This is a genomic window from Sinorhizobium sp., from assembly GCF_059070375.1.
Genome location: NZ_JCACWC010000003.1, coordinates 2,053,395 through 2,110,807, shown reverse-complemented (window position 1 = coordinate 2,110,807; position 57,413 = coordinate 2,053,395). Strand labels below are relative to the sequence as shown.

50 protein-coding genes and 1 pseudogene (2 of these 51 cut by a window edge) are annotated in these 57,413 nt (G+C 62.9%); 39 read left to right on the top strand and 12 right to left on the bottom strand.

Going from position 1 to position 57,413, the window contains the following annotated elements; all coding sequences use genetic code 11:
* Positions 1-790, top strand: the final stretch of a protein-coding gene (locus AC5J09_RS22225) for an acyltransferase family protein (RefSeq protein ID WP_494298497.1). The gene continues 1,262 nt to the left of window position 1, outside the view; the window shows 790 of its 2,052 coding nt (coding positions 1,263-2,052); its start codon lies off the left edge, out of view; the stop codon is at positions 788-790.
* 42 nt (positions 791-832) lie between these two features.
* On the opposite strand, the gene bmt is transcribed toward AC5J09_RS22225, so the two are convergent.
* Both bmt and AC5J09_RS22215 read right to left on the bottom strand, forming a co-directional pair.
* On the bottom strand, positions 833-1,846 hold the full coding sequence (gene bmt, locus AC5J09_RS22220) for a betaine--homocysteine S-methyltransferase (protein WP_275597762.1): 1,014 nt from the start codon (positions 1,844-1,846) through the stop codon (positions 833-835).
* A 75-nt stretch (positions 1,847-1,921) separates the two neighbouring features.
* Positions 1,922-2,770, bottom strand: coding sequence for a LysR substrate-binding domain-containing protein (locus tag AC5J09_RS22215; RefSeq protein WP_275599855.1), 849 nt, complete (start codon positions 2,768-2,770; stop codon positions 1,922-1,924).
* Positions 2,771-2,868: 98 nt separating this feature from the next.
* On the opposite strand from AC5J09_RS22215, the gene AC5J09_RS22210 reads away from it, so the two are divergent.
* On the top strand, positions 2,869-3,276 hold the full coding sequence (locus AC5J09_RS22210; protein WP_275597763.1) for a tautomerase family protein: 408 nt from the start codon (positions 2,869-2,871) through the stop codon (positions 3,274-3,276).
* Between the two features lie 42 nt (positions 3,277-3,318).
* On the opposite strand, the gene AC5J09_RS22205 is transcribed toward AC5J09_RS22210, so the two are convergent.
* The 3 genes from AC5J09_RS22205 to AC5J09_RS22195 form a co-directional block, all read right to left on the bottom strand.
* Positions 3,319-4,365 carry a quaternary amine ABC transporter ATP-binding protein gene (locus AC5J09_RS22205; protein WP_100673754.1) on the bottom strand — a complete coding sequence of 349 codons (1,047 nt, stop codon included), beginning with the start codon at positions 4,363-4,365 and terminating at the stop codon, positions 3,319-3,321.
* Between the two features lie 229 nt (positions 4,366-4,594).
* Complete coding sequence (locus AC5J09_RS22200; protein WP_338283521.1) at positions 4,595-5,593, bottom strand: ABC transporter substrate-binding protein; 999 nt, start codon at positions 5,591-5,593, stop codon at positions 4,595-4,597.
* 461 nt (positions 5,594-6,054) lie between these two features.
* A complete protein-coding gene (locus AC5J09_RS22195) occupies positions 6,055-6,198 on the bottom strand; it encodes a hypothetical protein (RefSeq protein ID WP_010969600.1) in 144 nt (47 codons plus the stop codon).
* Between the two features lie 291 nt (positions 6,199-6,489).
* Between AC5J09_RS22195 and AC5J09_RS22190 the strand changes: the two genes are divergently transcribed.
* The 3 genes from AC5J09_RS22190 (at position 6,490) to cyaD2 (ending at position 11,153) form a co-directional block, all read left to right on the top strand.
* Positions 6,490-7,944 (top strand): cobyric acid synthase, encoded by a 1,455-nt coding sequence (locus AC5J09_RS22190; protein ID WP_324761926.1) that lies wholly within the window; start codon positions 6,490-6,492, stop codon positions 7,942-7,944.
* Positions 7,945-8,035: 91 nt separating this feature from the next.
* Positions 8,036-8,851, top strand: a complete 816-nt coding sequence (locus tag AC5J09_RS22185; protein WP_324761925.1) for an alpha/beta fold hydrolase — start codon at positions 8,036-8,038, stop codon at positions 8,849-8,851.
* Between the two features lie 124 nt (positions 8,852-8,975).
* Positions 8,976-11,153, top strand: a complete 2,178-nt coding sequence (cyaD2, locus tag AC5J09_RS22180) for an adenylate cyclase CyaD2 (protein ID WP_275597768.1) — start codon at positions 8,976-8,978, stop codon at positions 11,151-11,153.
* 61 nt (positions 11,154-11,214) lie between these two features.
* Here cyaD2 and AC5J09_RS22175 read toward each other — a convergent pair whose 3' ends face one another.
* Positions 11,215-12,123, bottom strand: a complete 909-nt coding sequence (locus AC5J09_RS22175) for a FecR family protein (RefSeq protein ID WP_324761923.1) — start codon at positions 12,121-12,123, stop codon at positions 11,215-11,217.
* 763 nt (positions 12,124-12,886) lie between these two features.
* Here AC5J09_RS22175 and cobU point away from each other — a divergent pair.
* The 12 genes and pseudogenes from cobU (at position 12,887) to AC5J09_RS22115 (ending at position 27,595) form a co-directional block, all read left to right on the top strand.
* Positions 12,887-13,414, top strand: coding sequence for a bifunctional adenosylcobinamide kinase/adenosylcobinamide-phosphate guanylyltransferase (gene cobU / locus AC5J09_RS22170; protein WP_100673749.1), 528 nt, complete (start codon positions 12,887-12,889; stop codon positions 13,412-13,414).
* A gap of 3 nt (positions 13,415-13,417) precedes the next feature.
* Positions 13,418-14,482 (top strand): cobalamin biosynthesis protein CobW, encoded by a 1,065-nt coding sequence (gene cobW / locus AC5J09_RS22165; protein ID WP_494298496.1) that lies wholly within the window; start codon positions 13,418-13,420, stop codon positions 14,480-14,482.
* Positions 14,483-14,521: 39 nt separating this feature from the next.
* On the top strand, positions 14,522-18,337 hold the full coding sequence (cobN, locus tag AC5J09_RS22160) for a cobaltochelatase subunit CobN (protein WP_494298495.1): 3,816 nt from the start codon (positions 14,522-14,524) through the stop codon (positions 18,335-18,337).
* A gap of 10 nt (positions 18,338-18,347) precedes the next feature.
* Positions 18,348-18,992, top strand: coding sequence for a cob(I)yrinic acid a,c-diamide adenosyltransferase (gene cobO, locus AC5J09_RS22155; protein WP_324761919.1), 645 nt, complete (start codon positions 18,348-18,350; stop codon positions 18,990-18,992).
* Entirely contained in the window at positions 18,992-19,417 is a 426-nt protein-coding gene (locus AC5J09_RS22150) for an EamA family transporter (RefSeq protein ID WP_411923339.1), read from the top strand. The genes cobO and AC5J09_RS22150 overlap by 1 nt, the downstream gene beginning before the upstream one ends.
* A gap of 160 nt (positions 19,418-19,577) precedes the next feature.
* Entirely contained in the window at positions 19,578-20,744 is a 1,167-nt protein-coding gene (locus tag AC5J09_RS22145; RefSeq protein WP_494298494.1) for a transporter substrate-binding domain-containing protein, read from the top strand.
* Positions 20,741-21,355 carry an ANTAR domain-containing response regulator gene (locus AC5J09_RS22140; protein WP_494298493.1) on the top strand — a complete coding sequence of 205 codons (615 nt, stop codon included), beginning with the start codon at positions 20,741-20,743 and terminating at the stop codon, positions 21,353-21,355. Before AC5J09_RS22145 ends, AC5J09_RS22140 begins: the two co-directional genes overlap by 4 nt.
* Positions 21,336-22,232 (top strand): ABC transporter permease, encoded by an 897-nt coding sequence (locus AC5J09_RS22135; protein ID WP_102761297.1) that lies wholly within the window; start codon positions 21,336-21,338, stop codon positions 22,230-22,232. The genes AC5J09_RS22140 and AC5J09_RS22135 overlap by 20 nt, the downstream gene beginning before the upstream one ends.
* Positions 22,232-23,152, top strand: coding sequence for an ABC transporter permease (locus AC5J09_RS22130; RefSeq protein ID WP_494298492.1), 921 nt, complete (start codon positions 22,232-22,234; stop codon positions 23,150-23,152). The genes AC5J09_RS22135 and AC5J09_RS22130 overlap by 1 nt, the downstream gene beginning before the upstream one ends.
* A gap of 41 nt (positions 23,153-23,193) precedes the next feature.
* Positions 23,194-24,810, top strand: a complete 1,617-nt coding sequence (locus AC5J09_RS22125; protein ID WP_494298491.1) for an ABC transporter substrate-binding protein — start codon at positions 23,194-23,196, stop codon at positions 24,808-24,810.
* Positions 24,800-25,744, top strand: a complete 945-nt coding sequence (locus AC5J09_RS22120) for an acetamidase/formamidase family protein (RefSeq protein WP_494298490.1) — start codon at positions 24,800-24,802, stop codon at positions 25,742-25,744. Before AC5J09_RS22125 ends, AC5J09_RS22120 begins: the two co-directional genes overlap by 11 nt.
* A gap of 68 nt (positions 25,745-25,812) precedes the next feature.
* Positions 25,813-27,595 (top strand): annotated as a pseudogene (locus AC5J09_RS22115) (ABC transporter ATP-binding protein).
* Positions 27,596-27,618: 23 nt separating this feature from the next.
* Here the strand turns inward: AC5J09_RS22115 and AC5J09_RS22110 are convergent.
* Positions 27,619-28,404 carry a TSUP family transporter gene (locus AC5J09_RS22110; RefSeq protein WP_379943136.1) on the bottom strand — a complete coding sequence of 262 codons (786 nt, stop codon included), beginning with the start codon at positions 28,402-28,404 and terminating at the stop codon, positions 27,619-27,621.
* A gap of 325 nt (positions 28,405-28,729) precedes the next feature.
* Here AC5J09_RS22110 and AC5J09_RS22105 point away from each other — a divergent pair, with 325 nt between their 5' ends.
* From AC5J09_RS22105 to AC5J09_RS22055, 11 genes are all read left to right on the top strand, one after another.
* A complete protein-coding gene (locus tag AC5J09_RS22105) occupies positions 28,730-29,158 on the top strand; it encodes a cobalamin biosynthesis protein (RefSeq protein ID WP_379943169.1) in 429 nt (142 codons plus the stop codon).
* Between the two features lie 133 nt (positions 29,159-29,291).
* Entirely contained in the window at positions 29,292-30,131 is an 840-nt protein-coding gene (gene cobA, locus AC5J09_RS22100) for a uroporphyrinogen-III C-methyltransferase (RefSeq protein ID WP_494298489.1), read from the top strand.
* Positions 30,128-31,417, top strand: coding sequence for a cobyrinic acid a,c-diamide synthase CobB (locus AC5J09_RS22095; protein ID WP_494298488.1), 1,290 nt, complete (start codon positions 30,128-30,130; stop codon positions 31,415-31,417). Before cobA ends, AC5J09_RS22095 begins: the two co-directional genes overlap by 4 nt.
* A gap of 2 nt (positions 31,418-31,419) precedes the next feature.
* Entirely contained in the window at positions 31,420-32,421 is a 1,002-nt protein-coding gene (gene cobD, locus AC5J09_RS22090; protein ID WP_100673736.1) for a threonine-phosphate decarboxylase CobD, read from the top strand.
* A complete protein-coding gene (cbiB, locus tag AC5J09_RS22085) occupies positions 32,421-33,407 on the top strand; it encodes an adenosylcobinamide-phosphate synthase CbiB (RefSeq protein WP_494298487.1) in 987 nt (328 codons plus the stop codon). Before cobD ends, cbiB begins: the two co-directional genes overlap by 1 nt.
* Positions 33,408-33,533: 126 nt before the next feature.
* Positions 33,534-33,821 carry an acyl carrier protein gene (locus tag AC5J09_RS22080; protein ID WP_010969581.1) on the top strand — a complete coding sequence of 96 codons (288 nt, stop codon included), beginning with the start codon at positions 33,534-33,536 and terminating at the stop codon, positions 33,819-33,821.
* Positions 33,822-33,991: 170 nt separating this feature from the next.
* A complete protein-coding gene (locus AC5J09_RS22075; RefSeq protein ID WP_494298486.1) occupies positions 33,992-34,468 on the top strand; it encodes a 3-hydroxyacyl-ACP dehydratase FabZ family protein in 477 nt (158 codons plus the stop codon).
* A gap of 2 nt (positions 34,469-34,470) precedes the next feature.
* Positions 34,471-35,673, top strand: coding sequence for a beta-ketoacyl-ACP synthase (locus tag AC5J09_RS22070; protein ID WP_018095237.1), 1,203 nt, complete (start codon positions 34,471-34,473; stop codon positions 35,671-35,673).
* Between the two features lie 12 nt (positions 35,674-35,685).
* Complete coding sequence (locus AC5J09_RS22065; RefSeq protein WP_494298485.1) at positions 35,686-36,969, top strand: beta-ketoacyl-ACP synthase; 1,284 nt, start codon at positions 35,686-35,688, stop codon at positions 36,967-36,969.
* 43 nt (positions 36,970-37,012) lie between these two features.
* Positions 37,013-38,041, top strand: coding sequence for a zinc-binding dehydrogenase (locus tag AC5J09_RS22060; RefSeq protein WP_018095235.1), 1,029 nt, complete (start codon positions 37,013-37,015; stop codon positions 38,039-38,041).
* A gap of 11 nt (positions 38,042-38,052) precedes the next feature.
* Entirely contained in the window at positions 38,053-38,976 is a 924-nt protein-coding gene (locus AC5J09_RS22055; protein ID WP_494298932.1) for a lipid A biosynthesis lauroyl acyltransferase, read from the top strand.
* Between the two features lie 233 nt (positions 38,977-39,209).
* Here the strand turns inward: AC5J09_RS22055 and AC5J09_RS22050 are convergent, their stop codons facing one another.
* The 4 genes from AC5J09_RS22050 to AC5J09_RS22035 all read right to left on the bottom strand — a co-directional run bounded on the left by AC5J09_RS22050 (position 39,210) and on the right by AC5J09_RS22035 (position 42,512).
* A complete protein-coding gene (locus AC5J09_RS22050) occupies positions 39,210-39,563 on the bottom strand; it encodes a VOC family protein (RefSeq protein WP_494298484.1) in 354 nt (117 codons plus the stop codon).
* Complete coding sequence (locus AC5J09_RS22045; RefSeq protein ID WP_494298483.1) at positions 39,547-39,990, bottom strand: SRPBCC family protein; 444 nt, start codon at positions 39,988-39,990, stop codon at positions 39,547-39,549. Before AC5J09_RS22045 ends, AC5J09_RS22050 begins: the two co-directional genes overlap by 17 nt.
* A gap of 103 nt (positions 39,991-40,093) precedes the next feature.
* Entirely contained in the window at positions 40,094-41,011 is a 918-nt protein-coding gene (locus AC5J09_RS22040; RefSeq protein WP_494298482.1) for a DUF6597 domain-containing transcriptional factor, read from the bottom strand.
* Between the two features lie 82 nt (positions 41,012-41,093).
* On the bottom strand, positions 41,094-42,512 hold the full coding sequence (locus tag AC5J09_RS22035; RefSeq protein WP_494298481.1) for an alanine/glycine:cation symporter family protein: 1,419 nt from the start codon (positions 42,510-42,512) through the stop codon (positions 41,094-41,096).
* A gap of 428 nt (positions 42,513-42,940) precedes the next feature.
* Between AC5J09_RS22035 and gnd the strand changes: the two genes are divergently transcribed.
* Together gnd and AC5J09_RS22025 are read left to right on the top strand one after the other, a co-directional pair.
* Entirely contained in the window at positions 42,941-44,371 is a 1,431-nt protein-coding gene (gene gnd / locus AC5J09_RS22030; RefSeq protein WP_275597779.1) for an NADP-dependent phosphogluconate dehydrogenase, read from the top strand.
* Positions 44,372-44,591: 220 nt separating this feature from the next.
* The gene (locus AC5J09_RS22025; RefSeq protein ID WP_275597780.1) at positions 44,592-44,858 is read left to right on the top strand and encodes a hypothetical protein; all 267 of its coding nucleotides are present in this window, start codon (positions 44,592-44,594) and stop codon (positions 44,856-44,858) included.
* Positions 44,859-44,967: 109 nt separating this feature from the next.
* Here the strand turns inward: AC5J09_RS22025 and AC5J09_RS22020 are convergent, their stop codons facing one another.
* The gene (locus AC5J09_RS22020; RefSeq protein ID WP_275598105.1) at positions 44,968-46,029 is read right to left on the bottom strand and encodes a LacI family transcriptional regulator; all 1,062 of its coding nucleotides are present in this window, start codon (positions 46,027-46,029) and stop codon (positions 44,968-44,970) included.
* 472 nt (positions 46,030-46,501) lie between these two features.
* Here AC5J09_RS22020 and AC5J09_RS22015 point away from each other — a divergent pair, with 472 nt between their 5' ends.
* The 9 genes from AC5J09_RS22015 to AC5J09_RS21975 form a co-directional block, all read left to right on the top strand.
* On the top strand, positions 46,502-47,737 hold the full coding sequence (locus tag AC5J09_RS22015) for an ABC transporter substrate-binding protein (RefSeq protein ID WP_018095225.1): 1,236 nt from the start codon (positions 46,502-46,504) through the stop codon (positions 47,735-47,737).
* A gap of 191 nt (positions 47,738-47,928) precedes the next feature.
* Positions 47,929-48,837 (top strand): carbohydrate ABC transporter permease, encoded by a 909-nt coding sequence (locus AC5J09_RS22010; protein WP_100673725.1) that lies wholly within the window; start codon positions 47,929-47,931, stop codon positions 48,835-48,837.
* A complete protein-coding gene (locus AC5J09_RS22005; RefSeq protein WP_100673724.1) occupies positions 48,830-49,768 on the top strand; it encodes a carbohydrate ABC transporter permease in 939 nt (312 codons plus the stop codon). The genes AC5J09_RS22010 and AC5J09_RS22005 overlap by 8 nt, the downstream gene beginning before the upstream one ends.
* A 6-nt stretch (positions 49,769-49,774) precedes the next feature.
* The gene (locus AC5J09_RS22000) at positions 49,775-50,860 is read left to right on the top strand and encodes an ABC transporter ATP-binding protein (protein ID WP_018095222.1); all 1,086 of its coding nucleotides are present in this window, start codon (positions 49,775-49,777) and stop codon (positions 50,858-50,860) included.
* 92 nt (positions 50,861-50,952) lie between these two features.
* The gene (locus AC5J09_RS21995; protein WP_494298480.1) at positions 50,953-53,427 is read left to right on the top strand and encodes a beta-mannosidase; all 2,475 of its coding nucleotides are present in this window, start codon (positions 50,953-50,955) and stop codon (positions 53,425-53,427) included.
* 56 nt (positions 53,428-53,483) lie between these two features.
* Positions 53,484-54,245 (top strand): sugar phosphate isomerase/epimerase family protein, encoded by a 762-nt coding sequence (locus AC5J09_RS21990; protein WP_324761904.1) that lies wholly within the window; start codon positions 53,484-53,486, stop codon positions 54,243-54,245.
* A 16-nt stretch (positions 54,246-54,261) separates the two neighbouring features.
* On the top strand, positions 54,262-55,395 hold the full coding sequence (locus AC5J09_RS21985; protein WP_494298479.1) for a Gfo/Idh/MocA family protein: 1,134 nt from the start codon (positions 54,262-54,264) through the stop codon (positions 55,393-55,395).
* A gap of 179 nt (positions 55,396-55,574) precedes the next feature.
* Entirely contained in the window at positions 55,575-56,603 is a 1,029-nt protein-coding gene (gene mgrA, locus AC5J09_RS21980) for an L-glyceraldehyde 3-phosphate reductase (RefSeq protein ID WP_100673720.1), read from the top strand.
* Positions 56,604-56,893: 290 nt separating this feature from the next.
* Positions 56,894-57,413, top strand: partial view of a TRAP transporter substrate-binding protein gene (locus AC5J09_RS21975; RefSeq protein ID WP_100673719.1) — the beginning only. Its footprint extends 587 nt past the window's final position; 520 of the gene's 1,107 nt are visible here — the first part of the coding sequence; the start codon lies at positions 56,894-56,896; its stop codon lies off the right edge, out of view.

Sequence of the window (57,413 nt, the reverse complement as noted above, 5' to 3'; positions counted from 1 at the left end):
TCTGGCCTCCGAACCGGGCGCACGGCTTGTACAACTGACGAACAACAATTGCGGTCCGCTCGCCGGCCTCGCCCCGATCAAGGCCAAGTTCGAGCCCGCTTGGCCGCAGGAGTGCATCGAGCACAACAGGGAGGTGCAGCGCTTCCTTCTGGCGCACAAGTCGATCCGCTATGTCGTGTTGTCCTCGCCGCTGAATCAGTATTTGGAGGAAGAGACGATGCTTCTCGACGGTAAGGGAGTGGTGCCGTCGGACGCTCGGACCGTGACCGGCAGTTATCGGGCAAGCCTCGCATGGTTACGGCAGAATGGCTTTCGGCCGGTCGTCATCGCGCCGCCGCCGCAGGATGGTCGCGATACCGGCCTTTGCGTCGCGCGAGCCCGACTGCTTGGAACCTCCGCCGATGACTGCGGGGCGTCACTTGCGAATGTCCGGACCCACGACCGGGACGTACTCTCGATTCTGGCAGACATCGCCAGCGACTATCCGGTCGTGAGCTTCACCGATTATCTCTGCGGCGGGGGCCGCTGCAGAACCGAGGACAGGGGAGTGGCGCTTTTCGAAGACCATGGGCATTTTTCCGAAGAGGGATCCCGTCATCTCGGTGCCGCGCTTCAGTTCTACCCGGCATTTGCCAGTGCTGCGGAATATGGCTGCTCCACGGAGCGCGGTCGGTTCGGGGCACCTTTGCGCGGGATTTGCGATCTCGGCGAAAATGTCGCTTTGGTGAGCGCCAGCGCGAGCGACGCCCCGCCGGCGCAAATGCGCACTCACCCTGGTCCCGTCGAATAGGATAGCTCCGGCTTTGCCGCCGAAGCTTCCGCAGGCATGACCTTAGGCGCGCCGACGGCGCTCTCGGGCCGGGGCGGCGGGACCTTCATTTGCCGATTTGTTCCGCAACGGACCGATTTTCTCGACGATCGTATCGAGCGTGGGGCGTTCACCCCTGGTGTGATTGTCGATCGCGAGCCGCATCGCGGCCAGATGGTTGCAGGAGGTGCCGCAACAGCCGCCGATGATCCTGGCGCCGGCGTCGACGGCCAACCGGGCATATTCGGCCATCAGCGGCGGAGTGCCGGAATAGTGGATCTCCGAGCCGCGGAATTCGGGAATACCGCAATTGCCCTTGACGACGATTGTCGCCTCCGGGCTGGCAGCCGTCATGTCGAGCAGCGAGGAAAGAATGTCGGACGCCCCGACGCCGCAGTTCGCGCCGACGGCAACCGGACCGTCGCCGATATCGGCGGCGACGCCGTGAATGTCTTTCGGGTGCAGGCCCATCATCGTCTTGCCGGCGGTGTCGAAGGAACCGGTGTAGACATAGGGAAGGCCGACCTTCGCCGCGGCTTCGGCGGCCGCACGAATTTCGTCCGGAGAGGACATGGTCTCGATCCAGGCGACCTCCGCGCCGCCGGCTTTCAGGCCCTCGATCTGTTCGACGAAGGCCGCGACCGCGTCTTCATAGGAGAGGGCGCCGAGCGGGATCAGCAGCTCGCCCGTTGGGCCGACGGATCCGGCCGTAATGACCTTTCGCGGCGCCTGGTCGGCCACCGCGCGCGCGATCTCTGCGGCCCGCTTGTTGAGCTGGTAGACCCGGTCTTCGGCCTGATGAAGCTTCAGTCGGTGGCGTGTGCCGCCAAAGGAATTGGTGAGAATGATGTCGGCGCCGGCATCCACGAAGTCCTGATGCAGCTTGGTGATGTTTTCCGGTTTCGTCTCGTTCCACATCTCCGGTGCCTCGCCCGCTTCGAGCCCCATGGCGAAGAGCGACGTGCCTGTGGCGCCATCGGCAAGCAGGACGCCCTTCTGGGCGAGGAGATCGGAAAGGGCATGGACTGCAACGGACATCGGATTTTCCCGGCTGAATGGAACTGCAATAAGATATAAAGATATCTTTATGTGTTGGCAACAGAATTGCGCCGATCAGCGCGGCAATTCGTTCGCAAGCAGCGCAGCTAGATCGGTTGCGGGCTTCTCTGCCCGGGCGCGCAGACGCAGGCTGAATTCCGCCGGAGGCAGGGATGGCAAGCCGAGATGGGCAGGAGCGCGCTCGATGCCGGTGCCGAGAAATCTTTCCGTCCGGGTCGTAACGGCGATGCCGCTCAAGACGGCGGCGCGCAGGCCCGACAGGCTGGGGCTCGTTGCCGCGATCCGAAAGCGGCGGCCGGTTCTCTCGAGGGACGATATGGCGGCGGCGCGGAAGCCGCAAGGTGGGTCGAGCACGGCGAGGGGGAGCTCCTCTTCTTCCGTTGCCAAGCCTCTGTCGGAGCCGAGCCAAAGCATCTGTTCGCGGAGCACGAGCAATTCGTCATCTGCAGCCGCCTGTCGCATGGCAAGAAGAATGTCGATCTGGTTCTGATCGAAGGCGGCCGTCAATTCTTTCGACCGCCCGATCCTCAAATCCAGGCGAATGCGTGGATGGGAACGCGCGAAGCGGCGCAGCAGTCCGGGCAGCATCGTATCGGCAAAGTCCTGAGTGCTGCCGAGGGAGATCCGTCCATCGGCGCGCGCGCCCCTGAGGCTGAGCCAGGCGTCGCGGTGCGCATCCAAAATACGCCGGGCATGGGCGGCGAGCTCCTCTCCCACGGGCGTGAGCACGCGTCCGCGTCCGGCGGGCGCAAGAAGGCGCTCGCCGATCAGTGCTTCCAGCCGCTGCATTTGTGCCGTCACGGCGGAGGGCGAACGGTTGACGGCGGTTGCCGCTCTTGCAAGCGAGCCGCCCTCGGCGAAGGCGAGAAAAGTGCGCAGCAGCTCGGGATCGATCGGATTCATACTTCAATTTTACAGAAGTGTATCTGCGAAACAATTCGATTTTGTTGATGTGGCGACGATGGCAAATTGACGAGGTGTTTCGAAGAAAGGAACCTGTGATGCCCATCATCAACATCAGCGTTACCGGACAGCCGGAGCCGGAGCTTTCGGCGAAAATAGCAACAAAGGTAAGCGACCTCACACAGTCGCATCTTCGCAAGGACCCCTCGGTGACGGCGGTCGTCGTCAGCTATGTCGATCCGCGGCATTGGTTCGCGGGCGGAAAGTCGCTCGCCTCGCAGCAGAGCAGCAGTTTCTGGCTCGACATCAAGGTTGTCGACGGCACCAATACGAAGCAGGAACTTGGTGCCTATGTCGAAGCGATCTTTGCGGCCTTCGAGGATATTCTCGGGATGGTCCATCCCGAAAGCTACGTGCTCGTCCATGAGGTACCGGCGGCAGCCTATGGCTATGGAGGCAAGACGCAGGAGTTCCGGTACATCAGCGGAAGGCTGGGGGTCACTTGACTATCCGCTGTTGAGGGCGCCCACGGGCGCCCTCAAAGCCAGTCAAGCCGCCTGCCGGTCGGTATGCTGCACGGGCGTCACCATGGCGGAGATGATCATCTGCAGGTCGATCGCACCGATCGGGCGACCGTTGGCGTCGACGACATGGGCGTTGCTTATTTGCGCGCCGGTCATGGTGCGAGCGGCCGCTTCGAGCACGGTGCCTACGGCGAGCGGCAGGCCTTCCGGATTTCCGGAGAGCGGCCGCATGATCGTCTCCACGTTGACCACCCGCCCGCGGTTCACTTCCTTCACAAAGGCCGTGATGTAGTCGTCGGCTGGCGAGAGCACGATTTCCTGGCCGGTTCCCTGCTGCACGACGCGGCCGTCGCGCAGGATGGCGATCTTGTCGCCGAGCCTCAGGGCCTCGTCGAGATCGTGGGTAATGAAGACCACCGTCTTCTTCAATTCCTTCTGCAGTTCGAGCAGGACCGACTGCATGTCGACGCGTATCAGCGGATCGAGTGCCGAATAGGCCTCGTCCATCAGCAGGATGTCGGCGTCGTTCGTAAGCGCGCGGGCAAGGCCGACGCGCTGCTGCATGCCGCCGGAAAGCTGGTTCGGATAGTGCTGCTCGAAGCCTTGAAGGCCGACGCGCTCGATCCAGCCAAGCGCACGCTTTTCGCTCTCGCGCCGATCGATACCCTGTATCTCAAGACCGTAGATGGTGTTTTCGAGAACCGTGCGATGCGGCAACAGTGCGAACTTCTGGAAGACCATCGCCGTCTTGTGACGGCGGAACGCGCGAAGGTCGTTCTCGTTCATCTTGCAGACATCGACGCCGTCGTAGAGGACTTCGCCCGAGGTCGGATCGATCAGCCGGTTGATGTGCCGGATCAGCGTCGATTTGCCGGACCCCGAGAGCCCCATCACGACCGTTATGCAGCCGCCCGGCATGGAAATGTTGATGTCCTGCAGTCCGAGCACGTGGCCGTGCTTTTCGTTGAGTTCGGCCTTACCCATCCCGTTCTCGACGAGTTTGACGTAATCCTCTCCGCGCGGGCCGAAAATCTTGTAGAGGTTTTTCACCTCGATTGCGTGACTAGCCATGGACAACCTTTCCCCTTCTCTTGGCTTGGAGCTTTTACGCCGACTGCGTTTTCGCGGCGCTTCCCGCTCCTTGCATCAGAACTGTGACAGCGGAACACGCCGACCGCTTTACTGTTTGCGACGCAGGCGCGGCTCGTGCGTCGCGCATCAGGCAGCCGCATCCTCGAAGGGGCGCTGGAATCGATCACCTTCACGATTTCGCGCCGATCCGACCGAAGATCACAGTGATCTAGAGCGCGGCCTTCACCTTTTCGGCGACCTCCGGGCCTACCCACTGCGTCCATATCTCCTGGAAGTTTTCGAGGAAGTAGCGCGCGGCGCTTTCGTTCGTCCCCTGGTTCTGATCCATCCAAGCCAGAATTTTGTTTACCGTCGCGTTTTCCCATTGCCGCGCCTGGACGTAGTCCATGGCGCTGCCTGCTCGATCGGCAAAGGACTTGGTCACCACGGTATAGACGTCCGAGACCGGATAGGAGTTTACCTTTGGGGTCGGGCAATTCGGGGCGGCAGTGCAGGAGTCCCATTCCGCCTTGTCGTGATCCACGCCGAAAGACAGCAAGGTCATCTCGTACTTGCCGAGCAAGGCGGTCGGAGCCCAATAATAGCCGAGCCAGCCGGTCTTCTTCTCGAATGCATCGGCGATCGACGCGTCAAGCCCGGCAGCGGAACCGGGATCGATCAGCTGGAAGCCGGCCTTGTCCGCTTCGAGAGCCTTGTAGAGGTTGGCGGTGGAGAACCGGCAATTCCATGTTGAAGGACAATTGTGGACCGCTCCCTTTGCGGGGTTCTCGTGAGAAGGGAAGAGTTCCGGGTGCTTCAACGCGTCCTGCACCGTTCGAATGTCCGGGTGCGCGTCGGCGATGAACTTCGGAATCCACCAGCCCTCGACCCCACCTTCGCTCAAGATCCTGGCGCCTTCGACGAGGCGGCCTTCCTTGATTGCGGCATCGAAAGGCGTGCGTACGGAGTTGATCCACAGCTCCGGCACCAGGTCGGGCTCTGCCTTCTCGTTCATCGAGGTGAAGGTCAGCATCGTGTCGCCAGCGACGAGCTTCACACTGCATCCATAGCCGTTTTCCAGAATGAACTTGTCCACGTGAGCCGCGACGCCCGCCGAGGCCCAGTCCATCTCGGCGATGCTGACGCCGCCGCATTCGGCAGCCCCGGAAGGGCCTGCCAGAGACCATATGCCCGCCGTGAGGATGAGGGTAGCAAGGAGTTTTTTCATGTCCGTCGACACCTTCACGTCACTGCGGCCACGCATGGTGGATGGAGCGCCGCCTAACCGCTCCCGCGCTGAAGCTGCCGGCCCACTTCGTTGTCATTGCGGCAAGCCTAAGTGTTCGCGTCGAGAAATCAACCTTTTCGATCCGGCGCCGGTCGCCGGCGGCATATTGCGCCGCGACGAGCTCGCGGTACCGAGGACGCGAACGGCGAAATCGCCGAAATTCACCTTTGGTTAAGGCCTCAATAACGATCCGGTAAGGTTGTGGGGATAATTGTCTGCCTGCGGCGGGCGACTGCCGCAGGTCCGGATCAGGTAGTGCGTACCGGACCCGATATTCAGCGGAACGATCTGATCGCCGCACCCTTCCGTTCCAACGGTTGGGTGCGGCTTTTGCATGTCAGGGCAGGAATCGTGAAGAAACCGCCCCGAAAAGGGGGCGGTTTCGAACGCGACGTGGCGCTTTATCCGACGTTGGACGTGCGGATGAGGCCGAGTGGGCCGACCGGCGCTTCCGCGACCACATTACGGACGCGGGACTGGCCGTTCGGCGCCTTGGAGTTCCAGGCGATCTGAACGAAGTTGGGTTTGCCGAAAACGAACAGCATGACTTTCTACCTTGGGAGACCGGGCAATTTTCCGGCGGGGTTTCGATGGCGCGGATATAGGCTCTTGCCGCGACGGCTTGAATGCCAGGCTCGGCACCGCATGTCGCAATTGAGCTAGCTCGCGAGAATCTTCAGATCCTAAAAATTAAAACCGCACACAGGTTTCATCCTCCCGCTCCAGAACGCTTGAAGAAGGCCGGAAACGCACCGCGAACGCCGGTGACGCAATCATGGCGGAATCGCGTCGGGACGGAGCTTTGCGGCAGGCGGTTTCGATGCTACGGGAAAGGCATGACACGCAAGATCATGCTGCAGGGAACCGGCTCGGATGTCGGAAAATCGGTACTGGTGGCGGGCCTCTGCCGGCTCGCATCCAATCATGGCCTCAGCGTAAAACCGTTCAAGCCCCAGAACATGTCGAACAATGCCGCCGTTGCCGACGACGGCGGCGAGATCGGCCGTGCGCAATGGCTCCAGGCGCTTGCCGCACGCGTGCCGTCCTCCGTGCATATGAACCCGGTGCTCCTGAAGCCGCAATCGGACGTGGGCAGCCAGATCGTCATCCAGGGCAAGGTGGCCGGCCAGGCCAAGGGGAGGGAATACCAGGCTCTCAAGCCAAGGCTCCTCGGCTCTGTCATGGAGAGTTTCGAGCAGGTGTCAGGCGGCGCCGATCTCGTGATCGTCGAAGGCGCCGGTTCGCCGGCCGAGATCAATCTGCGCGCCGGCGACATCGCCAATATGGGCTTTGCCACCCGCGCTGACGTACCCGTCGTTCTCGTCGGCGATATCGACCGCGGTGGTGTCATTGCGTCCCTGGTCGGCACGCATGCGATCCTGCCGGAGAACGACCGGCGCATGGTCACCGGCTACCTCATCAACAAATTCCGCGGCGATGTTACGCTCTTCGACGACGGCATCGCATCGGTCCGCCAGTTTACCGGCTGGCCTTGCTTCGGCGTCGTGCCCTGGCTGAAAAGTGCCGGGCGGCTGCCTGCCGAAGACTCCGTCGTCCTCGAGAGGCTGACTCGGGGCGGCGGCAAGGCGCTGAAGGTCGCGGTCCCCGTCCTGTCGCGGATCGCCAATTTCGACGATCTCGATCCCCTGGCCGTGGAGCCGGACGTCGACATCGTCTTCGTTCGGCCGGGGGCGCCGCTTCCAGACGATGCGGGCCTCGTCGTCATACCCGGCTCGAAGTCCACCATTGCCGATCTGGAGGATTTCCGCAGGCAGGGCTGGGACCGGGACCTCGACCGGCATATGCGCCGCGGTGGGCGGGTCGTCGGTATCTGCGGCGGCTATCAGATGCTCGGAAGCCGGGTTACCGATCCGCTCGGTATCGAGGGCGGCAAGCGCGCGATTGAGGGGCTGGGGCTGCTTTCCGTCGAGACGGAGATGGCTCCGGAAAAGACGGTTCGCAACAGCCGCGCCTGGTCGCGAGAATACGACGTCGCGCTCGAAGGCTACGAAATCCATCTCGGCAAGACGACCGGCGCCGATTGCAGCCGCGCGCCGGTCGAGATCGACGGCCGCCCGGATGGAGCGATGTCGGCGGACGGCCGCGTGATGGGCACCTATCTGCACGGTCTTTTCGCAAGCGACGCCTACCGTTCCGCGTTGCTCAAGAGCTTCGGTATCGAAGGCGGGGGAGGCAATTACCGCCAGTCGGTGGATGCGGCTCTCGACGAGATTGCCGGGGAACTCGAAGCGGTACTCGATCGGACATGGCTCGGCACGCTTTTGGGGTAGGGCCGGCCGGACGAGGCGTGCCCTTTCGGCATTTCTCACCCGGACCGTATCGTGTCTGAAGCGCAGAAAACGGCTCGTTGAAAGGATCGAAATGCAGCAATACGACGACGATCTTCGGCAGTTCGAAGCCCAGGGCGCACCGGCTCTGCCTCCGGCCGCGGAGCAGGGCTATGTGGAGCGCGATGGCGCCCGGATATGGTATTCGACATATGGCGCGGGAGCACCGGTGGTCCTGTTGCACGGCGGCCTCGGCCACAGCGGCAATTGGGGCTATCAGCTTGCGCCGCTTCTTGAGGCCGGCCGTCGCGTCGTGCTCATCGACAGCCGCGGACATGGGCGCAGCACGCGCGATGAACGGCCCTACAGCTACGAAATGATGGCGTCCGACGTCCTTGCCGTCACCGACATGCTGGGGCTTCAGAAGTTCGCCGTGGTGGGATGGAGCGACGGAGCGTGCATCGGCCTCGTGCTTGCGAGCGAGGCTCCAACGCGCGTTGCCGGCGTCTTCTTCTTCGCCTGCAACATGGACCCGAGCGGCGCGACAGAATTCGAGGCCACTCCCGTTATCGACCGTTGCTTCGCCCGGCACCGGAAAGACTATGCCGAATTGTCGGCGACGCCTGATGAGTTCGATGACTTCGTCTCGGCCGTCAGCGAGATGATGAGTACGCAACCCAATTACTCGGCGGGCGACCTCGCCGGCATCCGAGTGCCGGTCGCGATCGTGCAGGCCGAGAACGACGAGTTCATAAAGAGAGAGCACGCCCAATATCTCGCCCGGAGCATTCCCGCAGCCGACTTGATCGCGCTTGAACACGTCAGCCACTTTGCGCCGCTGCAGAGGCCCGACGTGTTCAACGGCGCCATGCTTGCATTTCTCGACAAGGTGCTTCCAACCGGGACCTGAGGCTTTACACCCGTCGTCACGTTCTCCGTTGCATACGCCTTGCGAAAAATGCAGCATGGTTTTGGGGTAGGACGACCTCTTCGCTGCTGTGCATGGCGACGGCGTCCGGGCGAAGGGCGCTGCCATGGCACGCACGCAGCTAATAGGGGTCATTATCGGCCTGGTGATCGTCGCGGCGCTCACCGTGCTGCGCGCAAGCGATCCGCCACTTTTGCGTCTCGCCCGCGATCTCACTTTCGACGAGTATCAGCGCCTGGCGCCGCGCAGCTTCGAGGACGTTCCGGTTCGCGTCGTCGACATCGACGAGGCATCGCTGAAAGAGTTCGGCCAGTGGCCGTGGCCGCGCGACCGCGTTGCCGCACTGGTCGACCGGCTCTCGGAAATGGGGGCGGCGGTGATAGCCTTCGACATCCTGTTCTCCGAACCCGACCGTCTTTCGCCGCGCAGCGTCATGCGCGATGTCGCCGGGGTCGATCCGGCGCTCCTTGAGCGGCTGCCGGACAATGACGAGATACTCTCCCGATCGATCGCCGACCGGCCGGTCGTGCTCGGTTTCGGCCTTTCCAACGCAGGCAACTACCGGCCGCCGGTGAAAGCGGGTTTCGCCTTCACCGGCGAAAGCCCGCTCGATGCGCCGCCGCGGCTTACGGCTGCGACTCCTTTGAGGCCACAACTCGAAGCCAGTGCCGTGGGCCTGGGCCATATCAGCCTCAATCCCGGCAGGCCGTCGGCCGTTGTGCGCGCCGTCCCGCTGCTGTTGAGCGATGGCGAGCAACTCTATCCGAACCTGGCCCTCGAAGCGCTGCGCGTGGCTCAGGGCGCTTCCACCTACATCGTAGCGGGTGCTCCGGATGCGGCTGATACCATCACGCTGATAAAGGTCGGCGAATTCGTGGTGCCGGTGACCGCGGCGGGCGAACTCTGGCTCTATGTCAGTCCCGATCGCGGTGAAAGATATGTCTCTGCCGGCCGGGTGCTGGCGCCCGGCGGAGTTTCCGCCGAAACGAGGGCAGCGATCGAAGGCAGTATCGTATTCGTGGGCACGTCGGCAGCAGGCCTGCAGGACATCCGCACCACGGCTCTTGGACACGACGTGCCCGGCGTGTCGCTGCACGCGCAGACTGTCGAACAGGTTCTCTCGGGCCGTTTTCTCTCCCGTCCGGATTGGGCGGACGGGCTGGAAATCCTTGCGATCGCGGCTGCAGGCAGCCTGCTCGTCCTGCTGACCACCTTCGTCAGCCCGGCCGTCGCGCTTGCCTGCGGCCTTCTGATAACCGCGCTGGCCCTCGCGGCCTCCTGGTCAGCCTTCCTCTATGCAGGTCTGCTATTCGACCCTCTGGCTCCGATCCTTGCCGGATCGATCACCCATTTTGCGGCAACCGCGTATCGTTTCCTGGTCATAGACCGGGAGCGGCGCGTGGTTCGGCGCGCCTTTGGCCAGTACCTGTCGCCCTCGCTCCTCTATCGCATCGAGCATACGCATGACGCCCTGCGTCTCGGCGGCGACGATCGTGAGTTGACGATCATGTTCGTCGACGTGCGCAACTTCACGGAGATCAGCGAGCGCCTGACGCCGGGAGAGGTGGTCCGGTTTCTCAACACGCTTCTCGACGCGCTGAGCCGCCATGTCATCGCCAATGAGGGCACGCTCGACAAGTTCATCGGCGATTCGATCATGGCGTTCTGGAATGCGCCCGTCGACGTCGCCGATCACCCCGGCAAAGCCATCCGCGCCGCCTTGGCCATGCGCGAGACGCTCGCCCGCCTCAACGAGAGCGATGCCTTCGGCTTCGGGAGCGACCAAAAAGTGGCGATCGGTGTGGGGATCCATACCGGGCTTGCCTGCGTCGGCAATATGGGAGCGGAGATGCACTTCAACTATTCGGCCGTCGGCGACGCGGTCAACGTCGCCGCCCGGATCGAGGCCGCCTGCAAGGACGTCGGCTTCGATATTCTGATATCCGAGACGACGGCGGATTTGGGCGAACGGTGCGCCGTGCTGGAGGCGGGGGCGCTGGCGCTGAAGGGCAAGAGCACGCGAACGCGCGTATACGCCGTGATCGGTGACGAGCATATGGCCGCTTCGGCCGAGTTTTCCGAGCTGCAGCGCATTCATGAACAGTTGATCGGGGCGATGCGTTTAAGGTCACGGCCCCGCAGAGAACTCGTCAATGCCGCAAAGCTCAAGGCTCCGGCTCTGTGCGGGGGATTATCGGATTTCTACCGCCGCATCGGGCGCCGGACAGACCACTTTGCCGGTGAACCTTTGCCGTTCGCAGACGAAGTCAGATCCGCCGAATAGAGAGACCATTTGATCCAACGCACTTCCGGACGGAAAACCGTTACACACTTTTCCTGGTGCTCTAACCGCGGCCCTTCTTCGTGCCTGTATCCACTTGCCCGTTCTTGCCGGTATCCTGGCCCTTCTTGCCGGTGTCCTGCCCCTTCTTGCCCGTGTCCTGCCCCTTCTTCCCCTTGTCGAGGCCACGCTTGCCCGGCTCGTTGCTGGGCGTCTTGCCCGGGCGGGGCGCCTTTTGCGGGCTTGCTTTTTCGGGCGGCCGCGCCCGTTCCGGCGTGGTCGGTTTGATCTCGATCGCGGCTGAAATACCGCAACTGCCGCTCATGCTGCCGAAGGAGGCAGAAAGTCTTTGGTCGCCCGAAAGAAAGGGCAAGGCCTTCCGGTTTCCGAGTGTCGCCAGTGTGCGGCGACCGGCCTTGTGCGTGTCCGTCATGGTGCCGTCGCGCTTTGCGATCACGCAATCGCAGCGTCGGGTGAGCTGCTGGCATCCTGCCGGGCCGCAGAACCGGGCCGCGCCCTCCAGGAGAACGATCGCCGTCGTTCCGTCGTTGCCGATGTAGAAGTCGAACACGGTTCCGCGTACGCCGATCGTTCCGGCAGGCGTCAAGATCTGATAGGCCGAGTGCTTCGAATTTCCGCTGATCCAACGAAACGTGCCTTTGGCGGCGGCGACGGTGAGTTGCTGCACCGATTTCGAATCGTTGAAGACGAACTTGTCGATGACGACGGAAGAGCCTGCCCCCACCGCCAATTTACTGCCGTCGCGGAACACGAACTGGCCGAGCCCAGATCGGGACGTGCTTATTCGCTCGTCCCGGTGAACAGCGTCCCGCTCCACGAGCGGCCCGCCGCTGCCGGTGACGACCGTCCTGATCCGGACCGCTTCTCCAACCGGTTCGGCGGCAATCGTCGGCATGGAACCGTAAAACGCTGCGCCCAAAGCAGCGATTGCGGCACGACGCAAGTGAAACATCGCACCCTCCACGATGATCTCCTGCGGCCGACGTGGTCCGCGGATCATGAACGTGAATGATAACCGGATCGACACAATGTCGCCGGACCCCAAGCATTCATTCTTATCATGGCCGGGCCGGAAGTGTCTGCCTACCCGTTCGGGGTAGCCGGCGCGAAAGCGCATTTCTGCCGTAATCGGCGGTCCCGGTGTCGCAGGCCGTCGATTGACTTTGCCGCCGCCGCTTCATAATTAACGCAGTATGGATGGTTCCCTCGTGCCGAGGTGGGGCGAGGGAGTAAATGGGAATGCGACGGGGCGGACCCACGCCGGGCGCCTTTATCGCAGCCGACCCCGCGACTGTAGAACGGTCAGGGTTCGCCATCGGGCATTTCGCCGGATTTCCACGCGCTGCATGGGGCAGTCTCGTGAAGTTTGGTGGCATGTCGGAAAAGCCACTGGCGTGGCATTGCGATGAGCCAGGCAGGACGCCTCTTCTTCTACGAATCGTCCGCCTTTCGCGATGCCGCAAACGCCGGGAAGGCGAGGCGAGCCCGTTCGGTCTTTTGCCGCATCGTTTTTCGGGCCGAGCCGGTTCGTCGAACGTGCGGCCATGAGGATCGTGACGCCGTGAGCCAGGAGACCTGCCATCCGTCAGGGCATTCCGCCCGAGGGGAGATGCTCCCCGATGCCAGCACGGAGGTTGTCGTGGCTCACAGGTCTTCGATCGAACGCGTTCTCGGCGCGCGCCGTTGCCGCTATAGCCTTCTCTAGGGCAGGCGGTATGGACATTTCCAATCTCGGCCCGATCCTCGTGCTTGGCGGCGCGCGTTCGGGAAAATCCACCTTCGCGGAAAAACTCGTCGAGGCCACCGGGTCTCCGATGCACTATCTTGCGACCGGCCGGGCCTTCGACGAGGAGATGCGGGAACGCATCGCCCTTCACCAGGCTACTCGGCAGGGGAAGGGTTGGACCACCCACGAAGAACCGCTCGATCTCGTGGGGCTGCTTCGCCGCATCGATGAGCCCGGCCGGGCTGTCCTCATAGACTGCCTGACCCTGTGGGTGACCAATCTGATGATGGAGGAGCGCGACATGGCCGCCGAATTCGCCGCGCTCGCCGCCTTTCTGCCCGCGGCGCGCTCGCGACTCGTTTTCGTCTCTAATGAGGTCGGTCTCGGGATCGTCCCGGAAAACCGGATGGCGCGCGACTTTCGCGATCACGCCGGCCGGCTCCACCAGATCGTGGCGGAGAAATCCGCAGAAGTTTACTTTGTCGCGGCCGGACTGCCGCTGAAAATGAAGGGTTGATTCATGACACTCGCAAGGGCGCCGCAGGGCAAAATACCGGCTACCGTCATCACCGGCTTTCTCGGTGCCGGCAAGACGACGATGATCCGCAACCTGCTGCAGAATGCCGACGGCAAGCGCATCGCGCTGATCATCAACGAATTCGGTGATCTCGGGGTTGACGGCGATGTGCTGAAGGGCTGCGGAGCGGAAGCCTGCTCGGAAGAGGACATCATCGAACTGACCAATGGCTGCATCTGCTGCACCGTTGCCGACGACTTCATCCCGACCATGACGAAGCTGCTCGAGAGGGAGAACCGGCCGGATCATATCGTCATCGAAACCTCCGGACTGGCGCTGCCGCAGCCGCTCGTCGCCGCATTCAACTGGCCGGACATCCGCAGCGAGGTAACGGTCGACGGCGTCGTCACCGTCGTCGATAGTGCGGCGGTCGCCGCGGGCCGCTTTGCCGATGATCACGACAAGGTAGACGCGCTGCGCGTCGGCGACGATAATCTCGACCACGAGAGCCCGCTTGAAGAACTTTTCGAGGATCAGCTCACCGCCGCGGACCTCATCGTTCTCAACAAGACGGACCTTATTGACGCCGCGGGGCTGCAGTCCGTGCGCGAAGAGGTGGCCTCCCGCATCAGCCGCAAGCCGACGATGATCGAGGCGAGGAACGGCGAGGTAGCCGCCGCCATCCTGCTCGGGCTCGGAGTGGGTACGGAGGGCGATATCGTCAACCGCAAGTCTCACCACGAGATGGAGCATGAGGCAGGCGAGGAGCATGATCATGACGAGTTCGACAGCTTCGTCGTAGAGCTTGGCGCCGTAGCCGACCCTACTGCTTTCATCGAAAAGCTCAAAGGCGTCATCTCAGAGCACGACGTGCTGCGCCTCAAGGGCTTCGTCGACGTTCCGGGCAAGCCGATGCGCCTCTTGGTCCAGGCGGTCGGCAGCCGCATCGACCAGTATTTCGACCGCGCATGGGCTTCCGGCGAAACACGCGGCACGCGTCTCGTCGTCATCGGGCTGCATGACATGGACGAGCCCGCCGTGCGCGCAGCGATTTCGGCGCTCGCGTGAAATGGCTTCGACTTTGAATGAGGAGTCCAGGGAGCATCCATGCATCTCCTCCTAGCTCAGAAAGGAACGATCGCCGACGGTAATGAGGCGATCGACCTGGGACAGAGCCCGGGCGACATATTGTTCCTGTCGGCGGCCGATACGGAGCTTGCCTCGATCGCGGCTGCCCATCGTCAGCGCGCGGGCGCAAGAAGCCTGCGGATCGCCAGCCTCATGAATCTCATGCACCCCATGTCGGTCGACACTTACGTCGAACGCACGGCGAGGCATGCGAAACTGATCGTCGTACGGCCGCTCGGTGGTGCGAGCTACTTCCGTTACGTCCTCGAGGCGCTCTACGCCGCGGCGATTGCGAATAAGTTCCAGATCGCCGTGTTGCCGGGCGACGACAAGCCGGACCCGGGCCTCGACCCGTTTTCCACCGTATCGGTGGAAGATCGGCAGCGCCTTTGGGCGTATTGCACCGAAGGCGGCGCGGAGAATGCCGGCCTGTTCCTCGATTACGCGCAGGCATTGATCGATGGCGGCGACAAGCCGCAGCCGGCGCGGCCGTTGCTCAAGGCGGGGATATGGTGGCCTGGCAGGGGCGTGATCGGCGTCGAGGAATGGGTGCGCCTGTCCGAAACGCGTCCGGCTGTAACCCCCGGTCAGGCGGACAGAGCGGGACACGAACCCACCGTCGCCATCTGCTTCTACCGCGCGCTCGTCCAGAGCGGAGAGACGAAGCCGGTGGAGGCGCTGATCGAAGCTCTGGCGGCCGAGGCTGTGCGGGCGCTCCCCGTTTTCGTCTCCAGCCTCAAGGATCCGGTCTCGATCGGCACGGTCGAAGCGATCTTCGCCGAAGCAGTGCCGGATGTCGTGATGAACGCCACGGGCTTTGCCGTTTCCGCACCCGGCGCCGACCGCCAGCCGACCGTGCTCGAATCAGGCGGCGCGCCGGTGCTGCAGGTCATCTTTTCCGGCTCGTCGCGGGAGGCCTGGGAAGCTTCGGCTCAAGGGCTGATGGCCCGCGATCTCGGCATGAATGTCGCGTTGCCGGAGGTGGACGGGAGGGTTCTCTCCCGTGCCGTTTCCTTCAAGGCTGCCTCGGCTTACGACCCGCTGGTGGAGGCCAATATCGTCGGACACGAGCCGCTTGCCGATCGCGCGCGTTTCGCGGCGCGCCTCGCCGCCAATTGGACGAAGCTGCGCCGGACACCGCCCCGGGGCCGCCGGGTTGCCATCGTTATGGCCAACTATCCGAACCGCGACGGGCGCCTCGGAAACGGCGTGGGTCTCGATACGCCTGCCGGCACGATCGAAGTGCTGAAAGCGATGACGGCAGAAGGCTATGCTGTCGGCAATGTTCCTGATGACGGCGACGCGCTGATCCGCTTTCTGATGGCCGGGCCGACCAATGCGGCGAGCGGCGACCGTGAAATCCGCGAAACGATTTCCTTGAATCACTACAAGGGTTTCTTCGAAGCGCTTCCGAAAAAGATTCAGCAGGAAGTGACCGCGCGCTGGGGCGCGCCGCAGGCCGACCCCTTCTACATCGACGGCGTATTCGCTCTGCCGCTTGCGCGCTTCGGCGATGTGCTCGTGGGCATCCAGCCGGCGCGCGGCTACAATATCGATCCGAAGGAAACCTATCACGATCCGGACCTCGTGCCGCCGCACGGCTATCTCGCTTTCTATGCCTATCTGCGCGAGGTATTCGGCGCCCATGCGATCGTCCATATGGGCAAGCACGGCAACCTCGAATGGCTCCCCGGAAAGGCGCTGGCGCTTTCCGAAGAGTGCTACCCCGAGGCGATATTCGGCCCGATGCCGCATCTTTATCCCTTCATCGTCAACGATCCCGGCGAGGGCACGCAGGCCAAGCGGCGAACCAGCGCCGTCATCATCGACCATCTGACGCCACCTCTGACGCGGGCGGAGTCCTACGGACCGCTGAAGGACCTGGAGGCGCTGGTCGACGAGTACTACGAGGCTGCGGGCGGCGATCCCCGGCGGCTCAGGCTGCTCAGCCGGCAGATCCTCGATCTCGTCCGCGACATCGGCCTCGACCACGACGCCGGCATCGAGAAGGGCGACAGCGAGAACCAGGCGCTCGAAAAACTCGATGCCTATCTCTGTGACCTGAAGGAAATGCAGATCCGCGACGGGTTGCATATCTTCGGCCTGGCACCGAAGGGAAGGCTTTTGACCGATCTTACGGTCGCGCTCGCCCGTGTGCCGCGGGGTCTGGGTGAGGGCGGAGATCAGAGCCTGCAGCGGGCAATTGCGGCGGACTTGAGATTGCACGTGGCTTTACCGCAACCCTTCGACCCGCTCGATTGCGTCATGTCCGATCCTTGGGCCGGCCCGAAGCCCGATCTTCTCGCCGCCCTCTCGGATGCGCCATGGCGCACCGCCGGCGACACCGTCGAGCGCATCGAACTGCTTGCAGCGAAGCTCGTTTCAGGCGAAATCGTCTGCCCGGTGGGATGGACCAACAGCCGCGCCGTACTTGACGTGGTCGAGACGCGGCTGAAGCCTTCGATCAAGAGCTCCGGCGAGGCGGAAATCAAGGGTCTGCTGACCGGCCTCGACGGCCGGTTTGTCGCCCCCGGTCCCTCGGGTGCGCCGACGCGCGGCCGTCCGGACGTGCTGCCGACGGGGCGCAACTTCTATTCGGTGGACAGCCGCTCCGTGCCGACTCCGGCCGCCTATGAGCTCGGCAGGAAATCGGCGGAGCTGCTTATCCGCCGCTACCTGCAGGACCACGGCGAATGGCCGTCCTCTTTCGGATTGACGGCCTGGGGCACCTCCAACATGCGTACCGGCGGCGACGACATCGCCCAGGCATTGGCACTGATCGGCGCAAAGCCCGTCTGGGACATGGCCTCGCGCCGCGTGACCGGCTACGAAATCATTCCGCTTGCCGTTCTCGGCCGTCCCCGTGTCGACGTCACCCTGCGTATATCCGGCTTCTTCCGCGACGCCTTTCCCGAGCAGATAGCACTCTTCGACAAGGCGGTCCGCGCGGTCGGCGCGCTCGACGAGGACGATGCCGACAATATGATCGCCGCCCGCATGCGTGCCGAAACGCGGCGGTGGGAAGAGCGGGGCGCCGACGTGAACGAGGCTCGACGCCGTGCCTCCTATCGCGTCTTCGGTTCGAAACCCGGCGCTTACGGAGCGGGCCTGCAGGCGCTTGTCGACGAGAAGAACTGGGAAACGCGCGGCGATCTTGCCGAGGCTTACCTCATCTGGGGCGGTTACGCCTACGGTGCCGGCGAGGATGGAAAGGCGGAGCGGGGCCTTTTCGAGGAGCGCCTGCGCTCGATCGAAGCCGTGGTCCAGAACCAGGACAACCGCGAGCATGATCTGCTCGACAGCGACGACTACTACCAGTTCGAGGGCGGCATGAGCGCTGCGGCTGAGCATCTCGGCGGTCAGCGTCCGGCCATCTACCACAACGACCATTCGCGCCCCGAAAAGCCGGTCATCCGCTCGCTCGAGGAGGAGATCGGCCGCGTGGTGCGTGCCCGCGTCGTCAATCCGAAGTGGATCGACGGCGTGATGCGCCACGGCTACAAGGGAGCCTTCGAAATCGCCGCGACGATCGATTACATGTTCGCCTTCGCTGCGACCACCGGGGCGGTGCGCGATCATCATTTCGAGGCAGCCTATCAGGCCTATATTGCCGACGAAAAAGTCCTCCGGTTCCTGCGCGAAAAGAACCCGGCCGCGCTTTCGGAAATATCGGAGAGGCTGCTGGAGGCGATCGACCGCGGCCTATGGAACCCGCGCTCCAATTCGGCGCGATTCGAACTGAACAGCCTTTCCGGCCGCGCGGCTACCGACCGCCTGATGGCCGGAAACCAATAGGGAGGACATCATGAACGACGAGACCGCGAATACCGGCGAACCGCTCGCCGAGAAGGACGAAGCGCGCCACGCCATGAAGATGGCGAAGAAGAAGACCGCCCGCGACAAGATCATGGCCACCAAAACGGACGAAAAAGGCTTGATCATCGTCCACACCGGCAAGGGCAAGGGCAAATCGACGGCCGGCTTCGGTATGATCTTTCGCCACATCGCCCACGGAATGCCCTGCGCCGTCGTTCAGTTCATCAAGGGCGCCATGCACACGGGCGAGCGTGATCTGATCGAGAAACATTTCGGCGATATCTGCCAGTTCTACACGCTCGGTGAAGGCTTCACCTGGGAGACGCAGGATCGCGCGCGCGACGTCGCAATGGCGGCAAAGGCGTGGGAGAAGGCAAAGGAGCTCATCCGCGACGAACGCAACTCCATGGTGCTCCTCGACGAGATCAACATCGCGCTGCGCTACGACTACATCGACGTCGCCGAGGTCGTGCGCTTTCTCAAGGAGGAGAAGCCGCACATGACGCATGTGGTCCTGACCGGCCGCAACGCCAAGGAAGACCTGATCGAGATCGCCGATCTGGTAACGGAGATGGAACTGGTGAAACACCCCTTCCGCTCGGGCATCAAGGGTCAGAAGGGTGTGGAATTCTGATGACGCAGGCCTGGCAGTTCTGGGCGCTGCTCTCCGCGGTCTTCGCAGCGCTGACTGCCATTTTCGCCAAGATCGGCGTCGCAGACGTCACCTCGGACTTCGCGACGCTGATCCGAACAGCCGTCATTCTTGTCGTTGTCGTGAGCATCGTTGCCGTGACCGGACAATGGCAGCGCCCGACGGAGATTTCCGGCCGAACCTGGCTCTTCCTAGGTCTGTCCGGTCTTGCGACAGGGGCTTCGTGGCTCGCTTATTTCCGCGCGCTCAAGCTCGGCGATGCCGCTCGCGTGGCACCGGTCGACAAGCTGTCGATCATATTCGTCGCTGTGTTCGGCGTGCTCTTTCTCGGCGAGAAGCTCAATCTGATGAACTGGCTCGGCGTCTGCCTGATTGCGGCCGGTGCGCTTCTGCTGGCGGTATTCTAGCGGGCACGGCAAGATCCGGACAGGAAATCGTCGCCGCCATGTCCTTTCGTATTGACAAGTCGCATCCTAACGTTAGGCTTGGCTGAAATTATCTGTCGGCATCTGGGCCTCGAAGGGAAACTTTGTTTCTCTGCGGGGCCTTTTTGCATTTGAGGGGCGAATGACAGGCAACGTTACCTACCCGGTAGGAGTATTGTTCTCTCGGAGCGGGAGCTACGCGCAGCCGGCGGGCCAAGGCTTTGGCGGCGCAATGGCAGCGATCGAGCATGTCAATGCGTCCGGGCGTTTTCCGTTCAGGCTCGAGGCCCATCATCTCGATCCCGCAGGCGAGGCGGATCGCTATGCACCGCTTTGCAGGCAACTGATCCGCGAGCACGGCGTGCGCCATGTGGTGGGCTGCACCACCTCCTGGAGCCGCAAGGAAGTGATACCCGTGGTCGAGAAGCTCGACGCGCTGCTCTGGTATCCTTGCGTCTATGAAGGTTTCGAGGTTTCCGAAAACCTTATCTACGTCGCCGCCTGTGCCAACCAGCACCTGGTGCCGCTTCTCGACTATATCGCGCCGCGCTTCGGCAGCAGGGCGATGCTTGTCGGCTCCAACTATATCTGGGGCTGGGAGACCAACCGAATCGCACGCGACATTCTCCATCGCTCGGGCGGCGAGGTCATGGGCGAGCGTTTCGTGTCGATGGGCGACACGGATATCGTCCACCTGATCGACGAGGTACGCGACAAGAAACCGGATTTCATCCTGAACAACCTGATCGGCCCGTCGTCATACGCTTTCCTGCGCGCGCTTCACGCTCTCGCTGAAGCGGATGATCGCTTCCATCCGGATAAATGCCCGGTCATCAGCTGCAACCTTTACGAGGGCGAGATCGCCGGGCTCGGACACGCCGCGGCGGGGCATTTCACGGTCAGCTGCTATTTCCGCACGATCAAGTCGCCGGAAAACGACTCCTTCCTGAAGACACTTGCGGCGCTGGATCCGGGCGCCGTAGTCGATGCCTTCTATGTGCAGGCATTCAGTGCCGTGATGATGATCGCCGAGGCGATCGCGCGCAGCGGCAGCGACGATGCGGATGTTGTACGCGCCGCCCTGTGCGGGCAGGCGGTCGATACACCGCTCGGGGCCATCAGCGTCGATCGATGGACGAACCATGTGGAATTGCCGGCCCATATCGGCCGCGCGGGCGCAGATGGCAGTTTCGAGATCGTCAAGCTCTCGTATGAAGCCATCACGCCGGATCCGTTCCTGACATCCACGCCGCTTGTCCGCCCGATGGGAGGGAACGAGGCGCGGCCTGAGCTGAAGGTGGTGAAATGAGATCTGTTCATAACACCCCGAATTTCGATGGCTGGCGGGCGCTCATCCTGCACCGGCCGCATCAGAACGTCGACGCTCTCTTTGCCCAATGCGCCCGCATAGGCATTGCGGCGGAACAGGCCTGGCCGGATTTTCCCGGTGACCGATCTGCAGAGGAGTTCAACGTCCTCCTTATCGACGCAGATATGGGCCACGACGAGCAATTTCCCTGGCGTCAGGGGGAAGCCCCCATGCCGATGATCGCACTGATCGGCTCCGAGGCGCCCGGCCGCATCGCCTGGACTATCGCGCAAGGGGCCGACGCGCAGCTTCTGAAGCCCATCGGCAGCGCCGGGCTGTACAGTGCACTGATGGTCGCAAGCCACAGTTTTGTCCGCCGCCATGCGCTCGATCGTGACGTCGCCGCATTGAAGCATCGCCTCACGCGGCGCCAGGAACTTGCGGAGGCAACGGCGCTGCTGATGCTCCGGAAGAACTGCGGGGCCAGCGAAGCCTACCAGCACCTGCGCCTGACCGCGATGTCGAGCAGCTGCAGCATCGAGGACGTCGCCGCGGCGATCGTCCAGGAATTCGAGAACCACGGATTGAAGAATGCCGACCATGGTCGCTGAAACGGCGCGCAGCAAAGAGAATAGGACACCGGGCGTGTGGACGCGCCTCCTTCGCAGGCCGCTTGCGCTCATCGGTCTTGCGGTCATCATCGTGGTGGTGGGCGCAGCAGCGCTTGCGCCTTGGATCGTGCCCTATGACCCGCACGAGCAGTTCTTCGAGGGTCTGACCATTGAAGGCGCGCCGCTGCCGCCCAACAGTCAATTCTGGCTCGGTACCGACCTTGTCGGACGCGACCTCCTGAGCCGGCTGATCTATGGCGCGCGCACCTCGCTCGTCATCGGCGTGGTCGCCAATGGCATTGCCGTCGTCATCGGCTCGCTCGTCGGCATTGCAGCCGGCTATTTCCGCGGCTGGGTGGACACCGTGCTGATGCGCTTCACCGACCTGATGATGGCCTTTCCGGCGCTCCTCCTTGCCATCGTTCTGGCCGCGATCTTCACACCCAGCCTCTGGATCGTTGCGATGGTCATCGCCATGGTGAACTGGGTGCAGATCGCCCGCGTCGTCTATACCGAAACCCGCTCGATAGCCGAGCGCGATTTCGTGACTGCCGAGCGGGCCATGGGGGCCGGCGCCGGCCGCATTCTCTTCCGTCACATTCTTCCGCATCTCCTGTCCACGATCATCGTCTGGGCGACGCTCGGGATTGCGACGACGGTGCTTTTGGAGGCGACCCTTTCATTCCTCGGTATCGGCGTGCAGCCGCCCATCCCCTCCTGGGGCAATATCATCTTCGAAAACCAGACCTATTTCACTTCGGCACCGTGGCTGGTGTTCATACCGGGTGCGGCGATCCTGGCGCTCGCGCTCGCCTTCAACCTGGTCGGCGATGCGCTGCGGGATGTTCTCGATCCGACGCAGCAGGGGAGGCATTGATGGCAGCCTATATCGCGCGGCGACTGCTTCAGACGGTCGTCATCCTGCTTGGTATCAGCTTCGTCACCTTCGTTCTCCTCTATTTGATACCGGCCGATCCGGCCAGACAGATCGCCGGCCGCAGCGCAACGGCTCAGACCGTGGAGAACATCCGCGAACAGCTCGGGCTCAACCTGCCTTTCTACGAGCAGTATCTGCGCTATGTTTCCGGCCTCGTGCAGGGCGACTTCGGCCGCTCCTACCTGCAGAAGACCGAAGTCGCGACGCTGATCGCGTCGCGGCTTCCCGCAAGTCTCGTGCTGATGGCCGGAGCCATCACTTGTGAACTGATCTTCGGTCTCACGATGGGGATCGTCGCGGCGCTTCGGCGCGGCTCACGCACCGACGATACGCTGATGATCGCCTCTTTCGTCGGGGTGTCGGCGCCGCAATTCGTGATCGGCATCCTGCTGCTTTATGTCTTCGCCGTGAAGCTCGGCTGGTTCCCGATTGGCGGCTATGGCACTTTCGCCCATCTGGTCCTGCCCTCCGTTACGCTCGGCTTTCTGGGCGCCGGCTGGTATTCGCGCATGATGCGTTCCTCGCTGATCGAAGTGATGCGCCAGGATTTCATCCGCACGGCGCGCGCAACCGGTGCGGGCCGCGCCAAGGTCCTGTTCCGGCACGCAATGCCCAACGCGATACTGCCCGTTATCGCGATGATCGGCATCGACATCGGTCTGTTCATGTCCGGAATAGTCGTGGTGGAAAGCGTCTTTGGCTGGCCCGGCATCGGCCAGCTTGCCTGGCAGGCGATCCAGCGGGTGGATATCCCGATCATCATGGGCGTCACGCTCGTCTCTGCGTTTGCCATCGTGCTCGGCAACCTGGTCGCCGATCTCATCACACCGCTTATCGACCCGCGCATCAAGCTGCGCTGACGCGGGAAGAACCAACAGCAGCACGAAGAAAGGAACTTCAGATGAGGAACTTGCTACTGGCCGGCGTCTGCGCCGCTGCCCTCTTGGGAACTCCTGCGCTTGCCGACGACATCAAGCAGGGTGGCGAAATGACCGTCACCTACAAGGACGATGTTTCGACACTCGATCCGGCGATCGGCTACGACTGGCAGAACTGGTCGATGATCAAGTCGCTGTTCGACGGCCTGATGGATTATGTCCCGGGCACGACCGAGCTGCGTCCCGACCTTGCCGAATCCTACGAAATCTCTGAAGACGGCAAAGTCTTCACGTTCAAGCTGCGCCAGGGCGTCAAGTTTCACAATGGCCGCGAGCTGACGGCCGAAGACGTGAAATATTCGATCGAGCGCGTGGTGAACCCGACGACCCAGAGCCCGGGCGCCGGCTTCTTTTCGACGATCAAAGGCTTTGAAGATGCCTCTGCCGGCAAGGCGGAGGGGCTGTCCGGCATCACGGTGCAGGATCCGCACACGATCAGGTTCGAACTGACCCGTCCAGACGCCACATTCCTCCATGTCATGGCCCTCAACTTTGCCCATGTCGTGCCGAAGGAAGAGGTCGAGAAACACGGCGCCGACTTCGGCAAGAATCCCGTCGGCTCCGGCGCGTTCAAGCTTGCCGAGTGGACGCTTGGACAGCGCCTCGTTTTCGAGCGCTTCGCCGACTACTGGAACGAAGGGCTTCCGAAGCTGGACCGCATCACCTTCGAGGTTGGCCAGGAGCCGGTCGTCGCGCTGCTTCGGCTGCAGAATGGGGAAATCGACGTGCCCGGGGACGGCATTCCGCCGGCCAAGTTCGTCGAAGTGACGAATGATCCGAACTTCAAGGACCTGATCATCCAGGGTGGCCAGCTGCACACCGGCTATGTGACGATGAACGTCAAGATGCCTCCCTTCGACAAGGTCGAGGTGCGCAAGGCTGTGAACATGGCCATCAACAAGGATCGTATCCTGCGTATCATCAACGGTCGCGCGGTTGCCGCCAACCAGCCGCTGCCGCCCTCGATGCCCGGCTACGCAAAGGACTATGCAGGTTATGCCTACGATCCCGACGGTGCCAAGAAGCTGCTCGAGCAAGCTGGCCTCGCGGACGGGTTCTCGACCGAACTCTATGTCATGAATACCGACCCGCAGCCGCGCATCGCCCAGGCGATTCAGCAGGACCTGAAGGCGATCGGCATCACGGCATCCATCAAGTCGCTCGCACAGGCCAATGTCATTGCGGCCGGCGGCGAGGAAAACCAGGCGCCGATGATCTGGTCGGGCGGCATGGCGTGGATTGCCGATTTCCCCGATCCCTCGAACTTCTATGGTCCCATTCTGGGTTGCGGCGGTGCCGTGCCGGGAGGCTGGAACTGGTCCTGGTACTGCAACGAAGAGCTCGACAAGAAGGCAGCCGAAGCCGACGCCATCGTCGACCCGGCAAAGGCCGCGGAGCGCGAGGCCCTGTGGCGCGACATCTATCTGAAGATCATGGAGGACGCGCCCTGGGCGCCGATCTTCAACGAGGAGCGCTTCACCATCCGCTCCGAGCGTATCGGCGGCGACGACAAGCTGTTCGTCGATCCGGTCCACATCCCCGTCCATTACGATCAGGTATATGCAAAAGATGTGCAGTAACTGCGACTACACCATCCACGGACGCCATCACCATTACGGCTGGGATCATTCGATCCCGCCGGCGGAAACCGTGGCGCCCGGATCGCGGCTCGAGTTCAATTGCCTGGACTCCGGCTCCGGTCATTTCACCGCCGACAGCACGGTTGCCGATGTCTCGACGGTCGATTTTACGAAGGTCAATCCGGTCACCGGTCCCATCTATGTCGATGGGGCCAGGCCGGGGGACGCCCTGAAGGTGACCATCGAGCACTTCAAGCCGAGCGGCTTTGGCTGGACGGCCAATATTCCGGGCTTCGGGCTCCTCGCCGATCAGTTCGCCGAGCCGGCGCTGACACTCTGGAAATATGATCCGGCTACGCTCGCTCCCGCAGCCTTCGGCGAGCTCGGCCGCGTCCCCCTGAAGCCCTTCGCCGGCACGATCGGGCTCGCGCCGGCAGAGCCGGGGCTGCATTCCGTGGTTCCGCCGCGGCGGGTAGGAGGTAATCTCGACATTCGCGATCTGGCGGCGGGAACGACTTTTTATCTTCCCGTCGAGGTGGAGGGCGCCTTGTTCTCCATCGGCGACACGCATGCGGCGCAGGGGGATGGCGAAGTCTGCGGCACGGCCATCGAAAGCGCGATGGATGTGGTCGTGAAGCTGGAGCTGGTGAAGGACGCCAATCTCAAGATGCCGCGCTTTACCACGCCGGGCCCCGTCACACGGCATCTCGACGCCGAGGGTTATGAGGTCACGACCGGCATTGGAAGCGATCTGATGGGAGGTGCGCGTGCGGCCGTGTCCGGCATGATCGACCTTCTCTGTGCGACACGTGGCATGAAGCCGGAAGACGCCTACATGCTGTGCTCGGTCTGCGGCGACCTCCGCATCAGCGAGGTCGTCGACCAGCCGAACTGGGTCGTGTCCTTCTATTTCCCGCGCATCGTCTTTGCGTGACGAACGGCCCTGTTCCGCCTCGGCGGGGCAGGGCGTCCTTCTGATGACATTGCCGAGGCCTCTGCCCGATGACTTCCTCTCTGCTTTCCGTGAAGGAACTGACCGTCCAGGTGGCCACGCCGACCGGGCCGAAGGTCGTGGTGGAGCGTCTGTCCTTCGATCTTCTTCCCGGCAGGACGCTTTGTCTTGCAGGCGAGAGCGGATCAGGAAAGTCGATGACCGCGCTTTCGCTGATGCAGCTGCTGCCGAAGCCGATGGCACGTATTGCCGGCGGCTCGGCCACTCTCGATGGCGAGGACATATTGGCGCTTCCGGAAGCGCGCATGCGGCAGATTCTGCGGGCGCAAGATCGGGATGATCTTCCAGGAGCCGATGACCTCGCTCAACCCGGTGATGACGGTCGGCAATCAGCTGATCGGTGCGATCATCGCGCATGGAAACGCCAGTGGCCGGCGCGCCGCGCGGGTGCGGGCCGTAGAACTCCTGGACCAGGTTCAGATCCCGGAGCCGGAGCGGCGGCTCGGCCAATATCCGCACGAGCTTTCCGGCGGCTTGCGTCAGCGCATCGTCATCGCGATGGCACTCGCGCAGAACCCGCGAATTCTGATCGCCGACGAGCCCACGACGGCGCTCGACGTAACGGTTCAGGCGCAGATCCTCGCCCTTATTCGCAAGCTGCAGGCCGATCATGGGATTTCGGTGATCATGATCACCCATGACATGGGCGTGGTCGCGGAGATGGCCGACGAGGTGCTGGTGATGAAGCATGGCCGCACCGTCGAGCACGCAACCAGCAGGGATCTTTTCGCGCATCCGCAGGATGCGTACACGAAGGAACTCCTTTCCGCTGTGCCGCGCCTCGGCGAAATGGCGGGGACGGAGGCACCGAAACGCGCAGCGGGGAAGGCGGTCGCGGCAGGATCTAAGCCAGGCGACGAACAGCCGATGCTCGACGTCGAGAACCTGACGGTGCGTTTTGACATCAAGGGCGGCATCCTTCAGCGCCCGGTCAGGCGACTTCACGCGGTGGAAGGCATTTCTTTCTCCGTGCGCAGGGGTGAGACGCTGTCTCTCGTCGGAGAATCCGGTTGCGGCAAGTCGACGACCGGCAAGGCGCTCTTGAACCTTGTTCCGTGGACGGGAGACATCCGCGTCGACGGACGCTCCACGCATGGCTTGCGGGGGAGCACCATGCGGCCCATCCTGCGCGACGTCCAGATGATCTTCCAGGACCCTTACGCATCGCTGGATCCGCGAATGCGCGTCGGCGATCTGGTGGCCGAGCCACTGGTGATCCACGGACTTGCAAGCGGAACCGAGCTGCGTGACCGGGTGGAGTATCTTTTCAAGCGGGTCGGATTGTCGCCCGAGCAGATGAAGCGCTACCCGCATGAGTTTTCGGGCGGTCAGCGGCAGCGCATCTGCATAGCGCGCGCCCTGTCTCTCTCACCGAAGCTCATCGTCGCAGATGAGTCCGTCGCGGCACTCGACGTGTCGATCCAGGCTCAGGTGCTCGATCTCCTGCAGGACATCCAGGACGAGACCGGCGTCTCCTACCTGTTTATTTCTCACGACATGGCAGTCGTCGAGCAAATCAGCCATCGGGTAGCGGTCATGTATATGGGCCGTTTCGTCGAAACGGGCACGCGGCGGCAGATCTTCGAGAATCCGCAGCATCCCTATACAAAGAAACTGATGGCTGCCGTTCCCGTGGCAGATCCGAGTCGAGCGCGCCGGGACTTCGTGCCGAAAGCGGAAGACCTGCCCAGTCCCGTGCGCGCCCTGGACTATGTGCCGTCCTTCCCGCCGCCATCGGATCTGGGCGGCGGACATCTCGTCTGGAGCGGCTGAACGCTCGTCGGTTTTCGACTGGCCTAAAGCCCCAGCCAGATCCGCAGCGGATATCCCGGATCGGCGAGCAGCCGGATGGCGAGCGCGATCGAAACGACGACCAGCAAAGGCTTGATGATCTTCGCACCCTTTGCCATCGCATAGCGCGAGCCGACCTGCGCGCCGAGGAACTGGCCGACGCCCATCGTCAGGCCGATCTTCCACAGCACGACGCCGCTGAGTAGGAAGACGAAAAATGCGCCGATATTGGAGCCGAAGTTCAGGAATTTCGTGTGCGCCGTCGCCTTGAGGATGCCGTAGCCTGCGAGGGAGACGAAACCGAGCATGAAGAAGGAACCTGTACCCGGACCGAAAACGCCGTCATAGAGGCCGATTAGGGGCACGAAGGTGATGGTGAACAGGAACACCGACAGCCGCCGATGCTTGTCGATGTCGCCGATATTCGGCTTGAAGCCGAAGTAGAGCGCGATGCCGATCAACAGGAACGGCAGCACGGCCTCCAGGACGTCCGCGGGAACGACCGTCGCCAGCAAGGCGCCCAAAACTGCGCCCCCCGCCGACATCAGGGCCATCGGGAGCTGCTCCCTGAGGTTCACGTGACCGTGCCGGGCATAGGCGATGCTCGCCGACCCGGAGCCGAAAAGGGATTGCAGCTTGTTGGTGCCCAGCGTCTCGAGCGGTGGAATCCCCGCAATCAGCATGGCCGGGATGGTGATCATCCCGCCGCCGCCGGCGATCGAATCGATGAAGCCGGCAAGGAATGCGGCCGCAAAAAGAAAGAGCAGTATGTGGAGGGCTAGGTCGTGCACTGGAGTCTCGAGCGAATAGGGCGGCGGAACTGCTTCAGCCGCCTTGTGTCAGAGCTGACGCCGAAATGCAAAGCATTGTCTGACGCCGATTTCGTGGCCGCACGGTTTGCGACACGTGGATGGCGCAATCCGGTTTGACCGGCCTGAAACGCTCCGATAAAAATGACGATCATGCGACGGCGTCCGTTCAGGCGGACTGAAAGAGCGTCCGGTGCGGCCGACCCATGCAGGGGGCTTGATCCGGTGCTGTCCGGACCGGTACGTGGCATTTGCCAGGCCGGCGCTTCGTATGGAACGCCGACGCCGCATGGGAGCCGCACCGCATATGCCTTCCGCCGAAGGACACATCACCGCCGAACTCGTGCTCGGCCTTGGCTGCGAGCGCAACACTGCGCCCGAAGAGGTGATCGCGCTTGCCGAACAGGCGCTTGCGGATGCCGGCGCTTCCGGCAGGGATGTCGCACTCGTCGCCTCTCTGGATGCGCGGACCGATGAGCCCGCGATCCATGCGGTGGCGCGGCACTTTTCGGTGCCTACGCATTTCTTCGACGCTGCCACGCTGGAGGCGCAATCGTCGCGTCTAAAAAATCCATCGAAGGTCGTCTTTGCCCATACGGGTTGCCACGGCGTCGCTGAAGGCGCGGCTCTGGCGGCCGCCGGGTGCGACGCGGTTCTGCTTGTACCTAAGATCCGATCGGTGCGGGCGACGGCGGCAATCGCCGGACCGGCTGATTTTGCAAAGGGAGCCGTGTAATGGCCTCGGCCGAATTTTGCAGTTTCTTTGATGAGCGGATTCAATTATCTGCCATTGTTTCCTGCATAACGACTTCAAGTTTTTCCTTCGTCGGATCGGATAGAATGCCTTGCTTTGCCCGGAGTATCGACCGATGACCGACATGTTTGCCGGCCTGCCTGATCTCGAGCCGGGTTCAGTCTGGCTCGTCGGCGCGGGCCCGGGCGATCCCGGCCTTCTGACCCTGCACGCAGCCAACGCGCTTCGCCAGGCGGATGTGATCGTTCACGATGCGCTGGTCAACGGTGATTGCCTCAAGCTCGCCAAAGCGAGTGCCGCACTCGAATTTGCGGGCAAGCGCGGCGGCAAGCCTTCGCCGAAACAGCGCGATATCTCGCTGCGGCTGGTCGAACTGGCACGTGAAGGGAAGAGGGTCCTGCGCCTCAAGGGTGGCGATCCCTTTGTCTTCGGCCGCGGCGGAGAGGAGGCGCTGACCCTGGTCGAGCACCGCATCCCGTTTCGCATCGTTCCCGGGATCACCGCGGGCATAGGCGGGCTTGCCTATGCCGGTATTCCGGTCACGCATCGGGAGGTGAACCACGCGGTGACTTTCCTCACCGGCCATGATTCTTCCGGCGTCGTGCCGGACAGGATCAATTGGGAAGGCATTGCCAAGGGCTCTCCGGTGATCGTCATGTACATGGCGATGAAGCATATCGGCCAGATCTCGGCCAACCTGATCGCCGCCGGCCGCTCGCCGGACGAGCCTGTGGCTTTCGTCTGCAATGCCGCGACGCCGGAGCAGGTCGTGCTGGAAACCACGCTTGCGTCCGCTGAGACCGATGTAACCGCTTCGGGGCTCGAGCCGCCGGCAATCGTCGTCGTCGGCGAAGTCGTCCGACTGCGCGCCTCGCTCGACTGGCTTGGCGCTCTCGATGGCCGGGCGCTCGCTCCCGATCCGTTTTCGAGCCGCATTCTCCGGAATCCGGCATGAATGGAGTGATGATTGCAGCCCCGAGCTCCGGCTCGGGCAAGACCACGGTCACGCTCGGCCTGATGCGGGCATTGAAACGGCGCGGGCTCTCGATCGCGCCTGGAAAGGCGGGACCGGACTATATCGACCCGGCTTTTCACACGGCTGCCAGCGGCAAACCCTGCTTCAATTATGACCCTTGGGCAATGCGCCCCGAACTGCTCCTTGCCAATGCGGCGGCTGCGACGGAAGACGGGTCGGTGCTGATCATGGAGGCGATGATGGGCCTCTTTGACGGCGCGGCGGATGGCACGGGCGCGCCGGCGGATCTCGCCGCAGCACTCGGACTTGCAGTGATCCTGGTCGTCGATTGCGCGCGCCTCTCCCATTCCGTGGCCGCCCTGGTTGGCGGCTATGCCCGTCACCGCGACGATGTCCGTGTCGCGGGCGTCATTCTGAACAAGGTCGGCAGCGACCGGCATGAGGGAATGCTGCGCGATGCGCTTGCCGGCATTGCGATGCCGGTCTTCGGCGTGCTGCGGCAGGACGCAGCACTGAAGCTGCCCGAACGCCACCTGGGCCTCGTACAGGCAGGCGAGCATGGATCGCTGGAAGCCTTCATCGATCACGCGGCAATGCGGGTCGCATCGGGTTGCGATCTCGAGGCGGTGCTTGCTGCGGCGACGCCGCTGACGGTGGGAGAGACGGCCGGGACGCTAACGCCGCTCGGCCAGCGGACAGCCGTCGCACGCGACGTGGCCTTCGCCTTCTGCTACGAGCATCTTCTTTCCGGCTGGCGCGGGCAGGGGGCCGAAATCACGCTCTTCTCGCCTCTTGCGGACGAGGGGCCCGATCCGCTTGCCGATGCGGTCTATGTCCCCGGCGGTTATCCCGAGCTTCATGCGGAACAGCTCTCCAATGCTTCGAATTTCCGCGCTGCCATGCACAAGGCCGCTGGAGACGGGGCGCGCATCTTCGGGGAGTGCGGCGGCTACATGGTGCTGGGCGACGGGCTTGTCGCGGCGGATGGCGGGCGTTACGAGATGCTCGGGCTTTTGCCGCTCGTCACGAGCTTTGCCGAACGCAAGCGGCATCTCGGCTACCGGCGCGTGACACCGGTCGACGACGTGTTTTTCCGCGGACCGATGACCGCGCACGAATTTCACTATGCCACGATCGTTTCGGAGGGAGCGGCTGAGCCGCTCTTCACGGCACGGGACGCGGCAGGGCTCGATCTCGGCCGCGCCGGCCTCCGTCGCCGGAATGTTGCCGGCTCCTTCATGCATCTCATCGATTTCTCGGAATGATCATGGCTGCTCCCATCATTCATGGCGGCGGGATCACGGAAGCTGCAGCGCGCTTCGGCGGCACGCCCGACGACTGGCTTGATCTCTCGACGGGGATCAACCCGTGTCCCGTCGCCCTGCCGGAAATCGACGGGCGCGTCTGGCACCGATTGCCCGATCAGCATGTGGAAGAGGCGGCGCGTGCGGCGGCCAGGGGCTACTACCGAACCGGCGAACTCATGCCATTGCCGGTGCCCGGAACGCAGGCCGTCATTCAATTGCTCCCGCGGATCGCGGTTCAGGGAAAGCGCGTCGCCGTATTTGCGCCGACCTATGGCGAATATGCGCGCGTTCTGAAAGCCGCCGGCCTTTCCGTCGACTCCGTCACATGCGCCGGTGATCTCCAGACGGCGCACGGCCTGGCGGTCGTCGTCAATCCGAACAATCCGACGGGACGGCTCTTTCCGCCGGAGGAAATCCTTGCAATGGCGGAAGCGATGCGGGTGCATGACGGCCTGCTCGTGGTGGATGAGGCCTTCGGCGATCTGGAGCCGGACGCAAGCGTCGCCGGACACGTTGCCGCCAATGACAACCTCGTCGTTTTCCGTTCTTTCGGGAAATTCTTCGGTCTTGCGGGCCTTCGGCTCGGCTTTGTGGTCTCGAACCGGTCGATCGAGCAGTCGTTTCGTGACTGGCTCGGCCCCTGGTCGGTCTCGGGTCCGGCACTTGCCATTTCGGCGAAGCTGATGGAAAGCGACACGCCGGGGATCAAGGCCGGCATCGCGGAACGCAAGGCCGCGCTCGACGCGGTGCTTCTCGGCGCGGGGCTCGAGGTGGTCGGCGGCACCGGCCTGTTCACGCTCGTAGAACACGAACGGGCTTACGATCTTCACGCGGCGCTCTGCGAGGCGCATATCCTGACGCGAAAGTTCGACTACGATCCGCGCTGGCTGCGTATCGGATTGTCGCCGAACGCGCAGGGCGACCGTCGTCTCGCCGAGGCTTTGAACCGGATGGGTGTGTAGTGTCGGCTAAAATACTTCTGATCCTCGTGATGGCGCTGCTGCTGGACCGCATCCTCGGCGATCCGGACTGGCTCTGGTCGCGTCTGACCCATCCGGTGGTGTTCTTCGGCAAGGCGGTCGAATTCGTGGACGAGGCGCTTAACCGCGGCGAATTCACCAAGGCCTGGCTGAAATTCCGCGGTGTCGTCGGCATTCTGGTACTGCTCGCCGGAGCCACGGCCTTGGGTGTCGTGCTCGCTCGGCTTTTCGATGTGCTTGGCGCCCTCGGCTCTTTGCTCGAGGTTGTCACGGTGGCCGTCTTTCTCGCCCAAAAGAGCCTTGCCGATCACGTTTCCCGGGTTGCCGTCGGCCTGCGACGCGATGGGCTTGCGGGTGGCCGCAAGGCGGTATCGATGATCGTTGGACGCGATCCGAACACACTCGACGAGCCGGCCGTCTGCCGGGCGGCGATCGAAAGCCTTGCGGAAAACTTTTCAGACGGCGTCGTCGCTCCCGCTTTCTGGTATGCGGTTGCCGGACTTCCCGGACTTCTTGCCTACAAGATGCTGAACACGGCCGACTCGATGATCGGCCACAAGAGCCCGAAATATCTTCATTTCGGCTGGGCTTCGGCGCGGCTCGACGACCTGGCGAACCTGCCCGCGGCCCGGCTCTCGGCCCTCCTGATTGCGGCCGGCGCCTATTTCCGGCGCGGTGCGGAAGCGGCGAAAACCGCAATCGAGGTGGCGCGGCGCGATCACGGACTTCACCGCTCGCCCAATTCCGGCTGGCCCGAGGCTGCGATGGCAGGCGCCGTCGGCATTCAGCTTGCCGGCCCGAGAATCTATGGTGGCGTGAAGGTCGACGAGCCCATGATGAACGATGCCGGACGTGCGGTTGCTGCCATAGAGGATATCGAGGCTGCGGTCACCGTCTTCTATGCGGCCTGCTCCGTGATGGCGCTCGCCTTCGCGATCGTCGCCTTGCCGCTTCTGGTTTTCTTCTAGGTAAACGACCCTCTCCTGGCGGTTTAGCAACATCTGTTTCAAATCGCGGTGGCAAAAGCCTGTGGGGCATTGGCTTTTCCGGTGCATTTTTCTATAGGGTTCGCCAAGACTCGAATTTTAAGAGGTATGCGCGTGACAGCTACATTCGACAAGGTTGCCGATATTATCGCGGAAACGAGCGAGATCGATCGCGAGACGATCAAGCCGGAAAGCCACACGATCGATGATCTCGGCATCGACAGCCTCGACTTTCTCGACATCGTTTTTGCGATCGACAAGGAATTCGGCATCAAGATCCCGCTGGAGCAGTGGACTCAGGAAGTCAACGAAGGCAAGGTCTCGACCGAGGAATACTTCGTGCTGAAGAACCTCTGTGCCAAGATCGACGAGCTGCGGGCCGCCAAAGCGGGTTGAGGAAGCCTCAAGCGGCTTTCCGCGTGGATTACGCTTTCATCTGCGATCGGAGTTTTAGCGATCATCGCTGACACGGATCGGCCCTTTCCCGATGCCGCCTGTCGCGCCCCGCGCTTGACAGGCGGCATCGGCATTTTTACTTGAGCGCGAAACGAATGGGATGAGCCTGAATGCTCCTTGAATATTTCCAGATGATCGACCGGGTCGAAACCGTCGATCTGTCGGCAGGCCGTCTCGTGGCGCGCTCGGTCGTGCCGGAGAAGAGCCCGGTATTCGAGGGGCATTTCCCCGGCTATCCGCTGGTCCCGGGCGTGCTGCTTATCGAAACCATGGCGCAGGCTTCCGGTTTTCTCGTGCTGGCCGCCACGAAATTCGCCGCAATGCCGTTCCTGATGACGGTCGATGGTGCCAAGATGCGCAGCTTCGTCGAACCGAATGCCGAGCTTGAGATAGAGGCTCTGCTCGAGCACGAGGGATCCGGCTTTGCCGTGACGAAGGCCAGGATTGCGTCTGGCGGCAAGAAGATATGCGATGCCCAGCTGAAGCTGAGGACGATTCCGTTCGACCAGGTGCCGCTGAGCGACATCGTGCGCAAGCGTGCGGAAGAACTGGGGCTCATGGCCGCGATGGCCGGTTCGGAGAAGTGAAGATGAGGAAATCCGCGAACGATGTGGTGATCACCGGGGTAGGCATCGTGACGAGCCAGGGCGTCGGCGCCGAGCCTCACGTGGCGCTGCTCGGCGCGGCCGAGCCGCCTGAGGCCCGCATAGAGACAGAACGTTTCGCACCCTATCCGATCCATCCGTTGCCGGAAATCGATTGGTCGCAGCAGATTCCGAAACGGGGCGATCAACGGCAGATGGAGAACTGGCAGCGCCTCGGCGTTTTCGCTGCCGGCCTGGCGCTCGACGACGCTGGTCTCAAGGACAACCTCGAAGCCTGCGGCAGCATGGACATGATCGTCGCGGCCGGCGGCGGCGAGCGCGACATCAATGTCGACTCGCTCATCGTCGACGAGGCGCTGAAGCGCAACGACCGCGAACGGCTCTTGAACGAGAAGCTAACGACGGAACTGCGCCCGACGCTGTTTCTGGCGCAGCTTTCGAACCTTCTCGCCGGCAACATCTCCATCGTGCACAAGGTTACGGGTTCGTCGCGCACTTTCATGGGCGAAGAGGCGGCCGGCATTTCCGCGATCGAGACGGCCTTTGCCCGCATCAAGGCCGGTCAGTCGAGCCACACGCTCGTCGGCGGTGCATTTTCGGCCGAGCGTCTCGACATCGTCCTGATGATCGAGGCGATCCAGGGCCATGCGCTCGGTGAATGGCATCCGATCTGGTCGCGCAGGCCCGAGGACGGGGGCGGTATGATCCTCGGCTCCGTTGGCGCCTTCCTGGTTCTGGAGTCGCGCGAATATGCCGAGTCGCGCGGCGCCCGCATCTATGCGACGATCGATGCGATCGGCGGCGACCGCGGCAGCCGCGAGGACGGGCGGCTCGAAGCGCGCCTCAGATATTTGTCGAAACCGGCCCTGGAGCTCGATCCGCAGTCGACCGTCGTCTTTTCCGGCACCTCGGGCTTCCATGACCTTGCCGGACGGGAGAAGGCGTTTCTCGAGACCGAACTCGCCGGCCGGCCTGTCCGTGCCTATGGCGGGCTCGTCGGTCACGGCATCGAGGCGCAGTTTCCGGTCGGCATGGTCCTGGCCGCGCTCTCGCTCGGACACGCAGCCAAGGTTCCGCCTTTCGACCCCGCCGCCGAAGCCCCGATGCTGGCGCCGGCCAGGGCGGCGGTCGTTACCACCATCGGCCACTCCCGTGGCGAAGGCGTCGCCGTGCTTGCCGCGGAATAAGGAGCTCCAACTATGAGCAAGGCTTATAAGGACCACCTCGGCCGTCCGATCGTTGCTGTCACCGGCATGGGCGTCATCACCTCGCTCGGGCAGGGGCTCGCCGATAACTGGGCGGCGCTCACCGGGGGCGTATCGGGCATCCACAGGATCACCCGGTTCCCGACCGATGCTCTTTCGACCCGCATCAGCGGCACGGTCGACTTCATCGAGATCCCTGCGGAGAATGCCGTCGAGCGTTCCTATGCGATGGCGCGCGAAACGACGCTGGAGGCCCTGGCGCAGGCCGGCCTTTCCGGCGAATTCAACGGCCCGCTGTTCCTGGCGGCTCCGCCGATCGAGCCTGAGTGGAATGCCCGCTTCGAGCTTGCCGACCGATCGCCGCCGTCGAGCCAGCCGGGCGACGCCTATAACCGCTTCCTCGCGGCAATGCGGCAGAAGGCCGATCCGGCCTTCCACGAGGCCGTCCTTTTCGGCTCGATCTCGGAGCGTCTTGCCGATCGATTCGGCACGCGTGGCCTCCCGGTGACGCTTTCGACGGCCTGCGCATCCGGGGCGACCGCCATACAGCTCGGCGTCGAAGCCATCCGCCAGGGAAGGACCGACAGGGCGCTCACCGTTGCGACCGACGGCTCGGTCAGTGCCGAGGCTCTCATCCGCTTCTCGCTGCTCTCGGCGCTCTCCACACAGAACGAGCCGCCGGAAAAGGCTTCGAAGCCCTTCACCAAGGATCGCGACGGTTTCGTGATTGCGGAAGGCGCCGCGACGCTCGTGCTCGAATCGCTGGAAGCGGCGGTCGCCCGCGGCGCCCGCATCTACGGCATTCTCAAGGGTTGCGGCGAAAAGGCCGACCTCTTCCACCGCACGCGTTCCTCCCCCGATGGCGGACCGGCGATCGCGACGATCCGCGCAGCACTTGCGGATGCGGGCATCGACGAAGCCGGGATCGGCTACATCAATGCCCACGGCACCTCCACGCCCGAAAACGACAAGATGGAGTATCTGTCGATGTCCGCGGTTTTCGGCGAGCGGTTGCCGTCGATCCCGGTCTCATCCAACAAGTCGATGATCGGCCACACGCTGACGGCAGCCGGTGCGGTCGAAGCGGTCTTCTCGCTCCAGACGATGCTCAGCGGCACGCTGCCGCCGACGATCAACTACCAGAACCCCGACCCCGCGATCGTTCTCGACGTCGTGCCGAACGTAAAGCGCAGCCAGCAGGTGACTGCAGTGCTGTCGAACTCCTTCGGCTTCGGCGGCCAGAACGCCAGCCTCGTCATGACCGCCGAGCCGGCTTGAGCCGCTCGAGGACCGAATACCTGCCTGCCGCAAAGGAAAAACCATGCGCGCCCTGCAATTGCTCGATGACCGCAAGCTTGAAATCACCGATCTGCCGGAGCCGGAGGCGCCCGGTCCTGGCGAGGTGACGCTGCGGGTCAAGGCGGTCGCGCTCAATCATATCGACGTCTGGGGCTGGCGCGGCATGGCTTTCGCCAAGCGCAAGATGCCGCTCGTCATCGGCGCGGAAGCCTCCGGCGTGGTGGAGAGCATCGGTCCGGGCGTCGCCAATGTGCTCCCCGGCCAGCTCGTCTCGATCTACGGTGCGCGTACCTGCGGCCTCTGCCGCCCGTGCCGCGAGGGGCGCGACAATCTCTGCGAACATGTCGGAGGCGTCCATGGCTTCCATCTGGACGGCTTCGCGCAGGAGAAGGTCAACCTTCCGGCGCGCCTGTTGGTGCCTGCACCCCCGGGTGTCGATGAAATCGGTGCGGCGCTGGCGCCGGTCACCTTCGGTACCGTCGAGCACATGCTGTTCGACAACGCCAGGCTCGAACCCGGCGAGACGATCCTCGTCCATGCGGGCGGATCCGGTATCGGCACGGCCGCGATCCAGCTCGCCAAGAAGATCGGCTGCACGGTCATCACCACAGTCGGATCGGACGACAAGATCGACAGGGCGAAGGCTCTCGGTGCCGACCACGTCATCAATTACCGGACCGATCGTTTCGAAGGCGTCGTGCGGAAGCTGACGAAGAAAAAGGGCGTCGATGTCGTCTTCGAACATGTCGGCAAGGATACCTGGGCGGGCTCGATGCTGTCGATGAAGCGTGGCGGGCGCCTCGTGACCTGCGGCTCGACCTCCGGCGTTTCGACCGACATGAACCTGATGATGCTGTTTCAACAGCAGCTGAAACTGCTCGGCTCCTTCGGCTGCCGCATGGAGAACATGGCGAACGCCATGCAGAAGATGGGGCGCGGGCTCGTTCACCCGGTGATCGATACCGAGGTGGGGCTCAACGATATCGACCGTGCGCTGGAGCGTATGGAGTCGCGCCAGATCTTCGGCAAGATCGTGTTGCGGATGGATTGATCTTCGTGCGGATGCTGATCACACGGCTGGTGCTTGCTGCGGATCGTTTCCGTCAATGGTCGATCGCGCAGTTCGTCCTGCTGCTTCTCACGATACTGAAGCTTTTCCCCCCGGACATGGCGATCAACTTCATGGATCGCGTTGCCCGCTGGATCGGACCGAAGACCGGTCGTCATAAGCTGACGCTGATCAATCTGCGCAATGCCTTTCCCGAGAAGAGCGATGCCGAGATCGCGGCGATCGCGCTCGAAAGCTGGGGTAATATGGGGCGGCTCGCCGCCGAATACGTGTTCCTCGATCAGCTCTTCGACTTCGATCCGGCGCGCGCGGAGCCGGGCAGGGTGGAGGTTTCGGGCATCCCTCTCTTCCTGGAGCTGCGAGACAATCCGCGGCCGTTCATCGTCTTCACGGCCCATAGCGGCAATTTCGAAATGCTGCCGGTTGCCGGCTCGGCTTTCGGCCTCGACGTGACGGTGCTCTTCCGGCCGCCGAACAATCCCTATCTCGCCGATCGGGTATTCGAATTCCGCAAGGAGCGCATGGGCAACCTCGTGCCGTCGCATGCCGGCTCCTCCTTCGCCCTTGCCAGGCAGCTCGAACGCGGCGGCGGAGTCGGCGTGCTCGTCGACCAGAAGTTCCGCAAGGGCCTGAAGACGAGGTTCTTCGGGCAGCCCGTGCAGACGAACCCGCTACTTGCCAAGCTCGTCCGCCAGTTCAATTGCGAGGTCTATCCGGCCCGTTGCATTCGCCTGCCCGGCAACCGCTTCCGGCTGGAGCTCGAGCCGGCGGTCGAAATCCCCCGCAGGGCCGACGGCAGCGTCGATGTCACGGCAACGGCGCAGATGTTGAACGACAAGGTCGAGAGCTGGGTTCGCGAATATCCGGGCCAGTGGCTCTGGTATCATGACCGCTGGCACATCAAGCGGACGATTTGAGCCGGTCTCTGACGGACATCTTTCCCCTCGGAAGCTGCCGCCTCCTTAAATCGGTGCCGATTTAGGGATTGTCTCGAGTGCGCCGGGCATGCGCGAAGAGAACCGTGACGGCGTCAGCCGAAGGAGGAAACGAGATGGCACAGGAATGGCCGATGTTCATCCTGCAGTGCATCGTCGTCTTCGGGCTCGTCGGCGCGCTGTTCATCCGCTTCGGCGAATGAACAGGCTTACGGCTACTGCGCCGACCACACCGCCAGCTCATAGCCATCGGGGTCGGCAAAATGGAACCGCCGGCCGCCCGGGAAGGTGAAGATAGGCTTCAGGATCTTGCCGCCCGCGGCTTCGACCCGTCGCTGAGCGTCCTCGATCTGGTCGGCATAGATGATGACGAGCGGACCGCCGCTGCGAACCGGACCAAGTGTGGTGAAACCGCCCGTCAACCGCCCGTCGGCGAACTCGCAATATTCCGGGCCGTAATCCGTGAAGGTCCAGCCGAAGGCGCTGCCGTAGAAGGCCTTGCTCGCGGCGATATCCGTCACAGTGAACTCGACATAGTCGATGCGTTTGTCGTTACCTTTGCTGGCCATTGGCTTTGCCGCCTTCCTGCTTGTGATTACCGGTTTCCAGGATGGATTTGAGCGCGGCAAGATCCTTTTCGACCCAGGTCGCGTCATCGGCGAATTGCGCATCGGTCATGCCGGGCTGCCTGAGCAGGGTGAACATGACTTCCGCGCCGTCGCCGTTCGGCACGACGCGAAGCGCATTGTGGACGCGCGCGCCGTTATCGAGTGTCACGAGGTGGTCGACCACACCGAATTCGTTGTCGGCGACGAAGCGGACGCGGGCATTGCCGAGAGGCCCGGGTGCGATCCACTCGTCGCCGTCGCGCGTGAGCCCGGAGGAGAGACCGGTCGCCCAGAGCGGCATCTTCTCGTGGTCTGCCATGAAGGCATAGACCTCGCGCCAGTCGCGCTCGATCGAGGTGTGGATAATCCGGGCCGTCATCGTCGCCATGCGTTCCTCCGTCCTGGAATTTATAGCATTGCTCCGGGCAACGGTCTTGAACGAAACGGCCAACCTTGCCGCCGACGGGCCCATGCACCTAAAGTCTTTTGAGTCAGTCTGTTATGTGGGAATTCTCAACCCGGCCAAGGCCGAAGCGCGCGGCCAACTGTCGCTGGATTTCGCGCGGCGTGAAAGATGTGAGCCCTCTTACCTCCCGGGCAAGATGGGCCTGATCGGCATAGCCGGCATCGGCAGCAATGTTTGCCAGCGTGTCCCCGGGCCGCGCGCGGCAGGCGGCCAGGAAGCGCTGCAGGCGCAGAATGCGGTCGAGGGTCTTTGCGCCGTAGCCGAGATGCTCGTGGCACAGACGGCGAAATGTCCGCTCGCTGGTACCGATCTCACGGACAAGGGTCCGGACGGGATCGTCTAAGGTCAGCCGGTCGACCTGAAGATGGGCGACGCAAGCCGCAATGTCCGGCGGCGGAGGCTCGGCGCCGGCGGATAGGCGTCCAAGCAGAGCCGCAGCAAGAACGCCGAGCCGCTCCGGCGTGCTCGCTGCTTCGCGCATCCGCGCCTCGATTTCGTTCGCAGCCGGACCCCAGACGAGATGGAGCGGCACCGTTTGGCCGGTGATTTCGCGGAGCGGCGTGCGTAACCACGGCGCCGCCGCGCCGATCCGGAACCGAGCGCCGATGATGGTTTCGCCGGCAGGAAGCTTCGGAAAGGCGGCGACCCTGTCGGGACCGACGATGGCCAGCCCATTCGACGACCAGATGATGTCGCTGCAACCGTCCGGGACGACGGCGATGGTCGAGGGGGCGCCGTCGGGCATGCGGTGCAGCCAGAGGCATTTGAAGTAGGAGGCGAGCGCCGCAGGGGGCGACTGCTCGCGGTAGATTCCGCTCGTCTGGGCGAGCGCGGGAGGGCAGAGCCTCGGCCTATCGACGCCTGGACAGCCGGCCGCAACCTCCCGCTGGAGCCGGTCGGCGGCGCCAGCGTCTTTGTGGTATGCCGGGCAGGACGTTCCCATTGCCCTTTTTTGCGCCGGCGAACCCGCGCGGTCAATGCCCTCTCACCGAGGCAAGGAATGCCTCGGCGGTCCCGCCCTGTCGCTAATCGCGCGACCAGATCTCGCCATCGATCTTTCCCTGCAGCTCCGGATAATCGGCCGCGTGGAAAACCGGGACGGCGCCCGCTTTGCGCTGTTCGAAATAATCTTTCGTCAGCTTTGCGATGGTCCCCGAAAGGAGCAGGATCGCGACGAGATTGATCGTCGCCATCAGTCCCATGGAGGCGTCGGCCGCGTCGAAAACGGTGCTGATACTTTCGTAGGCTCCCCAGACGACCATCGCCAGCGTGGCGCAACGCATGATCATAAGCCCGAGTCGGTTGCCCCCGCCGAGATAGGTCAGCGCGTTTTCGGCGTAGGAATAGTTGCCGATGATCGAGGTGAAAGCGAAGAAGAAGATCGCGATGGCGATGAAATAGGTCCCGGCCGAGCCGATATGCGTGCTCATCGCCGCCTGTGTGAGCTGTGTCCCGGTGACGCCGGAGCCGGGTTCCAGCGTGCCCGAAAGCAGGATCATCACCGATGTCGCGGTGCAGATCAGTATCGTGTCGATGAAAACGCCCAGGGACTGCACGAAGCCCTGCGACGAGGGATGGTGCGGTACAGGCGTCGCCACGGCTGCGATATTCGGGGCCGAACCCATGCCTGCCTCGTTCGAGAAGAGGCCGCGTTTGACGCCGTTGAGCATCGCCGCAGCAATCCCGCCGGTGATGCCGCCGGCCGCTTCCTGAAAGCCGAAGGCGCTCGAAATGATCGTCCAGAGTACGCCCGGCACCGCCGAGGCATTTGCGATCAGCACGTAGACAGCCGTGAGCAGATATGCCGCGGCCATGAAGGGGACGACAATCTCGGCGACGCGGGCAATCTGGCGGATGCCGCCGAAGATCACCACGCCGGAGAGTAGCGCAACGGCCACGCCCACCGCGAGTTTGGGCACGCCGAAGGCGCCCTCGACCGCATCGGCGATCGAGTTTGCCTGAACGGCGTTGAACACGAGACCGAAGGAGAGGATGAGGCAGGCCGAGAAGATCGTGGCCGCCCAGGGCGCATTGAGGCCGCGAGCGATGTAGAAAGCCGGCCCGCCGCGGTATTGCCCGTCCTCGTTGCGTATCTTGTACAGCTGAGCCAGCGCGCTCTCGGCATAGGCGGTTGCCATGCCGACGAACGCCACGATCCACATCCAGAAGGTCGCGCCCGGTCCGCCGAGATAGAGAGCGACCGCAACGCCGGCGAGGTTACCGGTTCCGACACGTGAGGCGAGGCTGACCATAAGCGCCTGGAAGGGGCTGATTCCGGCCGCATCCTTGCTGCCGCCGCGGCTTAGCACCCGGAACATTTCGGCGAAATGAACGATTTGGGGAAAACCGAGCCGGACCGTGAAAAAGAGGCCGACCGCAAGCAGACCATAAATGAGCACATAGCCCCAGAAGATCGTGTTCAGAAAGCCGATGATCGTTTCCATACGGTCCTCGCTCCTATTGCATTGGAGGTTGCGCCGGCCCCATTCCCGTCGCGCGGGGACTCGGACGTGTTCTGCGGCATTAGGGCGCAAACTCGACTTAGATCAAGGCTCTACGGGGCCGGATCGGGCAGAACACGGGGCAGGAGGCGATATATCCCGTGGATTCGCTTCGGACGCATGTAGAATGAGGATGTAGAGGGTGCCTTCCGGCGCGTGTTCACGGCGTCGAACAGGGGCCGGAAAAGGTTTGATTTTGTCAGGAACGGCTTGTCGTAAATCGATTTGAATGCCAAAACAGCCTCCGCCGCCGCGTGCCGTCGGTCCCTGATTTTCTGGGGGTGACAGACACGCGCAGATCAATTCGAAGGGCCGGCACGCGCGCGATTGCGCGCCGTGGCCGGCTCTCCCTGTCCAATGGAGGCAATCACGTGTCACAGGCGGAAATCGGCCTAATCGGTCTCGGAGTCATGGGCTCGAACCTGGCCCTCAACATCGCTGAAAAAGGCAACAGGATCGCCGTTTTCAACCGCACGGTCGACGCGACGCGCAAATTCTATGCTGAGGCCGGCGCGCTGAAGGACCAGATCGTTCCCTGCGAAACGATCGAAGAATTCGTCGCCGCCATCCGCCCGCCGCGTCCGATCATCATCATGATCAAGGCCGGCGATCCGGTCGACCAGCAGATGGAGGCCCTGAAACCCCATCTCGCCAAGGGCGACATCATGATCGATGCGGGCAACGCCAATTTCCGCGACACGATGCGCCGTTTCGAGGGCCTGAAGGATTCGGGCCTCACCTTCATCGGCATGGGTGTCTCCGGTGGCGAGGAAGGCGCCCGTCATGGGCCCTCGATCATGGTCGGCGGCACGGAAGAATCCTATCGTCGCGTCGAGAAAGTTCTGACCTCGATCGCTGCGAAATACGATAGCGACCCCTGCGTCGCCTGGCTCGGCGAGAACGGGGCGGGGCACTTCGTCAAGACGATCCACAACGGCATCGAATATGCCGATATGCAGATGATCGCCGAGATTTACGGCATCCTGCGTGACGGATTGAAGATGACGGCACAGGAGATCGGCGAGGTCTTCGGTGCCTGGAACAAGGGCCGGCTCAACTCCTACCTGATCGAAATCACCGAGAAGGTCCTGAAGGCCGCCGATCCGCTGACCGGCAATCCCATCGTCGATATGATCCTCGACAAGGCCGGTCAGAAGGGCACCGGCAAGTGGTCGGTGATCGAGGCGCAGAACATGGGCGTGCCGGCGACCGCAATCGAAGCGGCGGTCGCAGCCCGCAGCATCTCCTCGGCGAAGGAAGAGCGGGAAGCCGCCGAGAAGGTTCTCGGTCTGCCGCCGGTCGGCGAAATCAAGGTGGCCGACAGGGACGCTTTCATCAAGGACCTGGAAAACGCGCTGCTCGCCGCCAAGATCGGCGCCTATGCGCAAGGCTTCGCAGTGATGGCAGCGGCCTCGAAGGAGTTCGGCTGGAACCTGCCGATGCCCACGATCGCAAAGATCTGGCGCGCCGGCTGCATCATCCGCTCTCAGTTCCTCGACGAGATCACCACCGCCTTCACCAAGGCACCGGATGCGGCGAACCTGATCGTCACCCCGGCTTTCGCTGCCATGGTCAAGGAGAGCGATGGTGCATTGCGACGGGTGGTTTCGACGGCCGTCCTCGGAGGTCTTCCGGTGCCTGCGCTGGCCTCGGCGCTCGGCTATTTCGACAGCTACCGCCGCGGCCGCGGCACGGCCAATGTCATCCAGGCGCAGCGCGACTTCTTCGGCGCCCACGGTTTCGACCGTATCGATGGCGCAGACAGCCATCACGGTCCGTGGGGCAGCGGCCTGAACGCTTGAATTCGCATGAGTTTAGAGGGGTGGATGGCCGCCCCTCTAAAGCGGGGCGAGGAAAAGTGTGTGCGGTTTTCCGCCGGCATCCAGCGTCTCAACTTGTCATGAATCGATCACGGTCGTGATTTTGGGTCGAACCGACCTTAAATCATCGCGATCCGGCGACAAGTCCAGGCAAGCTCCGGCGTCTAAGATCTCAATAAGGGAGCCATTCGAGAAGGCAGGCATGAAATTCACAGTGATCGAAGGGGGCAAGGCGGCGGAGGTCACGGCCGCCGGATCGATGACCATCCGCGACGAGGCGGAGAGACGCATAAAGGCGGCCGGTTATGAGCAGTGGCGGGTGCGGAGTCTGGCAACGGGCGCGCCTATCCCGGGGCCAATCCGGTACCTGAAGATGCAGATCGATTTCGTCGCCGGAAAGCTCGAGCAGCTCAATCCCGTCCCAAGCGATTTTACCGATGACAAGTACTGGCCGGCCGCGAGGATTTGAGCCCTGCTGCGTCGGCGCGGAAGCGTTCTCCCTGGAGCGAGGTTTTCGGCGGGTCGGCTCCCTGTGGCAGGCCCAGGAATCAGCGGCGGCTGCAACAGGCACGGCAGATCTATGATACCGCCGACCTCGCCATCGGCGGCTGGAATTCCGGCTGGCTGAGGCTCTGAAGCGTATCTGGGGGGTGGCCTTCGATATGGCCGATCACAGCCTTTGCGAGCTCGCGCCCGGCAATGCGGATGTCCTCATACATCGTCATGACTTCCGGGCGCAGCCAGCGCAGGAAGTCGCTCGGCACTTTCGACACCATTTCGGCGTCCTCCCCGACCTTCTTGCCTGCCGCTTCGATCCCGGCAATCAACGCGATCGCGCCGGAACCGCTGCCGGACACCACGCCGTCGGGGGCATCGGGGGAGCGCATCAGCTTCTCGAACGCATCACGGATGGCAACCAGGCTGTGGTCGATGTTGACCTGGTGAAAGCTTACCGCTTCCGCGCCGAAGTCTTTCAGGCCCCGCTCGAAGCCGGTGCGCATGTGCGAATGGAAGGTCAGATTCGGCGGCGGTTCCAGGAGCACCAGCCGCCGCCTGCCGCGGTCGACGAGCTTGCGGACCGCCTCGTAGGCGAAGCGTTCATTGTCGAAGTCGTGATAGGGATGGATCAGCCCCATTTTGGTTCGCCCATGGGTGGCGAAGGGCAGGTGGCGCTCGGTTAGAAGCGTTACCCGCGGATCGTTGGGCTCGGTCCGCGAAATGATCACCCCGTCCGCCGCGCCGGTATCGAGAATGTAGCGGATCGGGCCGAGCGGATCCTTGGCCGAACTGTAAGGCGTCACGACCAGGTGGTATTGCGTGCCGGCGAGAATTTCGGTGATGCCGATGACCATGGGGCTGGTAATGCCCATGATCTCTTCCTCCAGCGTCAGCACGAGACTGATGACATTCGTCTTGCCCGTTCTGAGGCGGACGCCCGCCCGGTTGGGCTGATAACCGATCTGTTTTGCTACCAGGCGGACGCGCTCCTTGGTTTCCGCACCGATGTCCGGAGCATCCTTCAGGGCACGCGAGACGGTGGTAACACCGAGCCCGGTCATGAAGGCGATCGTCTTAAGGGTCGGTCTGCCGCCTTCGACCGGCGGCGCCGTCGTCGCTCTGTTCTTCGTCTTGCCATCCATGCCCGTCACGCCAATCCGCTCTCCTGAATCGCGGCCCTCGTCGCTACCCTTCAACCGGAGGCCGCGTCGCCCCGCCTTATATACGAACTACGGCTGCTGGCCACATCCGTCTACGCCTGAGTTCAACCCAAAATCTGTAACGATACAGGAGCGATGTCGAGCATTTTCGTTGCTGCAATGCGAAGGGCGTAACCCTCAGGTTGAGTTGCGCTGCGGAGAGCGTCGATGTGGCGTATGGGAAGCCATGAAAGGTTACGCCGAGATGAGAGATCTGGGAAAACGCACGAAATCAGGGAGATTATCACGAATTTGCCGTCGAATTTCTTGCCTCCCGACAGGCGTTCCGCCTACAGGTTATCGCTACCTGAGATTGTATTTGTGCATTTGTCGTGAATTGCCCGTTGTAGGTGTTGCGCGGAGAAAATCTTTGAACTAAGTTTTTCCGGCAACGTTACAGTGAGGGAGGACACTCATGAAATTGCGTTTTCTAGCTGCCGCTTTGGGCGCAGCCACTGCCTTGCCATTCGGCGCTGCCAACGCGACCGATCTCGAGGTCACGCATTGGTGGACTTCGGGTGGTGAAGCCGCGGCGGTTGCCGAGCTGGCGAAAGCTTTCGATGCGACCGGCAACAAGTGGGTCGACGGTGCGATCGCCGGCTCCGGGGGCACCGCACGCCCGATCATGATCAGCCGCATAACCGGCGGTGATCCAATGGCCGCCACCCAGTTCAACCACGGCCGTCAGGCGGAAGAGCTGGTGCAGGCGGGCCTGATGCGCGATCTCACCGACATCGCCACCAAGGAGAATTGGAAGGAAGTCGTGAAGCCCTCGAGCCTGCTCGACTCCTGCACGATCGAAGGCAAGATCTATTGCGCGCCGGTCAACATCCATTCCTGGCAGTGGCTGTGGCTTTCGAATGCAGCCTTCAAGCAGGCGGGCGTCGAAGTTCCGAAGAATTGGGACGAGTTCGTCGCTGCGGCCCCGGCGCTCGAGAAGGCCGGAATCGTTCCGCTCGCCGTCGGCGGCCAGCCGTGGCAGGCGGCGGGCGCCTTCGACGTGCTGATGGTTGCGATCGCCGGCAAGGAGAACTTCGAGAAAGTCTTCGCCCAGAAAGACGAGGAAGTGGCAGCCGGGCCTGAAATCGCCAAAGTCTTCAAGGCTGCCGACGATGCCCGCCGCATGTCGAAGGGCACCAACGTCCAGGATTGGAATCAGGCGACCAACATGGTCATCACCGGCAAGGCTGGCGGGCAGATCATGGGGGACTGGGCCCAGGGCGAGTTCCAGCTTGCGGGTCAGAAAGCCGGCGTGGACTACACCTGCCTTCCGGGTCTCGGCGTCAACGAGGTGATCTCGACCGGCGGCGATGCGTTCTACTTCCCGCTTCTGGAGGACGAGGAGAAGTCGAAGGCGCAGGAAGTGCTGGCGTCGACCTTGCTCAAGCCGGAAACGCAGGTGGCCTTCAATCTGAAGAAAGGCTCTCTGCCGGTACGCGGGGACGTCGATCTTGCGGCTGCGAACGACTGCATGAAGAAGGGGCTCGACATCCTCGCAAAGGGCAATGTGATCCAGGGCACGGACCAGCTTCTGTCGGCCGACAGCCAGAAGCAGAAGGAGGACCTTTTCTCCGAGTTCTTCGCGAACCACTCCATGACGCCGGAAGATGCGCAGAAGCGTTTCGCCGACATCATCGCGGCTGCGGATTGAGCGGCGCTCCAGGCCCCGCACTTTGACGGGGCTGATCTTCCCTCGCCGGGAGCACGGTGAAAACGCGCCGCCTGCGCTGATTTTGTCGGCGCAGGCGTGGCGGGCGAGGGAGGCAAACGGGCCTCAGCCGCCGGCGCATTGCCGCAGGTGCCCGATTACGTGAAAACCTTTTGCAGTTCGGAGGAGGAAACATGACAGGTCTAACACGTGGTTCGGCGCGGCCGAACCAGTGGCTGCGAAACCTGAATGCGAAGATCGCCTCTATCCCGATGATCCTCACGGCCTTGGTCATCTTCGTGGGCGGTACGGCCTGGACGGTCGTCTACTCCTTTACCAATTCCAAGCTCCTGCCGCGGCTCGCATTTGTCGGCTTCGACCAGTACGAGCGGCTGTGGGCCGCGCCCCGCTGGCTGGTCTCGATCCAGAACCTGGCGGTCTTCGGTTGCCTCTCGCTGATTTTCAGCCTGGTGATCGGCTTCGTGCTGGCCGCCCTGATGGATCAGAAGATCCGTTTCGAGAACACGTTCCGGACGATCATGCTCTATCCGTTCGCCCTGTCGTTCATCGTCACCGGCCTCGTCTGGCAATGGCTGCTCAATCCGCAATACGGGATCCAGTCGATCGTCAGGTCGCTTGGATGGACGAGCTTCTCCTTCGACCCGCTCTACAACTCGAACATCGTCATATACGGCATTCTCATCGCCGCACTGTGGCAGGGAACGGGCCTCGTCATGTGCCTGATGCTCGCCGGGCTGCGAGGGATCGACGAGGACATCTGGAAAGCGGCGAGGGTCGACGGCATCCCGATGTGGAAGACCTATGTGCTGATCATCATCCCGATGATGCGCGGCGTCTTCATCACCACTCTGGTGATCATCGCGAGCGGCATCGTCAAGGTCTACGACCTCGTCGTGGCGCAGACGAGCGGCGGCCCGGGGATCGCCTCCGAAGTGCCGGCCAAATACGTCTACGACTACATGTTCCAGGCGCAGAACCTGGGCCAGGGCTTTGCCGCCTCCACCATGATGCTCGTGACTGTCGCGATCATCATCGTGCCGTGGGCATATCTGGAGTTCGGAGGAGGCCGCAAGCGTGGATAACATCGCAAATAACAGCATGGCCGCGGCTTACGAGACTGCTCCCGGACTCGTGGCCGGCCCTCGCGGCAGAAAGCCGCGCAGGACGCTCTCCCGCCGCAATATCATCGTCTACGGCACTTTGATCGTCGTGGCGCTCTACTATCTTCTGCCGCTCTACGTGATGATCGTGACCTCGCTCAAGGGCATGCCCGAGATCCGCGTCGGCAACATCTTCGCTCCGCCGCTCGAGATCACTTTCGAGCCCTGGGTGAAGGCCTGGGCGGAGGCCTGCACCGGACTGAATTGCGACGGGCTTTCCCGCGGCTTCTGGAATTCGGTGCGCATCACCGTGCCGTCCGTGATCATCTCGATCGCAATCGCCTCCGTGAACGGCTACGCGCTCGCCAACTGGCGGTTCAAGGGCGCCGATCTGTTCTTCACCATCCTTATCGTCGGCGCCTTCATCCCTTACCAGGTGATGATCTATCCGATCGTGATCGTGCTCAGAGAAATGGGCGTCTACGGGACGCTGACCGGCCTCATCATCGTGCACACGATTTTCGGCATGCCGATCCTGACCCTGCTTTTCCGCAACTATTTCGCCGGGCTGCCGGAGGAGCTCTTCAAGGCCGCACGCGTCGACGGCGCCGGGTTCTGGACGATCTATTTCAAGATCATGCTGCCGATGTCACTGCCGATCTTCGTGGTTGCGATGATCCTCCAGGTGACCGGGATCTGGAACGACTTCCTTTTCGGCGTGGTCTTCACCCGGCCGGAATACTACCCGATGACGGTTCAGCTCAACAACATCGTCAATTCGGTTCAGGGCGTGAAGGAATACAACGTCAACATGGCGGCCACGATCCTGACCGGCCTCGTGCCGTTGACGGTCTACTTCGTCTCCGGCCGCCTGTTCGTCCGCGGCATCGCAGCCGGCGCAGTGAAAGGATAAGCAAGCATGACAAGCGTATCTGTCAGGGATCTGTCGTTGAATTTCGGCGCCGTCACCGTGCTCGACAGGCTCAATCTCGACATCGATCACGGGGAGTTTCTCGTCCTGCTCGGCTCATCCGGGTGCGGCAAGTCCACGCTGCTCAATTGCATTGCCGGGCTGCTCGACGTCTCCGACGGGCAGATCTTCATCAAGGACCGCAACGTCACCTGGGAGGAGCCGAAGGACCGCGGCATCGGCATGGTGTTCCAGTCCTATGCGCTCTATCCGCAAATGACCGTCGAGAAGAATCTCTCCTTCGGCTTGAAGGTCGCCAAGATCCCGCCGGCCGAAATCGACAAGCGCGTGACGCGTGCCGCGGAGATCCTGCAGATCCAGCCGCTGCTCAAGCGCAAACCCTCGGAGCTCTCCGGCGGTCAGCGGCAGCGTGTGGCGATCGGCCGGGCGCTGGTGCGCGACGTCGACGTCTTCCTTTTCGACGAGCCGCTGTCGAACCTCGACGCCAAGCTGCGCTCCGAACTGCGCGTGGAGATCAAGCGCCTGCATCAGTCGCTGAAGAACACGATGATCTATGTCACCCATGACCAGATCGAAGCGCTGACGCTGGCCGACCGGATCGCCGTCATGAAAAGCGGCGTGATCCAGCAACTCGCCGATCCGATGACGATCTATAACGCCCCGGAGAACCTCTTCGTCGCCGGCTTCATCGGTTCGCCCTCGATGAATTTCTTCCGGGGCGAGGTAGAGGCAAAGGACGGACGCAGCTTCGTTCGGGTCGGAGGCATCGCTTTCGACGTGACCGACTATCCGGCGCACACCAGGCTGCAGCCCGGCCGGAAGGTCGTTCTCGGTCTGCGGCCGGAGCACGTGAAGGTCGATGAGGCGAGGGACGGCGAGCCGGCGCACCAAGCGGTCGTCGACATCGAGGAACCGATGGGGGCCGACAACCTCCTATGGCTGACATTTGCCGGCCAATCCATGTCGGTGCGGATTGCCGGCCAGAGGCGCTACCCGCCGGGCAGCACCGTGCGCCTTACCTTCGACATGGGCGTGGCGTCGATCTTCGACGCCGAGAGTGAAAACCGCCTCTGACGAGCCGAGAAGGGGACCGGGATACCAGACTCGGTCCGTATCGATGAAACGGCGCCGGTGCAGGCCGCCCGGTGCACGAATGGATCATGGAAATGCCTTCCGAAACCCCGAACCGCGATTCCATCCGTATCGACCTTTCCGGCGATTGGCTGCTTGCCGCCGCCGACAACAGCCACGCCCTGACGATCGCGCTGCCGGGCGACGTGCACAGCGCGTTGCAGCGAGCCGGCATCATCGCCGATCCCTATCGCGGCCGAAACGAGGCCGATATCCAGTGGGTCGCCCGGAAAGACTGGGTGCTCGAGCGCACCGTCGTCATCGATGCCGACGATCTGAACGGGGGATGGTATCTCGACTTCGAAAGCATCGACACGGTCGCCTCGGTCTACGTCAACGATGAGCGCGTATTGCAGTCCGAGAATTGCTTCCGCCGTTATCGGCCCGACGTATCGGACGCGATCGTCGCCGGCGAGAACCGCATCCGCATCGTGCTCCATTCGGCAATTGCCGAGGGAGCGCGGCGGCAGGCGGCGCAACCCTTCTACGTGCCCTACCATGACGGCAATTCGCCGATCGCCAACGGCAACATGCTGCGCAAGCCGCAATGCCATTTCGGCTGGGACTGGAATATCGCCATCGCGCCGCTCGGGATCTACGGCTCGCTGGCGCTCTGCCGGCTGGAAACGGCTCGCATCGAACATGTCACCACGCGCCAGATGTGGCTGGATGACGGCTGCGTCGATCTGCAGGTGACGGTCCAGCTTTTCGCCCGCGATCCCGGTATCGTGCCGGTCCATTTCATGCTCGACGGCGTGCGCGAACGACTGGATTGCGCGGTCGGCGCCGGGGAAACGCGCCTTACCCATGTCTTCACGGTGCAGGAGCCCAGGCGCTGGTGGCCGGCCGGCAGCGGCGATCAGGCGTTCTCGACCCTCAAGGTGGAGGTGCCCGGCGAAATCGTCACGCGGCAGATCGGCTTCCGCACGATCGAGCTCGTCACCGACAAGGACCAGGCGGGAAGCCGCTTCGCCTTCCGGGTAAACGGCAGGGAGATCTTCTGCCGCGGGGCCAACTGGATACCGGCGGATGCGCTGATGTCGCGCGTCACGCCCGAAAGTGTCGAGGACCTTCTCCGCTCGGCGGTGGACGCGAACATGAACATGATCCGCGTCTGGGGCGGCGGCTTCTATGAGCCCGACTGGTTCTACGATCTTTGCGACCGACTCGGTCTGCTCGTCTGGCAGGACTTCATGTTCGCCTGCAATCTCTACCCGTCGACGCCGGATTTTCTGGAGAACGTTGCGGCCGAAGTGGACTATCAGGTCAGGCGGCTTTCGACCCATCCGTCCCTCGCGCTCTGGTGCGGCGACAACGAGCTTGTCGGCGCGCTTACCTGGTTCGAGGAGAGCCGCAGGGATCGCGACCGCTATCTTGTCTCCTACGACCGCCTGAACCGGACGGTCGAGGCGTCGATGAAGCAGGCCTGCCCGGAAGCGATCTGGTGGCCGTCCAGCCCCTCCGTCGGATACCTCGATTTCGGCGACGCGTGGCACGCCGACGGGGCCGGCGACATGCACTACTGGTCCGTCTGGCACGAGAACAAGTCCTTCGACAATTACCGCACCGTGCGGCCGCGCTTCTGCTCGGAATTCGGTTTCCAGTCCTACACCTCGATGCCGGTCATCCGGCAGTTCGCCGAAGCGCGCGACCTCAACATCGCCTCGCCGGTGATGGAGACGCATCAGAAGAATGCCGGCGGCAACGAACGCATCGCCGGCACCATGTTCCGCTACTTCCGGTTCCCCAAGGATTTTCCGAGCTTCGTCTATCTGAGCCAGATCCAGCAGGGCCTGGCGATCCGGACGGCCGTCGACTACTGGCGGTCGCTGAAGCCCCATTGCATGGGCACGCTCTATTGGCAGCTCAACGACACCTGGCCGGTCGCGTCCTGGTCGAGCCTCGACTATGGCGGACATTGGAAGGCGATGCACTACATGGCGCGCCGCTTCTTCCAGCCGGTTGCCGTTGCCGCAATTCCCTCCCCGGATGGGCGGGAAATCGCCTTCTCGATGGTGAACGACACGGCCGAGCCGGTGACGGTCGAGTTGCAGGCGTTTCTGGTTTCGCTCGACGGCACTCGGCAGCCGCTGCTCGCCGCCGCGGGGACGTGCCCGGCCGATCGCGCGTCGACGCTCGTGACCATCGCCGCGAAGGATATTCCACCCGACACGCTGCTCTTCTGGTCTTTCGAAGCTTCGAACGGGGCAACGGGCGAAGGACACTATGTCCACGGTACCTATAAAGCGCTCGATCTCGTGCCTTCCGGACTGACCATCGAGACGGCGCCTCGGCCGGACGGGGCCTTCGATGTCGCCGTAACGGCCGCCGGGCTGGCGCTGCACGTCATGATCGAGGCCGATGTCGAGGGACGCTATTCCGACAATGCCTTCGATCTGACCGCCGGCGAGACGAAGTCGATCCGATTCACGCCAAGGCTGCCGGTCGACGCGGGCGTGAGCCCACGCTTCAGCGCCTACGATCTCGAATCCTGCCAGGGAAAAGGGTGAGCCCCATTTTACGCGCACTCCCAGGCAACCGTTCAACGAACCACCAGGAGATTTCCATGAAAGACGTCAGCTTCCAGCTCTACAGCGCCCGCAATTTCCCGCCTTTTGCCGAAGTCCTCTCTGCTATCGGCTCCGCGGGCTACACACAGGTGGAAGGCTACGGAGCCCTTTACGCGGCCCTCTCGGATGCGGAGATCGCCGATTTCAAGGCCGGGCTTGATCGTAACGGCCTTTCGATGCCGACCGCGCATTTCGGCCTGGATATGCTGGAAAGCGACGCGCCCCGCGTGCTCGAGATCGCCGAGGCGCTCGGCATTCGCGCTATCTATTGCCCTTACCTGATGCCGGACCAGCGCCCGATGGATGCGGGCGGATGGCGAGCATTCGGGGCACGGCTGCAGGCGGCCGGCAAGCCGTTCCGCGACGCCGGGCTCGACTTCGGCTGGCACAATCACGACTTCGAGTTCCATGCACTCGCCGACGGCTCGGTGCCGCTCGACCAGATTTTCGCCGGCGGCCCGGACCTTTCCTGGGAGGCGGATATCGCCTGGATCGTGCGCGGCGGGGGAGACCCCTTCGCCTGGATCTCGAAATATCCGACCCGCATCACGGCCGTCCATGTCAAGGACATCGCGCCCAAGGGCGAGAATGCGGACGAGGATGGTTGGGCCGACGTCGGGGAGGGAACGCTCGACTGGAAGGCACTGATCCAGGCGCTTTCCAGAACCTCGGCCAAATATTTTGTCGCCGAACACGACAATCCCAGCGACTTCAGGCGTTTCGCCAAGCGCTCGCTGGCTTCGATTCAATCCTACTGATCGACGGAAAACTCCCATGACAAAAGAACTTGGTGTCGGCATCGTCGGATGCGGCAATATCTCCACGACCTATTTCAAGCTTGCTCCACTGTTCAAGGGCATTCGGATCGCCGCCTGTGCCGACATCAATCCGGCGGCGGCGGAAGCACGCGGCGCCGAATTCGACGTGACTGCGCAGAGCATCGATGCACTGCTCGCCAATCCGGAAGTTGACATCGTCGTCAATCTGACGATCCCGGAGGCGCATTTTCCGGTCTCGAAAGCCATTCTGGAAACCGGCAAGCATGTCTATTCCGAAAAGCCGCTTGTGCTCTCGCTGGAGCAGGGGGAGGAGCTAAGGAGAATTGCCACCGGAAAGGGGCTGACGGTCGGTTGCGCACCGGACACTTTCCTGGGTGGGGCGCACCAGCTTGCCCGCGCCTATATCGACGCCGGCAAGATCGGGCAGGTCACCTCCGGTACATGTCATGTCATGAGCCCGGGCATGGAGATGTGGCATCCGAATCCGGACTTCTTCTTCCTGCCGGGCGGCGGGCCGATTCTCGATCTCGGACCCTATTACATCGCAAACCTGATCAACCTGATCGGACCGGTGAAACGGGTCGGCGCACTCTCCTCCATGGCGAGCACGACGCGGACCATCACCAGCGAACCCAGAAACGGCGAGGTTATCCCGGTCAAGACACCCACCAACATTCACGCCCTGCTCGAGTTCCAGAACGGCGCAACCATCACGCTTTCGGCAAGCTGGGATGTCTGGTCGCATCGTCATGCGAATATGGAGCTTTATGGCACCGAAGGCTCGCTCTTCGTTCCGGATCCGAATTTCTTCGGCGGCACGGTCGAGGCGAGCGGGCGGAATAAGGACATCCAGCCGCTCAAAATGTGGGAACACCCCTTCGCCGTCAACAATTGGGACCATCCGCTCGGCCCGATCGCCAATTATCGGACGGCGGGGCTCGCGGATATGGCGGACGCAATCCTCAAGGGGCGCGATGCCCGCTGCTCGCTGGAACGCACGCTGCACGGTGTCGACGTGATGGTGTCGATCCTCAAATCCGGCGAGGAGGGAAGTTTCGTCACGCTGTCGACAACCTGCACCCAGCCGGCGGCGCTCGGCATTGAAGAGGCGCAGGCGTTGCTGCGCTGACCCTCCTCCGTTTACCGGAGCCTCGCGGGTGCCATCCGGCTGCCGGCACCTTCTCCCATTTTGATGGCGAGAAGGTGCCGGCAGGCGGATCAAGGCGCCCTTCATCAATCTGCTGCCCCTTGAGGACCTTCGTGGGGAGGGGTATTCAACGCCACCGAAGCGAATGAGGAACATGAGTCATGGCCTGGCAACCGGCGGAAAACAGATACGAGAAGATGAAGTACAATCGCTGCGGCCGGAGCGGCTTGAAGCTCCCGGCGATTTCGCTCGGTCTTTGGCACAATTTCGGTGGCGACACGCCGCACGACCGCAAGGTGGACATGTGCCGCACGGCCTTCGACCTCGGCATCACCCATTTCGATCTGGCGAATAATTACGGTCCGCCGCCCGGATCGGCCGAAATCGCCTTCGGCGAGATCATGCGCACCGATTTCGCCGGCCTGCGCGACGAACTCATCATCTCGTCGAAGGCGGGTTATGACATGTGGCCCGGCCCCTATGGGGAGTGGGGCAGCCGGAAATATCTTGTCGCCTCTTGCGACCAGAGCCTCAAACGCATGGGGCTCGATTATGTCGACATCTTCTATTCCCATCGCTTCGATCCGGAAACGCCCCTCGAGGAGACTTGCGGTGCGCTCGATCACATCGTCCGTTCGGGGCGTGCGCTCTATGTCGGCATCTCGTCCTACAACTCGCAGCGTACCCGCGAGGCGGCGGCGATCCTGAAGGAGATGGGCACGCCCTGTCTCATCCACCAGCCGAGCTATTCGATGCTTAACCGTTGGGTCGAGGACGACGGTCTCGTCGACACGCTGGAGGAGCTCGGCATCGGCTCGATCGTCTTTTCGCCGCTCGCGCAGGGCATGCTGACGACGAAGTACCTGAGCGGCATTCCCGAGGACAGCCGCGCCGCGCAGAACCACTTCCTCAAGAAGGATTTCATCCGTCCGGGGATCATCGACAATATCCGCAAGCTGAACGCGATCGCCGAACGGCGCGGCCAGACGCTTGCTCAGATGGCACTCGCCTGGGTGCTGCGCGGCGGCCGCATCACCTCGGCGCTGATCGGCGCCAGCCGTTCCGCACAGATCGTCGATTGCGTCAAGGCACTGGAAAACGACGCTTTCACATCAGAGGAACTGAGCGAAATCGACCTTTACGCACGCGAGGCCGACGTCAATCTCTGGGCCAGATCCGCCGAGCTCTGAATCGGTTCGAATGCATTGATTTGCCTCGATTTTGGGCAATTTCCAACCGCTTGCGACGTCTTATACAAAAGTCGAAGAAGACGCCGCAACACGGTCGCTGGACATGCATTATCGATTATGTATGGTGCACGTGTGCCGCGGTGCGCGAAGCCTTCGCGGGCTTCGGCGTTGTCGGCACTAACGAGGAGGAAAGAGACCTTGCGACGTCCCGGATGGGCGGACGGGGGCTCGATGGGCAGTGACGCGGCCGATCCGTGTCGCACTGCTCATGGCGGGAACAGGGAGGAACCATGGATCGCCGTTCATTCATCAAACATGCGAGCATCGGCGGCCTGGGTGCGGCTGCTGCATCGACGCTGGCTGCGCCGGCCGTTGCGCAGACCAATCCGAAGGTCACCTGGCGCTTGACGTCGTCCTTCCCGAAATCGCTGGATACGATCTATGGCGGCGCGGAAGTGCTGTCGAAATACGTGTCCGAAGCTACCGACGGAAATTTTCAGATCCAGGTCTTCGCCGCCGGCGAAATCGTCCCGGGCCTCCAGGCAGCGGATGCGGCGGCTGCCGGGACCGTCGAGGCGTGCCATACGGTAGCCTATTATTACTGGGGTAAGGATCCGACCTGGGCGCTGGGCGCTGCCGTGCCCTTCGCACTCAATGCCCGCGGCATGAACGCCTGGCACTATCATGGCGGCGGCATCGACCTCTTCAACGAGTTTCTGGGAACCCAGGGCCTCGTCGGCTTCCCGGGCGGCAATACCGGCGTTCAGATGGGCGGCTGGTTCCGCAAGGAAATCAAGACTGTGGCCGACA

What these genes read in the sequence shown, in the direction of transcription:
- bmt (WP_275597762.1), bottom strand. Translation starts at nt 1,846, where the DNA reads ATGTCCGTTGCAGTCCATGCCCTTTCCGATCTCCTCGCCCAGAAGGGC.
- AC5J09_RS22215 (WP_275599855.1), bottom strand. Translation starts at nt 2,770, where the DNA reads ATGAATCCGATCGATCCCGAGCTGCTGCGCACTTTTCTCGCCTTCGCC.
- AC5J09_RS22210 (WP_275597763.1), top strand. Translation starts at nt 2,869, where the DNA reads ATGCCCATCATCAACATCAGCGTTACCGGACAGCCGGAGCCGGAGCTT.
- AC5J09_RS22205 (WP_100673754.1), bottom strand. Translation starts at nt 4,365, where the DNA reads ATGGCTAGTCACGCAATCGAGGTGAAAAACCTCTACAAGATTTTCGGC.
- AC5J09_RS22200 (WP_338283521.1), bottom strand. Translation starts at nt 5,593, where the DNA reads ATGAAAAAACTCCTTGCTACCCTCATCCTCACGGCGGGCATATGGTCT.
- AC5J09_RS22195 (WP_010969600.1), bottom strand. Translation starts at nt 6,198, where the DNA reads ATGCTGTTCGTTTTCGGCAAACCCAACTTCGTTCAGATCGCCTGGAAC.
- AC5J09_RS22190 (WP_324761926.1), top strand. Translation starts at nt 6,490, where the DNA reads ATGACACGCAAGATCATGCTGCAGGGAACCGGCTCGGATGTCGGAAAA.
- AC5J09_RS22185 (WP_324761925.1), top strand. Translation starts at nt 8,036, where the DNA reads ATGCAGCAATACGACGACGATCTTCGGCAGTTCGAAGCCCAGGGCGCA.
- cyaD2 (WP_275597768.1), top strand. Translation starts at nt 8,976, where the DNA reads ATGGCACGCACGCAGCTAATAGGGGTCATTATCGGCCTGGTGATCGTC.
- AC5J09_RS22175 (WP_324761923.1), bottom strand. Translation starts at nt 12,123, where the DNA reads ATGTTTCACTTGCGTCGTGCCGCAATCGCTGCTTTGGGCGCAGCGTTT.
- cobU (WP_100673749.1), top strand. Translation starts at nt 12,887, where the DNA reads ATGGACATTTCCAATCTCGGCCCGATCCTCGTGCTTGGCGGCGCGCGT.
- cobW (WP_494298496.1), top strand. Translation starts at nt 13,418, where the DNA reads ATGACACTCGCAAGGGCGCCGCAGGGCAAAATACCGGCTACCGTCATC.
- cobN (WP_494298495.1), top strand. Translation starts at nt 14,522, where the DNA reads ATGCATCTCCTCCTAGCTCAGAAAGGAACGATCGCCGACGGTAATGAG.
- cobO (WP_324761919.1), top strand. Translation starts at nt 18,348, where the DNA reads ATGAACGACGAGACCGCGAATACCGGCGAACCGCTCGCCGAGAAGGAC.
- AC5J09_RS22150 (WP_411923339.1), top strand. Translation starts at nt 18,992, where the DNA reads ATGACGCAGGCCTGGCAGTTCTGGGCGCTGCTCTCCGCGGTCTTCGCA.
- AC5J09_RS22145 (WP_494298494.1), top strand. Translation starts at nt 19,578, where the DNA reads ATGACAGGCAACGTTACCTACCCGGTAGGAGTATTGTTCTCTCGGAGC.
- AC5J09_RS22140 (WP_494298493.1), top strand. Translation starts at nt 20,741, where the DNA reads ATGAGATCTGTTCATAACACCCCGAATTTCGATGGCTGGCGGGCGCTC.
- AC5J09_RS22135 (WP_102761297.1), top strand. Translation starts at nt 21,336, where the DNA reads ATGCCGACCATGGTCGCTGAAACGGCGCGCAGCAAAGAGAATAGGACA.
- AC5J09_RS22130 (WP_494298492.1), top strand. Translation starts at nt 22,232, where the DNA reads ATGGCAGCCTATATCGCGCGGCGACTGCTTCAGACGGTCGTCATCCTG.
- AC5J09_RS22125 (WP_494298491.1), top strand. Translation starts at nt 23,194, where the DNA reads ATGAGGAACTTGCTACTGGCCGGCGTCTGCGCCGCTGCCCTCTTGGGA.
- AC5J09_RS22120 (WP_494298490.1), top strand. Translation starts at nt 24,800, where the DNA reads ATGTGCAGTAACTGCGACTACACCATCCACGGACGCCATCACCATTAC.
- AC5J09_RS22105 (WP_379943169.1), top strand. Translation starts at nt 28,730, where the DNA reads ATGCCTTCCGCCGAAGGACACATCACCGCCGAACTCGTGCTCGGCCTT.
- cobA (WP_494298489.1), top strand. Translation starts at nt 29,292, where the DNA reads ATGACCGACATGTTTGCCGGCCTGCCTGATCTCGAGCCGGGTTCAGTC.
- AC5J09_RS22095 (WP_494298488.1), top strand. Translation starts at nt 30,128, where the DNA reads ATGAATGGAGTGATGATTGCAGCCCCGAGCTCCGGCTCGGGCAAGACC.
- cobD (WP_100673736.1), top strand. Translation starts at nt 31,420, where the DNA reads ATGGCTGCTCCCATCATTCATGGCGGCGGGATCACGGAAGCTGCAGCG.
- AC5J09_RS22080 (WP_010969581.1), top strand. Translation starts at nt 33,534, where the DNA reads ATGCGCGTGACAGCTACATTCGACAAGGTTGCCGATATTATCGCGGAA.
- AC5J09_RS22075 (WP_494298486.1), top strand. Translation starts at nt 33,992, where the DNA reads ATGCTCCTTGAATATTTCCAGATGATCGACCGGGTCGAAACCGTCGAT.
- AC5J09_RS22070 (WP_018095237.1), top strand. Translation starts at nt 34,471, where the DNA reads ATGAGGAAATCCGCGAACGATGTGGTGATCACCGGGGTAGGCATCGTG.
- AC5J09_RS22065 (WP_494298485.1), top strand. Translation starts at nt 35,686, where the DNA reads ATGAGCAAGGCTTATAAGGACCACCTCGGCCGTCCGATCGTTGCTGTC.
- AC5J09_RS22060 (WP_018095235.1), top strand. Translation starts at nt 37,013, where the DNA reads ATGCGCGCCCTGCAATTGCTCGATGACCGCAAGCTTGAAATCACCGAT.
- AC5J09_RS22055 (WP_494298932.1), top strand. Translation starts at nt 38,053, where the DNA reads ATGCTGATCACACGGCTGGTGCTTGCTGCGGATCGTTTCCGTCAATGG.
- AC5J09_RS22050 (WP_494298484.1), bottom strand. Translation starts at nt 39,563, where the DNA reads ATGGCCAGCAAAGGTAACGACAAACGCATCGACTATGTCGAGTTCACT.
- AC5J09_RS22045 (WP_494298483.1), bottom strand. Translation starts at nt 39,990, where the DNA reads ATGGCGACGATGACGGCCCGGATTATCCACACCTCGATCGAGCGCGAC.
- AC5J09_RS22040 (WP_494298482.1), bottom strand. Translation starts at nt 41,011, where the DNA reads ATGGGAACGTCCTGCCCGGCATACCACAAAGACGCTGGCGCCGCCGAC.
- AC5J09_RS22035 (WP_494298481.1), bottom strand. Translation starts at nt 42,512, where the DNA reads ATGGAAACGATCATCGGCTTTCTGAACACGATCTTCTGGGGCTATGTG.
- AC5J09_RS22025 (WP_275597780.1), top strand. Translation starts at nt 44,592, where the DNA reads ATGAAATTCACAGTGATCGAAGGGGGCAAGGCGGCGGAGGTCACGGCC.
- AC5J09_RS22020 (WP_275598105.1), bottom strand. Translation starts at nt 46,029, where the DNA reads ATGGATGGCAAGACGAAGAACAGAGCGACGACGGCGCCGCCGGTCGAA.
- AC5J09_RS22015 (WP_018095225.1), top strand. Translation starts at nt 46,502, where the DNA reads ATGAAATTGCGTTTTCTAGCTGCCGCTTTGGGCGCAGCCACTGCCTTG.
- AC5J09_RS22010 (WP_100673725.1), top strand. Translation starts at nt 47,929, where the DNA reads ATGACAGGTCTAACACGTGGTTCGGCGCGGCCGAACCAGTGGCTGCGA.
- AC5J09_RS22000 (WP_018095222.1), top strand. Translation starts at nt 49,775, where the DNA reads ATGACAAGCGTATCTGTCAGGGATCTGTCGTTGAATTTCGGCGCCGTC.
- AC5J09_RS21995 (WP_494298480.1), top strand. Translation starts at nt 50,953, where the DNA reads ATGCCTTCCGAAACCCCGAACCGCGATTCCATCCGTATCGACCTTTCC.
- AC5J09_RS21990 (WP_324761904.1), top strand. Translation starts at nt 53,484, where the DNA reads ATGAAAGACGTCAGCTTCCAGCTCTACAGCGCCCGCAATTTCCCGCCT.
- AC5J09_RS21985 (WP_494298479.1), top strand. Translation starts at nt 54,262, where the DNA reads ATGACAAAAGAACTTGGTGTCGGCATCGTCGGATGCGGCAATATCTCC.
- mgrA (WP_100673720.1), top strand. Translation starts at nt 55,575, where the DNA reads ATGGCCTGGCAACCGGCGGAAAACAGATACGAGAAGATGAAGTACAAT.